This window comes from Mesorhizobium sp. M7A.F.Ca.MR.148.00.0.0 (genome assembly GCF_003997735.1).
GTDB lineage: Bacteria > Pseudomonadota > Alphaproteobacteria > Rhizobiales > Rhizobiaceae > Mesorhizobium.
This window is the reverse complement of record NZ_RZTB01000009.1, coordinates 57,672-105,766: the sequence shown is the minus strand read 5'-3', so window position 1 is coordinate 105,766 and position 48,095 is coordinate 57,672. Positions and strand designations below refer to the sequence as shown.

Below are 48,095 nucleotides of genomic sequence, written 5' to 3'. Positions count from 1 at the left end.
CGTCATCAACACCACCGGTCCGGCCCATGGGCGGGCGCTGCAGCTGAGCCCGGCGCTAAGCTCGCTGGCGGAATCCGGCTTGATCAGGACGGACCAATATGGGCTTGGCATCGAGACAGGTCTCGACAGCCGGGCGATCGGCCGGGACGGCGCGGCGGTCGCGACACTCCTGGTCGCCGGCCCGCTGGCACGAGGCACTTTCGGCGAGCTCATGGGTCTGCCGGAAGTCGCCCGCCATGCCCAGGCGGTCGCGGGGGAAATTGCCAAGCTGCTGGTTACGCTGCCGTCAGCGCAGGTGATCGGCGCCCATGCCGCGCATGGCCCTCTTGCGGGCTGACATCTGCAGGCCGGGTTCGGCAGCGAAAATTGGTATTTCCGTCCCAAGAGTGCCCCAAAAACGGAAAATCCTTCTTTGTATATATATTCTATAAACATAATAAATATCGGCGAAGTTCGGCTGCGGCCGGATCGATCAATGACACGGCCTGAATGGGAGACATTTCATGGCACACGCAGAGACCGACGCGATCAAGTTTGCCTACTGGGTGCCGAATGTTTCGGGCGGCCTGGTGATCTCCAACATCGAGCAGCGCACCAACCATTCGGCCGAGTACAACCGCAAGCTGGCGCAGATCGCCGAGAGGTCCGGCTTCGACTACGCGCTCAGCCAGATCCGTTTCACCGCCGGCTACGGCGCCGACGAACAGCATGAATCGGTGGCGTTCAGCCATGATCTGCTGGCGGCGACCACCACGCTCAAGGTCATCGCCGCGATCCTGCCCGGGCCATGGAACCCGGCGCTGGCGGCCAAGCAGATCGCCACCATCAGCTACCTGACCAACGGCCGCGTCGCGATCAATCTTGTCTCCGGCTGGTTCCGCGGCGAGTTCCACGCTATTGGCGAGCATTGGCTCGACCATGACGAGCGCTACCGCCGCTCGGAAGAATTCATTCGTGCGCTGCGCGGAATATGGACTGAAGACAGCTTCACCTTCCGTGGTGATTTCTACCGCTTCAACGAATATTCGCTGAAGCCGAAGCCGCCGCGGCCGCTGCCCGAAATCTTCCAGGGTGGCTCGTCGCGCGCCGCACGCGACATGGCATCACGGGTTTCGGACTGGTACTTCACCAACGGCAACACGCCGGCCGAAATCGCCAAGCAGGTCGACGACCTCAGGGCCAAGGCGAAGGCCAACAACCATTCCGTCAAGGTCGGCGTCAACGCTTTCGCCGTCGTTCGCGAGACCGAGGAGGAGGCGAGGGCGGTGCTCGCCGAAATCATCGCCAAGGCCAATCCCGAGGCGGTAAACGCCTTTGGCCACGAGGTCAAGAATGCCGGTAAGGCCTCGCCGGAAGGCGAGGGCAATTGGGCGAAATCGTCCTTCGACGACCTGGTCCAGTACAATGACGGCTTCCGCTCCAACCTGATCGGCACTCCCAGGCAGGTTGCTCAACGCGTCGTCGACCTGAAGCGCGCGGGTGCGGATCTCATCCTGCTCGGTTTCCTGCACTTCCAGGAAGAGGTCGAGTATTTCGGCGAGCATGTCATCCCGCTCGTTCGCGAATTGGAAGACGCCGAGGCAGCGGCGTCGCTGGCGGCGGAATAGTCACCCGCACAGGTTGGCCGGAGAGATTCCGGCCAGCACACGCATGGAAGCTACCCGGCGCGCTCGAGCCATCGAGCAGCAATGAGGATTTGCGCGCGTGCTGAAGCAATCGAGGACAATTGGAATGCCTCTGCCCACTTATACGCTCGGAGTGATGGAGGCTTCCGCCTATGCGCCGGAGGTCTTTGCGCGCGGCCTGCCGTCAAGCCCACGGCCGGAGCAGTCGTTCGAAGATGTCGCCAAGCCGGCAGGGGCCGTTGCCGGCGCTGCCTCAGCATTGCTTTCGCTTCAGGGCATCAGCCTGTCGTTTGGCGGCGTCGTCGCACTGGCCGACGTCGACCTGTCGGTTCTACCAGGCGAAATCCGTGCCATCATCGGCCCTAACGGCGCCGGCAAGAGCTCGCTGATCAACGTCATCAGCGGCGTCTACAGGCCGGATCGTGGCCATGTCCAGCTCGACGGTACCTTCTATGCCCAGGTCCCGACGCAGCGGCTGGCCCATCTCGGCGTCGCCAGAACCTTCCAGAACCTTGCACTGTTCAAGGGCCTCAGCGTCCTCGACAATGTCGCCTCTGGCCTTGCCTACAAGGTTCGCTCCAACTTTGCCGGCCAGGTGCTCGGCATCGGCCGCTCGCGTGGCGAGCAGCGCGATTCACGCAGCCGTGCCGAACAGGTCCTCGAATTCCTCCATCTCACCGCCATTCGCGACCGTCTTGTCGGCACTTTGCCTTATGGGCTGCAGAAGCGTGTCGAACTGGCCCGCGCTCTGGTGGCCGAGCCGCGCCTGCTTTTGCTCGATGAACCGATGGCCGGCATGACAGCGAGCGAAAAGAGCGAGATGGCGGCTTTCGTCCGTGCCGCGCGCGATCGTTTCGCCACCACCGTGCTGTTGATCGAGCACGATGTCGGCGTCGTCATGGGCCTGTCCGATCGAATCGCCGTCCTCGACTACGGCCGCAAGATCGCCGACGCCACGCCCGATGAAGTCAGGAACGACCAGCGCGTCATCGATGCCTATCTCGGCGTCGCCTCGGACAATGAGGACGGGGCAGGCATATGATCGCCGGTTTCGACTACCAGTTCTTCATCGAAGTGCTCGTCGGAGGCCTGCTCTCAGGCGTCATGTATTCGCTTGTCGCGATCGGCTTCGTGCTCATCTACAAGACCTCGGGCGTGCTCAATTTCGCGCAAGGCGCGATGCTGCTGTTTGCGGCACTCACCTTCGTCAGCCTTGTCGAGCGCGGCATTCCCTTCGCGCTGGCGCTGGTGGTCACCTTCGCCATCATGGTGGCGATCGGCATCGCCATCGAGCGCACGGTGCTCAGGCCGCTGACCAACAAGCCGCCGATCACGCTGTTCATGGCGACGCTTGGCCTCTCCTACATCATCGAAGGCGCTGCCCAGCTGATCTGGGGCACGCAGGTCCACGGCCTCGATCTCGGCATCGAGGACGTGCCGCTGGAAATCGGCGGCGTGCTGATCAGCCAGTTCGACATCTTCGCGGCCGTGGTTGCTGCCGGCATGGTCCTCCTGCTGTCGCTGTTCTTCCGCTACACCCGCATCGGCCTCTCCTTCCGCGCGGTCGCCGACGATCAGTTCGCGGCACTCGCGGTCGGCCTCAGGCTACCCTTGATCTGGACCACTGTATGGGCCGCCGCCGGCCTCGTCGCTTTGGTGGCCGGACTGCTGTGGGGCGCACGCCTCGGCGTGCAGTTCTCGCTGTCGCTGGTGGTGCTCAAGGCGCTGCCGGTGCTGGTGCTCGGCGGTTTCGATTCCATCCTCGGCGCCATCGTCGGCGGCCTCTTGATCGGCGCCAGCGAGAAGCTCGCCGAAGTCTATATCGGCGACTATTTCGGCGGCGGCATAGAGAGCTGGTTTGCCTATGTCGTCGCCCTCGTCTTCCTGCTGATTCGCCCTTCCGGCCTGTTCGGCCAGAAGCTCGTCGAGAGGATCTGAACGATGACCTCGATAACAAGCGATTTCGCCGCCGCGCCGGTGCTGCCGAAATGGGTCGTGCCCGTGCTTTTGCTCGCTTTCGCTTACGGCGTCGTGCCGCTGATCGGCTCAAGCTATCTGTTCGAGGCCATCCTGCTGCCTTTCCTGGCGCTCAGCCTCGCCGGCGTGGGCTTGAACATCCTGACCGGCTATGCCGGCCAGGTGTCGCTTGGCAGTGCTGCTTTCATGGCGGCCGGCGCCTTTGCCGCCTATAATTTCAACCTGCGTGTCGAAGGCCTGCCGCTGGTCGGCAGCATCTTCCTGGCCGGCATAGTGGCGGCCGCGATAGGCGTCGTTTTCGGCCTGCCCAGCCTGCGCCTGAAGGGTTTTTATCTCGCGGTTTCGACCCTTGCCGCGCAGTTCTTCGTGCAATGGGCGCTGACCAAGTTCAGCTGGTTTTCCAACAACTCGGCGTCCGGCGTCATCGACGCGCCGAGACTGTCGATTTCAGGTTTCGCGCTCGACGGCGCCATCGGCCGCTATTTGTTCGCGCTGACCATCGTCACGGTGCTGACCTTCCTTGCCTATAGGCTGGTCTCGTCGCAGACCGGGCGCAACTTCATCGCCATCCGCGACAATGAAACCGCCGCCCGCATCATCGGCATTCCGGTGCTGAAGACCAAGCTTCTGGCCTTCGCCATCTCGTCCTTCATCATTGGCGTTGCCGGCGTCATCTGGGCCTTCGCCTATCTCAGGACCGTCGAGCCGGACGGCTTCGATCTCGACCGGTCGTTCCAGATCCTGTTCATCATCATCATCGGTGGTCTGGCTTCGATCCGCGGCGCGTTTTTCGGCGCCGCCCTCATCGTGGTCTTTCCACTCGCTCTGTCGCGCCTCGGCGGCTTTCTGCTTGGCGATCTCTTCGACTCGGGCGTGCTCGACATGAGCCAGCGCATCGTGCTGGGCGCGCTCATCATCCTGTTTCTGATCCTTGAACCCGACGGGCTGGTGGCGCTGTGGGACATGGTCCGAAGACGGCTCCTGTTCGCCTGGCAGTCGACTTGAGCTGATGCATTGAAAATGAATCCAATCCGAAAATGAACAAGGGGCCGAACCCAAGACGGCCCATACCGGGAGTACCTCGACCATGACTTTCCTCAGCACAATCAAGGCGGCGGCGCTGTCCGCGGCGATGATCGTGTCGGTGGCCTTGCCGGCCGCGCACGCCGACGAGCAATATTTTCCGCTGCAGAGCTATCGCGTCGGGCCTTACGCGGCCGGCGGCACCGGCTTCTTCGGCGGCTTCATCGACTATCTCAACCTCATCAACGTCCGCGACGGCGGCGTCAACGGCGTCAAGCTGACCTGGGACGAATGCGAGACCCAGTATGAGGTAGAGCGCGGCGTCGAATGCTATGAGCGGCAGAAGAGCCATGCCGGTGCCGCCGCCTGGAACCCGCTCTCGGTCGGCATCGCCTATGCCATGATCGATCGCATCACCGCCGACAAGGTGCCGCTGATCACCGTCAACCACGGCCGCACCGACTCCACCGACGGGCGTGTCTTCCCTTACGTCTTCCCGCTGCTGCTCAATCCCTACAGCGAGACATCAGGCATCGTGAACTACATCGCCTCCAAGGAAGGCGGCATCGACAGACTGAAGGGCAAGAAGATCGTCGTGCTCTATCACGGTTCGCCCTACGGCAAGGAGACCATCCCGATCTATGAATTGCTGGCGCAGAAATACGGCTTCACCGTGCAGCAGATCGAGGTGCCGCATCCCGGCAACGAGCAGCAGTCGCAGTGGCTGACGATCCGCCGCGCCAAGCCGGACTTCGTCGTCCTGCGCGGCTGGGGCGTGATGAACCCGGTGGCGCTGAAGACGGCGGTCAAGGTCGGCTTCCCCGTCGACCATATCGTCGGCAATGTCTGGTCGAATTCCGAAGAGGACGTGATCCCCGCCGGCGACGCCGCCAAGGGCTACACCGCCATCACCACGCAGGCTTCCGGCAACTCCTACCCGGTGGTGCAGGAGATCGTGAAGACGGTCTATGGCGCCTCCAAGGGCAACCTTGAAGACAAGTCGCGCATCGGCTCGGTCTACCACAATCTCGGCATCGTCAACGGCATCCTCAATGTCGAGGCGATCCGGGTCGCGCAGGAGAAGTTCGGTCACCGCACGCTGACCGGCGATGAGGTCCGCTGGGGCTTCGAGCATCTCAAGCTTGATCCGGCCAAGGTCGAGGCGCTCGGCGCCAAGGATCTGTTCCATTCGATCAATGTCAGCTGGGACAATCATGAAGGCGAAGGCTACGTGACCTTCCAGCAGTGGGACGGCAAGAAGTGGAACGTCGTCTCCGACTGGATCGCGCCGGACTGGGCGCTGCTGAGGCCGATCATCGAGAAGTCCGCCGAGGCCTACGCCGCCGAGAAGGGCATCAAGCTGCGCACCGCCGACGATGCCAATGCTGTGACCACCAACTGATCAGTCAGTGCCGGGCGTCGCGGACCAAGTTTCCGTGGCGCCCGACCTGTTCGGTTTTCGAACCGCGAAAGAACAGCCTATGCCGAACGATGACGTCATTCTTGCCGTGGACGCGGTCCATGCCACCTACAACCACGCCATCACCGCGCTGCACGGCGTCAGCTTCGAGCTCAGGCGCGGCCAGATACTGGCATTGCTCGGTGCCAATGGCGCCGGCAAGACCACGACGCTGAAGGCCGTCTCCAACCTGCTGCCGGCGAAACGTGGCCAGGTCAATGCCGGCACCATCCGCTATGAAGGGTCCGATGTCTCGCGCCGCAAACCGGGTGACCTGGTGCGCGCCGGGCTGGTTCAGGTGCTGGAAGGTCGCCACTGCTTCAAAAGCCTCACCGTCGAGGAGAATCTGATCGCCGGCGGCATCGGCCGCAGCGGCAGCCGCGCCGAGATCAATCAAGACCTCGAGCGGATCTACGGCTATTTCCCGCGCCTCAGGGAGAAGCGCCGGACATTGTCCGGCCTGACCTCCGGCGGTGAACAGCAGATGACCGCCATCGGCCGGGCGCTGATGTCGCGCCCGCGTCTGCTGGTTCTCGACGAGCCGTCGATGGGGCTCGCCCCGCTGATCGTCCAGGACATCTTCCAGAGCTTGAAAAAACTCAACCGCGAGACCGGCCTGTCGATCCTGGTCGCCGAGCAGAACTCCGCGGTGGCGCTGCGATATGCAGACCATGCCACGGTGCTGGAGAACGGCGTTTCCGTTCTCGCCGGAGCAGCCGCCGAGCTTCGCCAGCGCGAGGACATCAGGGCCTTCTATCTCGGTCAATCGAACCCCGGGCAACAGGCATCACCCGCCACCAGGCCCGCCCATCTCCACGCCGTTGCCTGAGCCAAAATCCCAAGGAGCAGTGAAATGACCGTTTCGACCGTCAAAACCGACAAGGCTTCCGCCGCCGTGCCGCCAGTCGCAAGGCCGACCGCGCCAGCGCACATCATCAAGGACGATGCGGAGGCGATTGCGATTGCCCACGCGCTCGCCGCCGAATTCGTCAAGGACTCCTCCCAGCGCGACCGCGAGCGGATCTGGCCGGTCGCCGAACTCGATGCCTTTTCGCAAAGCGGCCTTTGGTCGATCAATGTACCAAAGGCATTCGGTGGGCCGGAGGTGTCCTATGCGACGCTGGCGAAGGTGATCGAGATCATCTCGGCGGCGGATTCCTCGATCGGCCAGGTTGCCCAGAACCATCTCGGCGTCGTAGCCGCCATCCGCACCGTGTCCGACGCGGACCAGCAGAAGCTGCTGTTTGCCGAAGCGTTGAAAGGCACGCGGTTCGGCAACGCCTTTTCCGAGTTCGGCTCCAAGCGCGCCGCCGATTTTGAGACCCGCTTCACCGATGCCGGCGATCATGTGGTTGTCAACGGTCGCAAATTCTATTCGTCCGGCGCGCTGCTTGCCCACCTGGTGCCGATCGTGGCGCTCGATGACGAGGGCCGCGCCTGGTATGCGATCGCCGACCGCGGCGCACCCGGCCTGACCGTCATCGACGACTGGTCGAGCTTTGGCCAGCGCACGACGCTGTCCGGCACCGTTATCATCGACAACGTCAAGGTGCCGAAGACCCATCTGGTACCCGGCTACAAGGGCTACGACAGGCCGACCGCCGACGGCGCCATCTTCCAGATCATCCAGGTGGCGGTCGACACCGGCATCGCCCAGGCGGCGATCGACGAGACCGTCAATTTCGTCAGGACCAAAAGCCGCGCCTGGATCGACAGCGGCGTCGACAACGCCTGGGACGATCCTTACACCATTCAGGCCATCGGCGACCTGACGCTGCGCCTGCACGCGGCGCAGGCGCTGCTCGAAAAGGCCGGTCATGCGATCGACCGGGCAGTGATCGATCCGACCGCCGAGACCGTCGCGCATGCCCAGATCGTCACCGCCGAGGCAAAAATCCTGTCGACCGAGATCGCCATTGCCGCAACCAACAGGCTGTTCGAACTTGCGGGAACCCGCTCGACGCTGGCCGAATACAATCTCGACCGGCATTGGCGCAACGCGCGCACGCACACGCTGCACGATCCGGTGCGCTGGAAATACTCGATCCTCGGCAAATATTTCCTCAACGGCGAAAATCCGCCGCTGCACGCCTGGAGCTGATTCCCACCGGCGGGCGGGCGGCCTGCCACGTCAAACCTTCGACCATCCAAGAGGCCCACTGCCATGTCAAATCCAACAGTCGTCGGCTTTTCCGGCAACATCACCAGGCCGTCGAAGACGCGCGCCTTCGTCGATCTGGTCACCAGGGACATCGCTGCCAGCCACGGCCTGTCGGCGAGCACCTATGATATCGAGGATCTCGGCCCGTCGCTGGGAACGGCGAAATGGGCCCGAGATCTCGACGGCCAGGCGCGCGTCATCCTGGAGGCGATTCTCGCCGCCGACGTGCTCGTCGTGGGCTCGCCGACCTACAAGGGCAGCTATACCGGCCTTTTTAAGCACTTCTTCGACCTGATCGATCCGGCGGCATTGCGGGGAAAGCCCATCGTGTTGACCGCGACCGGAGGTGGCGAGCGCCACGCCTTGATCGTCGAACATCAGCTGCGGCCGCTGTTCGGCTTCTTCGAGGCCTTTGCGCTGCCGACCGCCGTCTACGCCACCGACAAGGATTTCACCGACGGTGTGCTGCGCTCCGAGGCGATCCTGAAGCGTGCGGCGCAGGCGGTCGACGAGGTCGGCTTCGTGCTGGCCAACCGCTCGGCCGGCAGGATCGCCGCTGAATAGCCTGTCGTCAGCGGATTGAACTGAACGAAATCCGTGAGGGCAGCGCCCCCGCTTACGCGCAATTTACGACCGCCCGCTAAAACCGTTCCTGTCTGATTCGTCTGGGACAGGAACGTCATGAGCAAAGCCCTCACATCCTTCGCGCTGGTCGCCGTGCTGACCGCTCTGCTCATGGCGCTGAGCTTGGCTGTCGTCAGGCACGGCTATCCCTATGGCGCGATCGGCGTCAGGCGCCTTGACGGCATTGCCGACGCCGGCGTGTTCATCCCGATTGCCGCTGTCTATTTCTTCAGCGCGATGCTGATGATGATCCTGCCGATCAGGGCGGCCGGCATCGTCCTGACCCATGCCGCCGACGCCCTTTTCTGGACCGTGATCGCACTGTTTGCGACCATTGTCGGCTGTCTGGTCGCCCGATGGGCGTTCGGGCAGGGCAGCGCCGTGTGGGCGCTGCTCAACTGGCGGTTCCTGTTTGTCGCGGCGATCGTCGGTTGTCACTTCGTCATGAATGAGCTGCGCCGCAATGTGCTGCTGCGCAGCCTGTTCTTCGTGGTCTTTGCCGCCGCGACGCTGGCCTGCCTGTTCTGGTCGTTCACGCTCTGACGTGTCGCCGGTTAGTCGGCTGATCCGGCGGCGATGTTGCCGGCGGCCGTTTCCATCCATGTCCAGAGATAAGTGGCAAGACCGCGGTCGACATGGATGCGCAGCTTGCCGTCAAGACGATAGACGACGGCGCTGATGCCGGCGAAGGAAAGTGCTGCACTGGCACTTGGCTTCGCGGGATCGAGCGTCGTTCCACGCGCGATGAAAGCGTCGAGCGCCATGCCCTCGGCCTCGAATATTTGCAACCCAGCGCTGATCGCCGTCACAGCGAACCCTTCCGCGTGCCAGCCCATGGCGATGGCAAGCGGGCTCTTCGACACGACAAGCAGCCGGTCGCGCGCCAGCCGCGCCGCGTAGCGGTCGCCCTGTGCGATACCAAAGGCACCCACGCCAGTCCCGCCGATGCTGGAAGCCCGTGCCCACGCGTCGAGGTCGCCGCTGACCAGCAACTGGTTGAGGCCGAAGACTGTTCGTACCGCAAGGCCCGGCGTGGCGATGACCGCGCCCTGCCAGTCCGGTGCAACGGACCATTTTTCCGAGAGATCACGCATGCAGCCGCTCTCCTGCCGGGTCGAAGGCGCAAGGGGCGGTAATCGTCGCCTTGCTGATCTTGCCGAGATGCTGGATGTCGATCGTCTCGCCGTGCCGCGTCGCGCCGCGCTCGATCAGCCCAAGCGCAACCGGGCGACCGAGCGTCGGGCTTTGGTAGCTCGAGGTGACAAAGCCTTGGCTGCGCAATCTGCCGTCGATCCGTTTGATGCCATGCGCGCCGGTCGGCAGCGGCGCTTCGCCTTGCGGCACCGCTAGTCCGACAAGCTGCATGCGGTTGTCACGCGAGGCCTCCTCTGTGAACAGCGAGCGGTGGCCTACGAACTCGGTCTGGCGCTTGACGCGCGGGCCGTCGATGCCGAGATCATGCGGCAGCGTGGTGCCGTCAGTGTCCTTGCCGATGACGATGAAGCCTTTCTCGGCCCGTAGGATCATCAGCGCCTCGAGACCAATGGCGACGGCATCGAAGGCCTGGCCGGCCTTGCGCAGATGCGCCCATAACGGCTCGGCGCGATCGGCCCGGATCGAAATCTCATAGCTCCTGTCGCCGGTGAAGCTGACGCGGGCAATGCGGACCTCGTCGCCTGCATAGCTTCCATGAGCGATCGCCATATGCGGCAGGTCGGCATCGCCGAGCGAAAGACCGAGGCCAAGCGCTTCGAGCAGTTTTCGGGAGTTTGGCCCCGAGACGGTCAACGTCGCCATGTCTGATGTGGCGTTGTGGATGTAGACGGCGCCGCGTCCGAAGCGGTCCTGGCGCCATTCCTCCAGTCGGGCGTGAACGGCAGCGACATGCGAGGACGAGCACGAGACGACGAAGCGATGCTCGTCCAGCCGGACCAGAACGCCGTCGTCGAAGATCACGCCGTTCTCCGACAGCATGAAGCCGTAGCGGCAGCGGCCCGGCTTCAGCGTCGACATGGTGTTGTAGTAGAGGAAATCGACGAACGCCGCCGCCTGCGGTCCGATCACCTCGATCTTGCCGAGCGTCGAGCCGTCGAACAGCGCGACCGACTGACGGGCGCGTAGCGCCTCGTCCGCGATCGAACGCTCCGCGTCCGCGTTGCCGCCATAGTGGGCCGGGCGCAGCCAGCCGCCATATTCCTGGAAGACAGCGCCATTGGCGCGATGGACGTTTTCGAGCGGCAGCCGGCGCACTGGCGCCATCAATTCGCCGACGCGCGCACCGGCAAAGCTTGCCAGCGGCACCGGCGTGAACGGCGGACGATAGGTGGTGGTGCCGACCTCCGGCACCGTACGCCCGGTGATACCGGCCATCAGCGCCAGGCCGGGCAGGTTGGAGGTCTTGCCCTGGTCGGTCGCCATGCCGAGCGTGGTGTAGCGCTTCAGATGTTCGACCGAAACGAAGTTTTCGCGCGCCGCCAGCTCGACGTCCTTCACCGTCACGTCGTTCTGGTAGTCGATCCAGATGCGTCCCTTCGAGCCCGGCATTGGCCATGCCGCCAGAATGCTGGCCGTCGCCTCCGGCCCGGTGCTGCGTGGTGTTGCCGCGTTCGCCTGGCCAGCGAATGCCTTTCCCACGCCGGCAAACACATCCGACAAGGAGACCGCGCCGGCAGCGGCACCGGCAACAGCAATGCCGTCGACCGGATCGCCCGGCAGGAAGGCCGCGCGCGCATCGCTCCAGGCGAGCTTGCCCTTGGCCTGGCCGAAGAGATGGATGGTCGGCGTCCACCCGCCGGAGACCAGAACGCAATCGGCATCGAACCTCGTGCCGTCGTCGAGCGTCACGCCGTCGACGCGCAGCTTGCCGCTGGCGGAAGCCAGCGCGCGCCCTTTGACCAGCCGGACATTGGCCGGCGCGGCAGGCGTGCCGTTGCACCGGATGTCGACAAGCCTGACTTCGGCGCCGGCCTCGGCAAGCGCCCCCGCCACCTCATAGGCGCTGTCATTGTTGGTGGCGACGACGATGCGGCGGCCGACCAGCACAGCGTGGCGCCGGAGATAGGCGAGCGCCGCATCCGCCGACATGATGCCCGGCAGATCGTTGTTGGCGAAAGGCAGCGGCCGCTCGATGGCGCCGGCCGCCAGCACGATCTGGTAAGGCCTGACCCGCCACAGCGTATCCGGCCGGCCGTCGAAATGGCGTTGATTCAGCCCGACCAGATTGTGGTCGTAAATGCCGAAGGCGGTGGTTGAAGGCAGGATGAGGTGACCGCCAGCGGCAAGCTCGGCAATCGTCTCCTTGACCCATACGGCCGCCGGCTTGCCGTCGATCTCCGCGGCACGATGGCCAAGCGATCCGCCGGGACTATGCTGGTCATCCACTAGGGTGACGGTCAGGCCAGCACCAGACGCCAGCCTTGCCGCCGCCAGCCCGGCCGGTCCCGCGCCTACAACCAGCACATCGCAATGATGGTTGATCTGGTCTGCCTTGCCCGGCGAGGTCCAGTCGGCGTCGACTGTGCCCAATCCCGCCATGGCGCGGATGCGGGTCTCGAACCTGTGCCAGTCCGGCCACATGAAGGTCTTGTAGTAGAACGCCGCCGGTATGAAGCGCGCGAAACGGTCGAGGAAGGCGTTGCGGTCGGCCAGCGCGCTGGGCGTGGCGTTGACGCTTTTCGCCACCAGTCCGTCGCGCGCCGGCTCGGTCGTGGCGCGCGTGTTGGGCGTCGCCCGCGAGCCGCCGATGTCGACCAGCGCGTTGGGCTCCTCGACGCCGGCGCCCCATATGCCGCGCGGCCGGTGGTATTTGAAGCTGCGGCCGACGACCGCGACGTCACCCGCCAGCAGCGCCGCGGCGATGGTGTCGCCGGCAAAGCCCTGCACGATGGTTCCGTCGAAGCTGAAGCGGATCGGGCGCGAGCGGTCAATGGCGCTGCCGCCGGTGGCAAGACGTGAGGCGGTCACGCGGCATGCTCCCCGCCGAGAGCGGCCGAGGACAGCACCTTGTGCGTGACGGTGTCGCGTTCCATGATGAAGAACTCGCCGCAGTTCATGTGAACCCAGATCTCGCGCGCCGTACCTTTCGGGTTGGTGCGCAGATAGAGGTAGTTTGCCCAGCGATCGATCGGCACGTCGGCGCCATCCGGCCGCGTGTTACCGGCATCGCCGCCATAGTGGAACTCGGTCTCGTCACGCGGGCCGCAGAACGGGCAAGGAAAGAGTTGCATGATTGCCTCTGGTCTTTGTCTCAGTGCGCGATGCCGGAGCCGGCCGCTTCGTCGATCAACCGCCCGCTGGCGAAGCGATCGAGGTCGAACGGGCGGCTGATGTCGTTGTGCTTGCCTGATGCCAGCAGGTTTGCCAGCAGCGTGCCGCCTGCGGGAATGGCCTTGAAGCCGCCCGTGCCCCAGCCGCAATTGAGGAACAGGCCGGGCAGCGGCGATTCGCCGATGATCGGCGAGGAATCCGGCACGACATCGACGATCCCAGCCCATTGCCGCATCAGCTTGAGCTGGCCGAAGATCGGGAACATCTCCAAAAGGCCGGCGATCACCCCCTCCAGCGTCGGCAGATTGCCGCGCTGCGCATAGGAAGGAATGCGGTCGAGGCCGCCGCCGATGACGATCTCGCCCTTGTCCGACTGGCTGACATAGACGCCGCAGCCGGGCGACAGCACCACCGTGTCGAGGATCGGCTTGACCGGCTCGGACACGCAGGCCTGCAGCGCATAGGAATTGATCGGCAGCCGGAAGCCGGCCTTGGCCGCTAGCACCGAAGAATGCCCGGCTACCGCCATGCCGATGCGCTCGGCCCGGATCGCGCCACGCGAAGTCTGGACGCCGCGACAGCGGCCGCCCTCGATGATGAAATCGGTGATCTCGCAGTTCTGGATGATGTCGACGCCGAGCCGGCTCGCCGCCCGCGCATAGCCCCAGGCGACGGCGTCATGGCGCGCCGTGCCGGCCCTGCCTTGCCAGATGCCGCCGAACACCGGGAAGCGCGCATTGGCTGAGAAATTATAGATCGGCGCTACCCGGCGCACATCGTCAGGTGAAAACAGCTCCGCATCGATGCCGTTGATCTGCATGGCGTTGACGGTGCGCGCCCCGATCTCCATCTCGGCAGTCGAGTGGCACAGATTGACCATGCCGCGCTGCGACAGCATGACGTTGTAGTTCAGGTCTTTCGACAATCCCTCATAGAGCTGGTGCGCCAGCCCGTAGAGTTCGACACTTTCGGGATAATAGTAGTTGGAGCGTACCACAGTGGTGTTGCGCCCTGTGTTGCCGCCGCCGATCCAGCCTTTTTCCAGCACGGCCACCCTGGTGAAGTTGTGATTCTTTGCCAGGTAATAGGCCGTCGCCAGCCCATGGCCGCCGCCGCCGATGACGATGGCGTCGTAGGACGGCTTCGGCTCGGGCGATCGCCAGGCCGGTTGCCAGCCGGTCTGGCCAGCCAGGCCCTCCTTGAACAGCGACAGGGCGGAATAGCGTGTGGTCATGACGTGCCGGACAGGCCTGATGTTCGGAAAGAAATGTGGATCATCGAATGGTCTTTCGCACCGACGTCATCGGTTCGATCGGTCATGCCCGCATCGCCTTGCCCAGTGGATCATATGGCGACGAAGCGATGACGCGCGCATCTCTTTCGACGCCGACGATGTGGGTTGTCAACGGCGTATCGATATCGGCCGCTTCGCGCTCGACCAGCGCCATGGCGAGGCTCTTGCCGACCGTATGGCCATAGCCGCCGGAGGTGACGAAGCCGGCCAGCCTGCCTCTGTTCCAGACCGGCTCGTAGCCGCTGGCATCGGCATCCGCCGCGTCGATTTCGAGCGTCACCAGCGTGCGCCTCGATGAAGCCTTCTGCTCTTTCAGGGCCGCCTCGCGGCCGATGAAATCGCCCTTGTCGAAGGCGACCCAGCGGTCCATGCCGGTCTCATCAGGCGTATAGTCCTGCGTGAATTCGCGCGACCAGATGCCAAAGCTCTTTTCGAGCCGCAGCGAATTGACCGCGCTGAAGCCGTATTCGGTGACTCCCAGATCGCTGCCTGAGGCAAGTAGCGCGCGGCGCAGGCCCATGTGCTCATTGGCCCGGCAATGAATCTCGTAGCCGAGTTCGCCGATGACCGACAGTCGTCCGACCTTCGCCCGCACCAGTCCGACATCGAACGTCCTGCAGGCGAGAAAGCCGAACGCCTGGTGCGAAACGTCCTGATGTGTGAGGCGCTCAAGTAGCATTCGCGCATTGGGACCGGCGAGCGAGAAACCAACGACGGCGTCCGAAATGTCGCGAACGGTGACGCCATCGCTCATATGTTGCTCGAACCAGCGCATATGCCACTGGCGCAGATAGTAGGATCCCATGATCCACCAGGAGCCATCACCCCAATTGAAGACGGTGAGGTCGCCCTTGAGCTTGCCGTTTTCACCCAGCATCGGCGCGAGTTTTGCGCGACCCGGCCTGGGCAGCGCACAGGCGAGCAGCCGGTCGAGCCAGGCTTCGGCCTGCGGCCCGATGATCTCGTAGCGCGAGAAGGCTGATATATCGAGCAGGCCGACACCTTCGCGCACTTTGCGGCATTCCTGTGCGACAATGTCGAAGGCGTTGGAGCGCTTCAGCGTCGGTGTCTCGACGAAGCCTTGCGGCGCGAAATAGAGCGGCACTTCCATGCCCCATGAATTGCCCCAGCGCGCGCCGGCGGCATCCATCGCGTCATGCGCGCCGGCTGTTTTCAAGGGCCGTCCCGCCGGCAGCTGCTCGTTGGGATAGCTCATGACGAAGCGGCGCGAATAGAACTGCCCGGTGGTCTGCTTGATGTATTCGCGGTTGGAGGCGAAGTCACCATAGCGGGCGATGTCCATGCCGTAGACATCGGCTTCCGGCTCGCCATGGATCATCCATTCGGCCAGCGACTTGCCGACGCCGCCGCCTTGCAGGAAGCCGGCCATGACGCCGCACGCCACCCAGTAATTAGGCACGCCGCGCACCGGGCCGACCAGCGGATTGCCGTCCGGCGAGAAGGTGAAGGCGCCGTTCACCCAGCGTTTGATGCCGGCTGTCTCCAGGCAGGGGTAACGGCTGAAGCCGAGCGCCAGTTCGTCGGCGATGCGGTCGGTGTCTTCCTGGATCAATTCGATGCCGTAGTCCCAGGGCGCCCCGTCCATGTTCCAGTGCTTGTGGTTGATCTCGTAGATGCCGAGCAATAGACCCTTCTGCTCCTGGCGCATGTAGGTGAAACCTTCGAGATCGACGATCAGCGGCAATTCCTTGTCCAGCGCCTGGATTTCGGGCAGCGCCTCGGTGACGAGATAATGGTGCTCCATCGGCGATACCGGCAGGTCGATGCCGGCCATCCTGCCAACCTGCTTGGCCCACAGTCCGCCGGCATTGACGACGTGCTCGGCAATCACCGTGCCCTTCTCTGTCACCACGTCCCAGCCGCCGTCGGCGCGGCGGTTGAGTTCCAGCACGCGGTTGTGCTCGATGATGTCGGCGCCGCGCAGCCTGGCTGCCTTGGCATAGGCGTGAACGACGCCCGAAGGATCGATATGACCTTCGCGCGCGGCATAGAGCCCACCCAGCATGCCCTCGGTGTTGAGGATCGGGCAGCGCTGTCGGATTTCGTCGACGCCGACCAGATGGACATCGTCGATGCCCATGGTCTGGAAGATGCGGTAGGAGGCCTTGAGCCATTCCCAGCGCTCGGGCGCCGAGGCGACCGAGATGCCGCCGGTCATGTGCATGCCGATGCTCTGGCCCGATTCCTTCTCCACTTCGGAGAGCAGGTCGATCGTGTAGGCCTGCAGGGCGGCGATATTGGGATCGGCGTTCAGTGCATGGAACCCGCCGGCCGCATGCCAACTCGATCCCGCTGTCAGTACCTCGCGTTCGATCAGCGCGACGTCGTTCCAGCCGAACTTCGCCAGGTGATAGAGCACCGAGGCTCCAACCACGCCGCCGCCGATGACGATCGCCCTGTATTGGGATTTCATCCTGTCGCACTCCACCCAGTCAGTGGCGTACCCTATCGGCATTGTACATATGTGTCTAGAGCTTGGAAAGGCGATGGAATGAGCGGCCCATGACTCCGCTCTGCGCCGATGCAGCAGAGGGGCTCCTCTGCTGCTGTCGGCAGCAAACGTGCTTGCTATTGGGATGCGCTAAGCGAAATCGTCAGGCCGCGGCGGCCGAGCGGGCCGTACTATCGGTTGCGCGAAAGCGTCTTCTCGACATAGCGCGAAAAGTCCTCGACATCCTCCGCCGGGGGCTCCTGGCCGGTGAAGCTGCGCAAATAACCGGCGACGTGAGGCAGGCGGCTGCTCATCGGCTCGTTGAGCTCAAGCGAGTAATAGCCGATCTGCATGAAGTACAGCACGCGAGCCCGCACGAAGGCATCCTCCTCGTCGTAGCCATGACGCATGAACATGTCGCGGATGGCGTTGACACGCTCCTCGTCGGCCTCGTCGAGCGCGCGCCTGATGGCGGGCGAGCGGCGGGCCCAGGCCCTGATCGCGAAATCCAGCTGCGGATCGAACAGCCTTTCGTCTACCCAGCATTCGAAAATGCTCATCACCCCGCGAATGACGGTCGCGGAAGGCCGCCTGGCCCGTTCAACGATGAATTTGGTGTTGGTCTGCCGCCAGTAATCCAGCAGCTGGTCGAGCAGATCCTGCCGGCTCTTGAAATACCAGTAGAAGCTGGAACGCGACACATCGAGCTTCTGTCCAAGCGTCAGCACGCGGACGCGTTCGACACCGTCGGAGATCAACGTTTCAAGAGCAAGTTTCAGCCAGTCTTCGCGAGTGGCCTTGATGTTGCCGGTGGCGCCGGCGCGCTGAATCGTCGTTTCGAGAGCTGCCATCGACACGACGCATGACACGCTGTCTCAGGCAAATCAAGGCTATGGACATATGTGTACAGAGTAAATCGGGCCAAGCCGAACGATGCATCGGGCCTGTCGGCTGCATCGAGGCTCGATGGGCGTTGCCGTCGCCCGCCATCCGCGCGGCGCAGGCGGGGGGATTTTTGTCGCGGCTGCTGGTTCACTGTTTGCTTTCCCGCGAGGCAATTGTCTGGCAAATACCAGTTCAGACAGATGCCCGCGCGGCCAACAAGCAGGAACACACGATATGACGCTGTTTCGAAAGAACCTCATCGATGGCGAATGGGTCGGCGAGGCCGGTTCGCGCAACATCAACCCCTCGGATACTGGTGACATCGTCGGCGATTATGCCTCGGCGGGTGTCGAACAGGCCAAGCAGGCGATCGCCGCGGCCAAGGCAGCGTTCCCGGCTTGGTCCCGTTCCGGTCCGCTGGCGCGTCACGCGGTGTTGAAAAAGGCCTCCGACGAGATTCTGGCGCGCAAGGACGAGATTGGCCGCAATCTCGCGCGTGAGGAAGGCAAGACGCTGGCCGAAGGCATAGGCGAGACCATTCGCGCCGCCCAGATTTTCGATTTCTTTGCCGGCGAAACGTTGCGTTTAACCGGAGAGGTCGTGCCGAGCGTGCGACCGGGCGTCGGCGTCGAGATGACGCGCGAGGCGGTCGGCGTGGTCGGCATCATCACGCCGTGGAATTTTCCGATCGCCATTCCGGCCTGGAAGATCGCTCCGGCATTAACCCACGGCAACACCGTCGTCTTCAAGCCGGCGGAGCTGGTTCCCGAGAGCGCCTGGACCATTGTCGACATCCTGCATCGCGCCGGCCTGCCAAAGGGCGTGCTCAATCTCGTCATGGGCAAGGGTTCGGTCGTCGGTCAGGCGATGCTCGACAGTCCCGACGTCAACGCCATCAGCTTCACCGGCTCGGTCGGTACCGGCAAGCGCGTTGCCGCGGCAAGCATCGAACACATGCGCAAGTTCCAGCTTGAAATGGGCGGCAAGAACCCTCTGGTCGTGCTCGACGATGCCGATCTTGCGATCGCCGTCGATTGCGCGCTCAATGGCGCCTTCTTCTCGACCGGCCAGCGCTGCACCGCGTCATCCAGGCTGATTGTGGCTGACGGCATTCACGACCGTTTCGTCGATGCCCTCAAGGACCGCATGAGCAAACTGGTCATCGGCGATGCGCTCGACGCGCAGACCCAGATCGGTCCTGTCGTCGACGCGACGCAGCTGAAGCAGGACGAGGACTATATCGCCATCGGCGTCAGGGAAGGTGCCACGCTCGCCTTCGGCGGCGAGCGGCTCGACCGCAAGACGCCAGGCTTCTACCTGCAGCCGGCATTGCTCACCGAGGCCACCAATGCCATGCGCAGTTCGCGCGAGGAGATTTTCGGACCTGTCGCCAGCGTCATTCGCGTCAAGGACTATGACGAGGCGCTTTCCGTCGCCAACGACACGCCCTTCGGCTTGACCTCCGGCATCTGCACCTCGAGCCTCAAGCATGCCACGCACTTCAAGCGCAATTCGGAGGCCGGAATGGTGATGGTCAACCTGCCGACGGCGGGTGTCGATTTCCATGTTCCCTTCGGCGGCCGCAAGGGCTCGAGCTATGGGCCGCGCGAGCAGGGCCACTATGCGGCGGAGTTCTACACCACGGTGAAGACGGCCTATACGTTCGCAGGCTGATCGGCCGTCGACTGATCAGCCTGACTGATCGGTCACTGCCGACCATGCCGGCAACACCGCCATGCACATCTGGATTGGAGCGGCGCGAAAGGATGACAGTGCAAGATCTGACCTGGCTTAACCCGCCGCCGCACCATTCTATCGACGGCGATAGCGTTCGTGTGCGCACCGGCAAGGAGACCGATTTCTGGCGCGAGACCTTCTACGGTTTCTGGCGCGACAACGGCCACTTCCTGCACCGGCCTGTCGAGGGCGATTTCAGCGCCGAAGTCACGGTCAAGGGCGACTACGAGGTCCTCTATGATCAGGCCGGGCTGATGGTCCGGCTCAGCGAAACGCACTGGATCAAGGCCGGTATCGAGTACACCGACGGCCTTGCCTATTTCTCCGTCGTCGTCACCAACGACACGTCAGACTGGTCGCTGGTCGCCATTCATGCCGATCCGAACGGCGTCAGGATCCGGTTGACCCGTCACGCCGAGGCGATCCGCGTCCAGTACCTCGACGCTTCCGACAGCCACTGGAAGCCTGTGCGGCTTGCCTATTTCCCGACCTCGAAGACGGTCGATATCGGCATGATGTGCTGTTCGCCGCAACGCGAAGGCTTTGAGGTAACGTTCTCGGATTTCTCCCTCGGTCCGCCGATATCGCGGGAATTGCACGATTGAGACGTGCGGTCTTGCGCTGAACCGCAAGCACTTCGACCTTTGCCACAATCAAGTCTGTAGACCGCCAGTGCCTCCGGCCGAGCCGGGGGGTTGGCCGCGGCACTGCAGCCGGCGAGATCGTCAGCCAGTTGCGATGCCGCCAGACGGTTCGAAATTTTTGGCCCCTGGTTCGGCTCAAGGCGGTGCAAGGCAGGACGTTGCAACGCTATTGGCATCCGCGCTAGGAGTTGCCGATGGGCAGGTTTCGAAGGGCTGTCAAAAGAGCCGTCTATTCCAGGGCGCTAAGGTTTCTTGGCGTTCCGCCCGTGCTGTGGTCGCAGGGCATCGGGCATTTCTGCGATTTCGCCGGGCCGCGCTGGTATCGCAACGCGCCAACTGCATCGACGCAGAGCGAGGCATTTTTCCGCCAACATTACAGCGGCGCGCATGGCATCGTCTGGCTGCGCCTGAGCACCTTGTCCAGGGATGCGCAAACCTGCGACCTCGACACGTTTGTCAGGATCGTGCTGCCGACGATTACGGCACCGTTCACGCTGCTGACGACCGATGGAGATGCTTCGGTGCCGTCGGATCTGGCGAAGGACACCGTCGACCAGCTTCTCGCCAACCCTTTCCTGGTCTCCTGGTACAGCCAGAATTGTGATGGCACTCACCCCAGGGTGAAGCCTTTCCCGATCGGGCTCGATCTTCACACGCCTCGGTCCCTTGCCACGCCGGCAGGGCTTGTGAAGCAACTGGAAATCATACGCGCCCGGCAGGATCATGTGGACCGCCGTCCGCCCAGGCTGTTCTCTGATTTCAGCATCAGCAATGGCTCGAGGCAGCGCCGGGAACTGCTTGATGCCCTGGGCGGATGTCCGCACGTCGATTTCCTGACGAAACGCGTCTCGCAGCGCTCGATCTGGCAACTGTACTCACAATACCCGCTCGTGCTGTCCACCGAAGGCAACGGCCTGGACTGCCATAGGACATGGGAGCTGTTTTATCTCGGCTGCATCGTCGTCACCAGGACCTCGCCGCTCGACCCGCTCTACCAGGGCCTGCCTGTCATTATCGTCGACGACTGGCATGAGGTGAGGGACCCCGATGCGCCGAGACGCTGGATAGAGCAGGTCGCGCATCTGACCGACCGGGACCATGTTTGGCGACGCTTGCATCCGCAAACCTATCTCGGCCCCATTCGGCAAGAGCTTCAGCACGCATCATGATAGGGCAGACCACGAAATTCCGGCTGGACGTCGTGCGGAGCGGGCTCCTGCAAGCGATGTGGAACGATGTCGCTCCTCCATATCTGGTGGAGTGAGGGATCAGGTGCCAGCCTCGTCCAGCCCCAGTCCGCCGCGGACGGCATTGCGGATGGCTTCTGAGCCGAACCTTGCCCAAACCGCTTGATGCGCGCGGATGCGCTGCCGTGCCCTGCGGTCCGCGTCCAGGCAAAGTCCGACAGCCGTCTCGGCAAGTCCTTCATCGGTATCCGACAGCAGCAGTTCCTCCCCGTCGACCAGGTCCAGGCCCTCGGCCGCCAAAGGCGTGGCGATCACCGGCACGCCCCACGCCATCGCCTCCAGAATCTTGATGCGGGTGCCGCCGCCTGCCGCAAGCGGGATGATGGTGAGATGCGCTCTCGACAGAAGCGGCGCCATGTCTTCGGGGTCTTCGACGAGCTCCACGCCAGGCAATCCTGCCAGCGCTTGCACGGCCGTTGTCGGGTTGCGCCCAGCGAGAATCAGTGTCGCGGTCGGCAAGGTCAGTCGGATGCGCGGAACTATGGAGCCGGCTAACCTCTGGACGGCATCGACGTTTGGCGGATAGCCGAGATGGCCGACGAACAGGATCACCGGAAAGCCTTCGTCGGATACGGGCTCGGCGGGCAGCGTTTCGGGGCTGTGCCCGGCCTGCGGAATTCCGTTTGGAACGACATCGATCGGCAACTTGTGCCGGGAAAGCGCCATCAACCGCTCTCGATCCCGGCTCGAGCAGACCCAGACCCTGTCGACAAGGGAAAGCGCCTTTCTCTCGAGACGCCTGATGCCAAGGCCCTCGCTGATCGTCGCCACCGCAGCCCGCTTCGCATCGACGTGCCGCAGCTGTCCCGCCAGGTCGGACTCGACATTGTGCATGTCGAGGATGAGCTGTTTCGTCAGTGCCCGCAAAGGCCGCAGCAGCTTGAACAGGCCGATGCCCTCGATCAGCACCGTGTCCGGGCGGAAGTCCCGAACCAGTGTCTCCAGCCGCGTCAAGGCGACGCGCGAGATGCGACGCTCCGCCCTTATACGCCACCACCCGATCGAGGCCGAGCGGGCCTCTCCCTTGATCGACAAGGCTTCGGTGCGGATAGACGGATCGGTTGTTTCCGTCGCCTGCGGCAGCACAGATACCAGGCAGACCGGGCCGAATTGCGCAGCAGACTCAGCATTGCGGTAGTTCCGCAGATCCGCGCCGGAGATCGGCGGAAAGGCTGGATCGTGGGACACAACCAGCACACGCCGCCCGGCTTTCGCCGCGGAGACAGCGTCGAGCGGTTGTGCGCCCGCGGGTTTCAAAGTGGACGCTCTGGGCTTTGCGCCTGAGACTTCATTCCAGACGGCATGCGCGACGGCCCCAAACCATAACAATCGGCTTCGACTTGTTCAGCCGACGAGCCTTTCGTCAAGCGCCGCATCGTCGCTGAATGTCAGATGCACCAGCTGCGGCGGGCTGCCGGAATGTCACCATCGCCTTGACCACGCCAACCAGCGGCCCGCCAGATGCTTCCACGATGAGGTGAGCCTTGTCCGCCGATAGGCGTCACCGGCCATCTTGATGCCTTGCGCCTGCGTCGGGAATGGATGGATGACGTCGGCCAGCGCACGCAATCCCATGCCCGATTTGATCGCCAGCGACACCGCATTGATCATCTCGCCGGCATGGCTGGCAACGACCGTGGCGCCCAGGATGCGGTCGGACCCCTCCCTGACGTGGATTTTCACGAAACCCTCCTCCTCGCCGTCCATCACCGCACGGGCGACATCGTGCATCAGCACTGTATAGGTCTTGACCGGGATGCCGTTCTGGCGCGCCTCCGCCGGATAGAGGCCGACATGGGCGATCTCCGGATCGGTATAGGTGCACCACGGAATGACCAGTTCGCTCAGCTTCCTGCGTCCGAGAAACAGGGCATTGCGTACGACCATGCGGGCTGTCGCCTCGGCGGTGTGGGTGAATTTGTAGGCGAGGCAGACATCGCCCGCCGCATAGATGCGCGGATTTGTGGTGAGGAGACAGTCGTCCACCTTGATACCGTCGGCATCGTAAGCCACCCCGGCGTTTTCCAGGTCGAGGCCGTCGACATTGGGCGATCGGCCGATGCCAGTGATGATCTCATCGACGGAAATCGTCGTCGTGATGTCGTCGCACACCAGGTCGGCGAGCTTCTTGCCGCCTTCCGTTCGTATCGCCACCACCTCGGTGTTGAGGCGAACCTCGACACCTTCGCGCGCCAGCGCATCCGAAAGGATCTGGGCGGCATCGCGTTCCTCACCGGGCAGGAACATCGGTTCGCGCTGCGCCTGGATCACCTTCGCGCCCAGCAGGCAGAAGGCCTGCGCCGCCTCGCAACCGAGCGGTCCGCCGCCGATGACCAGAAGCCGCTTCGGGCACTCCGTGAGATCGAACATGGTCTCGTTGCTGAGATAGCCGGCGTCGGCAAGCCCCGGGATCGTCGGCAGCCTCGGGCGCGCGCCTGTCGCGATCAGCGCCTTTCTGAAACGCAAGATTTGTCCGGCGACCGTGACAGTGTCCCTTCCGGAAAACCGCGCTTCGCCGAAATAAAGGTCGATGCCTTCGGAAACCAGGCTATCGGCGGCATCGGCGCGGCTGATCCGCTGCCGGATCTGCCGCATCCGCGTCATGGCGCGCTGAAAGTTGATGTGAAGACGGTCCGGCATGTCGCCGCCGAAATTCTCTGCATCGCGCATGTCGGCATAAAGCCTTGCGGTGCGGATGATCGACTTCGACGGGATGCAACCGACATTGACGCAAGTTCCGCCGATCAGGTTGCGCTCGATGAGCGCGACCTTTGCGCCGAGGCCGGCCGCTTCGTAGGCGGCGGTCAGCCCAGCCGGCCCGGCACCGATGACCACGATATTGTAGGGATCGTCCGGCTGCGGGTTCTTCCAGTGCGGCGGGTGGGCGCTCTTGATCAGCTCGATGTCGTTGTGATCGACAGGAAAGGCGGTAGTCCTGGTCCGGTCACGCGACATCGCCGCCACCCGACGCCGGGCTTGCTGGCTGAGACAGCCAGCCGCCATTGAACCCGGCCTTCCGCAAGCCGTTGCGGATGTGTTGATTTGACCGCATCAGTCTCCAGATCAACCCTGACCGATGGTTCTCGATCATCATCACCACGATGCCTTGATCCAGCCCATAGTGGCCTTCCGACACCCAGCCGTGCCTCCCGAATTTACGCCGGTTCGCCAATGTCGGGTTGAAACCGCTCGGCAGTCGGAAATTACCGATCACCTCGGGGTAGCGATCACCGAGATGGCGCAACGCCGCCAGGCAGATCTCCGGGGCGAAAGGCAGTGATGCCGGATAGGACCAAGGCGCGATCGTCCCGTCATCGGGCCCGAACGGCGCGCCGCGCGCGGCATAGCCGGAAAACCGCCGGCGCTGTCGCTCCACGCTGGTGCGAAAACCGCCTGGCCCGTCGCCCGCCGAAAGACCCCAAAGGTTCTCGTCGTAGCCGCCATAGCCGTAAGGGTTGTGGCGTGCATAGTCGCGGTGCAGATAGGTCGAGCGGCGGCTGTTTTCGAAATAGTCCGAGTTCTTCTCGCGCATGAAGGCGTCGCGGATGCCGGCGAAATCGATCCAGGCATGCGAGAACTGGTGCATGAACAGCGGACCGCCATACAGCACGTCGTAGCCGTAGATGTTTTCCCACTGATAGGTCGCCGTCCAGCCCTCATAGCTGTTGTCCGAGGTCGGGCTGTCGGGCGAAGCCATCGACAGGATGTAGAGGATCGTGGCTTCGTTGTAGCCCTCCCAGCCATAGTGGAGAAAGCCGCTCTTCGGCTTCCAGCCTTGTCGCAAGGTCGGGCTTGAGCCTTGTGCCCACCGCCAGTCGACGCGCCGGTAGAGCGCCTCGGCCAGTTGGCGGATTTCTGCTTCCTCGTCATCGTCACCGGAGAAATAGGCGCCCGCCACCAGCATGCCCGATATCAGCAACGCCGTATCCACCATCGACAGTTCGCAGCGCCAGACGCGCAGGCCGGTCCGCATATCGAGGAAATGGTAGTAGAAACCCTTGTGGCCGGTGACGTCGTCGCTATGGCCTTGCGGGCTGGCCGAGAAGAAGCGCAGCGCGGCCAGCGTCAGCTTCGCGGCGGCATCGCGCGCCATCCAGCCGCGCTCGACGCCGATCGGGTAGCAGGACAGCGCGAAGCCGACGACAGCGATGCTGGCCGGCGAATTCGGCCGCGACGTGTCGGCGACCAATCCGTTTTCGGGGTTCACGTTCTCGAGGAAATAGTCGAAGGCGGCGCGCTGATAGCGGTCCAGAAGCTCGTCGTCGGACAGCGCGGCAGGCTCGGCTCTAAGCAAAGGAAACAAGCTCCCGCCGGATGGCTGCAACGCCCGTCAACCGCCAACCAGTTGCCCCGCACCGGCAGATCATCACGCATGCTGAACTGTCATGCCGCGTCATAGCTTTCCCGTATAGCTTTGTTGCGTCAACGTCGATTCGACGCCTGGGACTATACGCCCCTACGCTCCCGTTCGTTGCGTCGTCACGCGGAATTGAAATGCGTCCTGCCTCAGTAGGTGGCGCGGCCGCCGGAAACGTCGAATACGGCGGCGGTCGTGAACGAACACTCTTCCGAGGCAATCCAGCAGATCAGCGCCGCCACCTCTTCGACCTCGCCGAAGCGCGCCATCGGTATCTTGGACAGCATGAAGTCGATGTGCTCCTGGCTCATCTGCTTGAAGATAGCGGTGCGCACGGCCGCCGGTGTGACGCAATTGACCGTCACCTTGGTCTTGGCCAGTTCCTTGCCGAGCGACTTGGTCAGGCCGATCACCGCAGCCTTCGAGGTGCTGTAGGCGGAGGCATTGGGATTGCCTTCCTTGCCGGCGATCGAGGCTATGTTGACGATGCGGCCATAGTTGCGCTCGAGCATGTGCGGCACGAGCGCCTTGTTGCAGTAGAAGACGCCGTTGATGTTGATGTCGATGACCTTCTGCCAATCCTCGGCCGAATAGTTCCAGGTCGTCATGTTCGGCCCGGTGATCGCCGCACTGGTGACCAGGATGTCGACACCGCCAAGCGCTTCGATCGCCGACTGCTTGGCGCGTTCCACGCCGGCCGCATCGGCGACGTCGATGGCAACACCGTGGAGGCCGGGAAGGGTGGCTTTGGCCTGTTCGATCTGAGCCGGATCGCGATCCCAGACTGAAACCCGTCCGCCCTCTTCGACAATCCTCTGAGCCACTGCCAGACCGATGCCCGAAGCGCCGCCGGTGATCACCGCCGCTCGATCGCTGAACCGCCCTGTAAAATTCATCGGCATCCTATTTTCCCCATCATCTCAACCCGATGGACGATGACGGCACGCGACCGCCATACCATCGACTGCGACTGTGCGGTCACCATCAGGCGAGTTCAAGCCGGCATGCGAGGCCGATCGTCTGGGCCAATCCCGTTACCCAGGATTTCCCTCGAGCTCTCTGCCCAGCGCCTTCACCATCGCCACCAGCGCCGGTCCGATCTCGGCATGCGCGCGCTCTTCCGTGATGATCTCGCCGATGCCGCCGCAGGTGATGGCAACCAGCGGCGAGCCGTCACTCGGACGGAACGGCACGCCGACCGCATGGATATAGCTGTGCCAGGCGCCGAACGACGTCACATAGCCCTTGTCTGCATACTGGGCGATCGCATCGTCGATCGCCGCCCCGATCATCGCCGCCCTGTCCGGCTCGGCCTCCTGCAAAGCCTCCACAAGGCGAGCGCGCTCCTCAGGTGAAAGGGCCGCCGCATAGGCCAGCCCCATCGATGTCTTCCAGATCGGCAGGTAGGAGCCCGGGTTGAGGCGCAGCGTGACAAGGCTCTCCGACCGGCAGTTGGCGAGATAGACCATGTTGAGGCTGTCGCGCGTGCCGAGCGCCACCGCCGCCCCCGTCAGGTCTGCCAGCGGCTGCATCAGCGGCCTGGCGACGTGCACGACGGCGCTGGAGCTCAGCGCTGAATAGCCGAGTGCCACGGTGGCAGGCCCCAGGCTGTAGCGGCCGAGATCCTTGTCGTAGAGGAGATAGCCGAGCGCGCTTAGCGTATAGGTGATGCGTGAAACCGTGGCCTTGGGCAGGCCGGTGCGGGCAATGATGTCCTGGTTGCCGAGTGAGGCATCGCCCGGGCGGAAGGCGCGCAGGATGCCGAGCCCGCGCACCAGCGACGACGAAAGCTGCGCGCCTTCGCCTTCAAGCTCCGTCTCGTCCCTGGTTGCTCGCTTGCGCACGCTGAGGTCTTTCTGGCGTCGTCGTCCGCCTGTCGGGCCAGCGTCGCCGGCGTTGTCTAAAAAATGAAATTAAATTCCATTTATATTGACAGGCGCTTTCCCCCACTGTCAATATGCTTCCCTCGATGGCATCTCCAAGCGCCCTGTGCCATCTTACGAAGCCCCTCCTTGTGAAGGTAGCCACGTGTCTCGCTATATTTTGCGCCGGCTTATCGCCATGCCGTTTCTGGTGCTCGGCATCGTCACCATCGCCTTCCTGATCACCACGGTGACCAAGGGCGATCCGCTGACCGCCATTGTCGCCGAACAGCAGATGAGCAACCCCGAAGTGGTGGCCGCCGCCAAGGCGCGCTGGGGTCTCGATCGTCCTTTGCCGGAACGCTATATGATATATCTCGGTAATCTGCTGAGCGGCGATCTTGGCACCTCCTTCATCACCAAGCGCAATGTCGGCACCGACATTCTCTACCGCTTGCCGGCAACGCTCGAACTGGTTTTCGCTGCGATGATCTTCGGCACCACGCTCGGCATTGTGCTTGGTGTGCTGGCCGCCTATTTCCGCAACAGCCTGATTGACCATGGCGCGCGGCTGTTCGCCTTGTTCGGCTCTTCGCTGCCGGTGTTCTGGTCGGGGCTCGGCCTGTTGTTCATCTTCTCCGTCATGCTGAACTGGCTGCCGGGGCCGGGCAGGGTCGATGCCCGCCTGGCATTGCCGCCCGGCATCACCGGCTTCCTGACCATCGATTCGCTTCTGGCTGGCGACTGGACCGTCTTCAAGGACGCGCTCCGGCACCTGCTTCTGCCGGCCTTCGTCCTCGGCTGGACGGTTTCCGGCACCATATCGCGGCTGGTGCGCGCCAACATGCTTGATGTGATGAGCCGCGAGTTCGTCCTCACCGCGCGCGCCAAGGGCGCGAGCGAATTCCGCGTCGTCATCGTCCATGCGTTGCGCAACACCATGGTGCCGACCCTGACCGTCATCGGCTATTCCTTCGCCTATCTGATCACCGGCGCGGTGCTGACCGAGACCATCTTTTCCTGGCCGGGCATGGGCTCCTATGCCGTCGAGGCGGCACGCGCGCTCGACTTCCCGGCGATCATCGGCGTCACCATCGTCGGCGGCCTCGCCTTCCTGGTCACCAACCTCATCACCGACATACTCTATGTCGTGGCCAATCCGCGCGTGCGGTTGAGCTGATGTCGGCGGTCGCAACCAAATCCCGTTCCGCCGCCGTTCCCGAATGGCTGACCGCGCCTTTGGTGATCGGCACGGTCGTCATCCTGTTCTGGCTGTTCATGACCGTATTCGCCAACCTGGTGGTGCAGTTCGATCCGCTCGAAATGGTGGCGCGCCGCTTGCAGCCGCCGAGCTGGGCGCATTGGCTCGGCACCGATGCGCTCGGCCGCGATGTTCTCGCCCGCACCTTGCACGGGGCGGCGCATTCGCTGCCGATCGCGGTTCTGGTCGTCGTCTCGGCTGTGGTGATAGGCTCGCTGCTCGGTGCCATTTCCGGGTTCGTCGGCGGGCTGACCGGTGCGGCGATCATGCGGCTTGTCGACGTCACTCTGTCCTTCCCGCCGATGCTGCTGGCTATGGCCGTCGCGGCGTCGCTTGGGCCGGGCCTCGGCAATGCCGCCATCGCCATGGTTCTGGTCTGGTGGCCGGTCTATGCCCGGCTGATGCGGGCGCAGGTGCTGGAGGTGAAGGAGCGTGAGCATGTCGAGGCGGCGATCGCCGCCGGCGCCAGGCCGCGCCGCGTGCTGTTCACGCACATATTGCCGCTTTGCTGGACCCCGGTGCTGATCAGCGCGACGATGGATCTCGGCCAGGTCGTGCTGCTTGCCGCGTCGCTCAGCTTCATCGGACTCGGCGCCACGCCGCCGACGCCCGAATGGGGGTCGATGATCTCCGATGGCGCCGTCCATTTCTACCAATGGTGGATCGCCTTCGGTCCGGGCGTCGCCATCCTCACCATCGTGCTCGGCTTCAACTTCATCGGCGACGGCTTGCGCGACATTCTCGATCCAAGGTCGGATTAAGCGATGAGCGCACAGATATCTACAGCGCCGCCGGGTGCAGTCGACAAGGCGGGCAAAGGTGAGCCGCTGCTGTCCATACGCGGCCTGCGGGTAGGCTTCCGGCGGGCAGGCGATCAGTTCGAAGCGGTGCGCGGCATCGACCTCGAAGTCGCCAAGGGCGAAGTGGTCGGCATTGTCGGGGAGTCCGGCTCGGGCAAGTCCGTCGGCATGCTCGCCGCGCTCGGCCTGACGTCGAAGAACGCGGTCGTCACCGGTTCGGTCCGCTTCAACGGCGACGAACTGGTCGGCAAATCGTCACGCGAAATGCGCAAGATCAGGGGCGCGCGCATCGCCATGATTTTTCAGGACCCGCTGTCCTCGCTAAACCCGGTGATGACCGTCGGCGCCCAGATCGCCGAGGCGGTCAGGCTGCATCAGCGCGTCACCCGCAAGCAGGCCATGGCGCGGGCGGTGGAATTGCTCAATCTGGTGGCGATCCCGCAGCCGGAGCGCCGGGTGAACCAGTATCCGCATGAATTCTCCGGCGGCATGCGCCAGCGCGCGGTCATCGCCATGGCCGTCGCCAACGATCCCGATTTGCTGATCGCCGACGAACCGACCACGGCGCTCGATGTGACGGTGCAGGCGCAGATATTGGCAGTGCTGCGTTCGTTGCAGGAGCGGCTCGGCCTTGGCCTGGTGCTGATTACCCATGATCTCGGCGTCGTCGCCGGTCATGCCGACCGCGTCGCGGTCGTCTATTCCGGCCGTGTCGTCGAACAGGCTGGCGTATCCGAGCTGTTCGCCGACCCGCGCCATCCCTATACGCGCGGCCTCATTGCCTCGATCCCCAATCTCGAGGAAAGCCGCGAGCGGCTGTTTTCGATCGATGGCTCGCCACCCGCACTTGGGCGCTTGCCGGGCGGCTGCGCCTTCCATCCGCGCTGCATCTATGCCGAGGCACGCTGCAGGACCGAGGATCCGCCTTTGCACGACATAGGCGGCCGCTTCTCGGCCTGCCATTTCGCGACGACCTTGCCGCCCTTCCATAGCGCCTCGCTGGCGGCGGCAGAACTGGACAGTGGAAGCATGGCCCCATGAGCGCAGTGGAGCAAACTCAAGTCGAAACCAAGCCGGCGGCAGCGCTTTCCGTGCGCCATCTTGTCAAGGATTTTCCGGTTCGCGGTGGCCTCGTCTTCGATCGCGCGGTTGCCCATGTGCGTGCGGTGGCCGATGTGTCCTTTGACTTGGCGTCAGGCGAAACGCTGGGCCTCGTCGGCGAATCCGGTTGCGGCAAGTCGACCCTCGGGCGCTGCCTGATGCGGCTGATCGAGCCGACCAGCGGCGAAAGCTGGTTCCGGGGCCAGAACCTGCTCGCCCTCAACCACGAAGACATGCGCCTGATGCGGCGCTACATCCAGCTGGTCTTCCAGGATCCGTACGGGTCGCTGCATCCGCGCATGCGCATCGCCGACAACATCGCCGAGCCTTTGCGCATGAGCGACATGTCGGCGGCCGACCGCCGCGCCCGCGTCGCCGAATTGCTCGAACTGGTGCGGCTCAATCCCGAGCATGGCAAGCGCTATCCGCATGAACTGTCCGGCGGTCAGCGCCAGCGCGTGGTCATCGCCCGCGCGCTAGCGCTCAACCCGCAAGTGGTGATCCTCGACGAACCGGTTTCGGCGCTCGATGTTTCGGTGCAGGCTGGCGTGCTCAATTTGCTCAGGGATATCCAGCAGTCTTTCGGCACATCCTATCTGTTCATCGCACATGATCTTTCGGTCGTGCGCCACATCTCGCACCAGGTCGCGGTGATGTATCTCGGCAAGATCGTAGAGATCGCACCCGCGGCCGAACTCTATTCGAGGGCGCTGCATCCCTACACGCAGGCGCTGCTGTCGGCGGTGCCGCTCGCCAATCCCGAGAAGGAGCGCAAGCGCGAGCGCATCGTACTGACCGGTGACGTGCCGAGCCCGCTCAACCCACCATCCGGCTGCCGCTTCCGCACGCGCTGCTTCAAGGCGCAGGCGATCTGCGCTGCCGTCGAACCACCGCTCGATCCGGCTGGCGGTTCGCATCGCGTCGCCTGTCATTTTCCGGAGCCGGTCAACACGTTCAAGACTGTGTGATTGGCCTGCCGAATTCACCCGAAGGAATCTTGATCGTGACTGAGGACCATTCCGAGAATGCCGGTACGGCAGGATCCGCGCGCCTGCCGCTCGAAGGCATCAAGGTTCTCGATCTTTCCCGCGTGCTCGCCGGTCCTTGGGCAACGATGAGCCTTGCCGATCTCGGCGCCGAGGTCTGGAAGATCGAGAACATAGATGGCGGCGACGACACCAGGGCGTGGTCGGTGCCGAGCTACAAGGGTGTCTCGACCTACTATCTCTGCGCCAATCGCGGCAAGCAGAGCATCGCGCTCGACATGAAAAGCCCGCAGGGGCTGGCCATCGTGCGCGAACTGGCGGCGAAGGCCGACATCGTCGTCGAGAATTTCCGCTCCGGCACCGCCGACCGCCTCGGCGTCGGTTTCAAGGAACTCAGCGCGCCAAACCCGCGGCTGATCTACTGCTCGATCTCCGGCTATGGCCAGACCGGACCCGATGCCGGACGGCCCGGCTATGATTTCGTCATGCAGGCCGAAAGCGGCCTGATGGCCATCACTGGCGAGAGCAATGGCGAGCCGATGCGCGTCGGCGTCGCCATCACCGACATCGTCTGCGGCATGGTCGCGACGCAGTCGATCCTGGCAGCGCTTTACGAGCGCGCGACGACCGGCAAGGGCCAGTTCCTCGACCTGTCGCTGATCGACTGCGCGCTCAGCCTGCTGATCAATGTCGGCAGCGGTTACCTCAACACCGGCCGCGAGGTCGCCCGCTACGGCAATGCGCATCCGACGGTTGTCCCCTATCAGATATTCGAGGCCTCCGATGGCGGCTTCGCGCTGGCCGTCGGCAATGACCGCCAGTTCGCGGCGCTGTGCGAGAAGGTCCTTGATCTGCCACATCTGGCTGGGGATGCGCGCTTCATCAAGGCAGGCGCGCGTGCCACCAACCGCGAGGCTTTGATCCCCGAATTGGCGGCTGCCTTCAAGACCAAGCCACGCGACCACTGGATGGCAACCTGTGCCGCCGCCAGCGTGCCGGCCGGGACGGTAAAATCGATACCGGAAGTCTTCGATAGCCCCAATGTGCGCGAACGTGGCCTCGTCCAGACCTTGCCGCATCCGCATCTCGGCTCCGTCGCCATGGTGCGCCCGGCACAGGGACTTGCCGCGCAGCTGACCGCCGACTTTACCGCGCCGCCGATGCTGGGCCAGGACACAGCTGCCGTGCTGGCCGACGTGCTCGGCTACAGCGCCGAGACCATCGACCAACTGATCGGCTCCGGGGCTGTCAGCGTCTATGCGCCTGCAGCCGAACCGATCCCGCCTGATCTTCCACGGAACGTGGCAGCCCTCGTCTCGCATTTGCGGGTCGACTGAGTGGTTCTTCACTTCAAGAGCGCGAAGAGCCGTTCCCGGAAATGCTCGGCCAGCTACTTCTGCTGGCCGTAATTCTTGTACCGCCCCCGAATGGCGGCTATCTCGCTGCCCTCGATGATCACCGGTGTGCCGGCGCTGCGCGCCAAAAGGTATTGCCGCGCCAAGGTCTCGAGCTTGATGGTGCGGATGAGCGCCATGTCGAGATCGCCGCCGAAAGCGATCATGCCATGATTGGCGAGCAGGCAGGCTGACCTGTCCTTGAGCGCGACGACGGCAACCTTGGCCAGTTCGCTTGACGCGAACAGCGCATAGTCCGAACAGCGCACATCATCGCCACCGAAACCAGCGACCATGTAATGGAACAGCGGCAGTCCCTCGCGCAGGCACGATAGCGCCACGCAATGGTCGGGATGGGCATGCACGACGGCACCGGCCTCGGGGAAAGCCTTGTAGATCTCGGCGTGCATTTCCCATTCGCTCGACGGCCGGAACGCCCCCTCCCAGCTGCCATCGAGTTGCATCGGCACCATCTGCTCCGGCCGAAGCGCGCTTGTAGCTATTCCCGTCGGCGTGATCATCATGCCGCTTGTCGTCCGCACGCTGATGTTGCCGGTGGTGCCGACATTCATCCCGCTGGCGTCCAGCGTCTGCGTCGCGGTGATCAGGCTGGCGCGTGCAGTCTCGGTGTCCATCACGATGCTTTTCCTGTGGTTGGCCGCATGACAGGTTTTGCCGGTGGCCATATATCGATCGCCGGCGCGACGGTGGTCGCCCGTGTCATGTCTTGCAGGACGTCGGCGAAAATATCCGGGCCGCCGAGCTTCCCCGATTTCAACATCAGCGCCAGCGGCTCGGATGGCAGGCCGGGGAGGTGGGCAGTGGCACGCGACAGTCCCGGCCCCTCATAGGCACCCATGGCGATGCGGTCGATGCCGAGCGCCTTGACCACCGAACCGGCGGTCTCGCCGCCGGCGACGACCAGCCGCCGCACACCGAGTTCGAGCACAAGAATGTGTGCAATCCCGGCCAGCATCTCTTCCGCCTTTGCCGCCACCGCGTTGCGGCCATGCGCCTGCTGCAGCGCTTCGACCGTCGCTTGCGGCGCCGTCGTGGCAATGGCGATCATCGTGCCGGGCAAATGCCGCTGGGCGAAGGCACGCGCTTCGGCCACTACATCGGCGCCGGCGAAGGCGCTGGCCAGATCGATCGTCAGCAGTGGATTGTTTTGCGCAAAGCGTTCGAGCTGTTCGATGGTGCGGTCGGCAACGCTGCCGGCCAGCACCGCCGCTGGGCCGTTTATGGCCGGCAGGCTGGCAGTAACGAGATCGACTGAATTCAGCAGCCCATGCGTGAGCCAGGCCGGTGGCAGATGCGCGGCGACCGAGGAATTGCCGGTCATCAGCGGCAGGTCGAAGGTCGCTTCCGCGATCGCAACCAGGTCGCGCTCGCGGATCGTGTCGGTGACCAGCAGCGTCTCGCCGCCCGCGCTGTGCTCTCGTATGGCGTTGCGGATGGCCTCCGCCCCGGCATCGACGACGAGATAGGGCACCAGCCCGACCTTGCCTTTGCTCTGCGCCTGCAGCACGCGAACCAGATTGGAATCGGTCATCGGCGTCAGCGGATCGAAGCGCTTGGGCGATTCACCCAGCAATTGGGCGCCGCCGAACATGTGTCCCTGATAGACGGTGCGGCCGGTCTCACACAGCGCCGGAGTGAACAGCGTGACGCCGCCGCCGAGGCGCTCGAGCAGCGCCTCGGCGCAAGGACCGATGTTGCCGGCAGGTGTCGAATCGAAAGTGGCGCAATATTTGAAGAAGATCTGCCGGGCACCAGCTTCAAGCAGCCGGTCCGCCGCCGCCAGAACCTGGCGCACCGCATCGCTGGCCGCGATGACGCGTGTCTTGAGCAGGATCACATGGGCAAGATTGCCTGGTGGGATCGGCGCACTCAGTCCGACCGTGCATCCCGTTGGAATGCCGCGCGCCACCAGCATCGACGCCAGCTCGGTGCCGCCGGTCAGATCGTCGGCTATGGCGCCGAACAGGAGTGAAGGCGTCGCGGTCATGCGCCCCGTCTCATGTCCGTCTGCACCATGGCTGCCCGTCTCGCAGTTGCCTGTCTCATGTCGGTGGTCAGGCCATTCGTGGTATCATATACACAGCCCACGCGACGCAGGCGACGCCGGCGCCGCTGCAAGAACGGAGAGCGGATGTGACTGCTTCTATCGCGCCGATCGCGCGCGACAATCTGACGACGCGCGTCTACGAGGAGCTTCGCCGCGCCATGATGGAGGGCCGCTTCTGGCCGGGCCATCGCTTCAAGATCCGCGACCTTGCCGCCAGCCTTCAGGTGTCTGAGACGCCAGTGCGCGAGGCGCTGATGCAGCTGGTCCGCGAAAAGGGTCTGGAGATGGAGGCTGGCCGTTCGATCACCGTCGCCCAGCTGTCGCTGGCCCAATATCTGGAACTGCGCAGCATCCGGCTGCATCTCGAAGGCATGGCGGGGGCGGCGGCAACAACGCGCATCGAGCCACGGGAGATCGACCGTCTGGCCGAGGTGCATGACAGACTGATTGCCAACGAGGACAATGGCCATTGGTTCGAAGCCGTCCGCGACAATTGGGAATTCCATCACTCGATCTACCAGGCGGCGCAAATGCCGGAGTTGCTGGCCATCATCGAGGGCATCTGGCTGCGCAACGGACCACTGGTGAACTATCAATACCCGCACGCCAGGCCGACCTACGACGGCCGCCACCGGCACCTCGACATTCTCGACGCGCTGCGGGCGCGTGACGAGAACGGCGTGCGCAAGGGCATTCAGCAGGACATGATCGAAGGCGGACGCCTGTTGGTCAAGGTTCTCGAACGGCTGAACGACGGTGCGGTCACGCCGGAGGAACTGCGCCGCGCGGCGCAGAACGGCCGCCTGGTGTCGGCCGCCGGCTGAGCGTGTTTTTCTCCTAGACCGCATCGGTGCCGGTCACGCCACCTGCGCCGCGGCGGCCATGCCGGCATCGGCAGCCTGCAGGGCGAGATCTATGTCTTTTGCCGTGTGCGCGGCACTCAGGAACATGTTGTGCCGGGGATGGAAATAGGCGCCTTCGCGCAAGGCCGCCGAGCAGAAGGCGTCGGCCTTTTTGAATTCGGCATCGCCGTCGAAGAGCACCATCGGCATCGACACCGGGCCGGTCTGGCGAAGCGACAGGCCATGCTTCTTCGCTGCGGCATCGAGGCCTGAGCGCAGCCTGTCGCCGGCTTCAGTCATCCTGGAGATGGCGTCGGTGTCGCGCAGCGTGTTGATGGTGGCGATCGCGGCGGCCATGGCGACGGCGCCATACCAGAACGACCCCGTCACATAGACCTTGGTCGCGGCTTCGCGAAACCGGTCGGTGCCGGTGATCGCGGCAAGCGGATAGCCATTGGCGATCGCCTTCGAGAAAGCGGACAGGTCCGGCCGTACGCCGAGCGGTTCCCAGCTGCCGGCGAGATCGATGCGGAAGCCGGCCCTGACATCATCGACGATCAGCGCCGCGTCGGCGGCGGTGGTGAGCTCGCGCGCCCGTCTGGCGAAGGCGGCGGTCGGCAGTTCCTGGTCGCGGGCGATATCGTGGCGGAAAGCGGTAACGACGACGGCGGCAAGATCGCTGCCGGCCTGCTCGACGGCTGCCTCGAGGCTGGCAACATCATTGTAGTCGAAATGGACGATATGGGCGCGGTCCTCGGCGGTGACGCCGGCGAGCGAAGGCGTGCACCACGGCACGGCGCCGTGATAGGAGCCGCGCGCGACCAGCACCTTGCGCCGGCCAGTGCCGGCGCGTGCGATCGTCACACAGGCCGTGGTGGCGTCGGTGCCGTTCTTCTGCAGCATCGCCCAGTCGGCATGCGCGACGGTCTTGACCAGCAGTTCGGCCAGCTCGACCAACACCTCGCCAGGGCCGTTCATCGCATCGCCCAGACGACGCTGCCGCTCGGCCGCTGCCTCGACCGCCTGATGATGGTGGCCGAGGATATTGGGGCCCCAACTGCACATCAGGTCGATGTACTCGCGGCCATCGACATCCCAGACCCGGCAGCCGTCGGCGCGCTCGAAGAATTGCGGATAGGCGGAGCCGAGATAGCGCGTCGCCATGTGCCCCCACATGCCGCCCGGAATGACCGAGGCCGCGCGCTCGCGCAGCAACTGGTCTTTGGAGTTGATCAGGGAAGTCATAGCGAGTTCTCCGCGTATTGATATATCATATATTGATCTTAATGCTGGAAGAACAGGATTTGCTGACCGTCCAGGATGAGGAAGCGAGAGGCGGCTGGCCGCCTCCCGCATCTTTTCGCTCAGTGGCTGAGTTCCGCCAGCGGGAGGTTGCAGCAGGCGCTGTAACGCACGCCCTTGACGTCCGATTTGTAGGCCAGGATCAGGTTCGGGCTGATCAACGGCAGGATGATCCTGTCCTTGATCATCTCCTCGCCGGCCTGATGCCACAGCTTGGCGGCCTCGTCGCCGCTTGCCGCAAGGGCTGCCTTGTAGATATCCGCTTCCTTCGGATTGAGCACCGACGGGTCGCGCTCCGCGCCGGCGCGGCGCGCCCACGGGCTGCCCTTGGTCATGGCGAAATAATCGACGTATTGAGACGTGCCGTAATAGTCCGGCGCGTAGAACACCGCCGTCATCGGGATGCCGTCGCCATTGACGCGTTCGCGCCAGTTGGCGAAGGGGATCGGCTGCAGGTCGAGCTTGATGTTGATCTTGGCCAAATCCTGCTGAACCTTCTGCATCAACAGCGACAGATCGACGCCATAGACGTTCATGCCGGGAAACGCCGCTTCCATCTCGAAGCCGTCGGCATGGCCGGCCTTGGCCAGAAGTTCCTTTGCCTTGGCGACGTCATAGGGTTGCGCCTCGAAGCCCGAACCGCCGGGGAAGCCGAGCGGGATCGGTGCGCTGATCAACTGGCCCTCGGAGCCGATGGTGAAGTCCAGGATGCTCGGACGGTCGAGACCGAGCGAAATGGCCTCGCGCACTTCGGGCGTCAGCGGAACCTTGTTGGCCTTGGCGCCGGGCGACAGCGCCACATAGATGAAATTGTAGGACGGCACGGTCTCGATTTTCACGTCGCTGCCGGTCATCGTCTTGGCCGTGTCCGGGTCGATCTGCATGGCGATGTCGGCGGTGCCGCTCTGCAGCATCTGTGCCTGGGCCACCGCATCCTTGGTCTGGCGGATGACGACTTCGCTCAGCGCCGGCGCCGTGCGCCAGTATTTGTCGTTGCGTGCCAGCCGCAGTTCCGAATTGGGCTCATAGGATTTCAGCACGAACGGTGCGCTGCCGGCCGAATGCGCCAGAAACCAGGCCTCGGCATTGTCTGTCGTCGAAGCGTCCGCATCGGCCTTGGCGCCGGCTTCGGAAGCAACCTTGCTGTTGACGACCGCTGCGTAGGGCGCCGCCGCGATGTTGAGGAATTCGGAGCTCGGCGCGACCATCTTGACGACCACCGTATGCGCGTCCGGGGTCTCGATCGAGGCGACATTGTCCATCAGGAACGAGGCGCTGCCCTTGAGGTTCTTCAGCCTCTCCCAGGACCATTTCACGTCCTTGGCTTCGACCGGCGAACCGTCCGAGAATTTGGCGGCCGGGTCGAGCGTGAAGGTGAAGCTGCTCTGGTCGGCATTGCCTTCCCACTTCGAGGCGAGCAGCGGGATCAGCTTGTTGTCCTTGTCCAGCGTCAGCAGCGATTCATAGACGCTGGAATTGTAGATCTGGCAGGTGTCGCAGAAGGCGCGGTGCGGATCGAGCGAGTTGAGGTCGATGTTGCGCGCAATGACCAGCGGCTTGCTGTCCTGCGCGAACGTGGCCGGCGCCCAGAAGGCGCTGGTGGCCAGCAGCACGGCTGCCAGCATCTTCGCCCTGGTCTTGTTTCTCTGTAGGATGCTCATGTCAGTTCTCCCATTTTCTTGTCGGATCTTTGTGGCAATGCGTTCGCTCTATCCACCCACGGCAGTGAGGGATTGAAGCGCGGCCTTGAGCTTTTCAGCGCCGCCCAGTGCGGCGCGGTTGAGCGGGGCCGCTACGACGGGAGCCGAGAGGCTTCCCGTCACATGCAGGATCTCGTGATCGAGATAATCGAACACGCGATCCTGAATCTCCTGTGTCAGTCGTCCGCCAAGCGATAGCCCACGCTGCACCTGTTCGATGACGGCTACCCGGTTGGTCTTGCGGATCGAGGCCTCCACCAGCGGCCAGTCGAGCCCGGTCGGGTCGAGGCTGCGCAGGTCGATGATCTCGGCATCGGCGCCGGTCTCCTCGACCACCTGGCTGGCGACGGCAACCATGCTGGCGCTGGTGAGCAGTGTGCAGGCGCTGCCCGGCCTGACGATCTTCGCCTTGCCGAGCCGCACGCAATAGTCGCGGTCGTCCGCAGGCACAGGGCCTTCGCTCGGGAACAGCTCGACATGCTCGATGACGACGACCGGATCGTCGCATTTCAGCGCTGAATTCATCAGGCCGATATAGTCGAAGGGCGTCGTCGGCGCGACGATGCGCCAGCCGGGAAACAGGGCGAACAGGCCGGACGGATCGCCCGAATGCTGCGAGCCGTAGCCGGTGTGCGGCGAGACGCGCACCCTGACCACGATTGGCACCGGAAAGCCGCCGCCGAACATGTGGCGCACCTTGCTGACCGCGTTGAACAGCTGGTCGGCGGCAACCAGGCAGAAGTCGCCGAACATGATCTCGACGATCGGCCGCAAGCCGCAAAGCGCTGCACCCAGCGCCACCCCGACAAAACCATTCTCGGCGATGGGCATCGCCAGCACACGCTCCGGCCAGCGCTCCAGCGCGCCCTTTGTGGCGCCCGAAACGCCGCCGCGCAGCCGGTGCACATCCTCGCCCATGATGATGATGCGCGCGTCCTGCTCCATGGCGCGCGCAATCACCTCGGACGCGGCAACCATGAACTTGACCGGCCTGGTGTCGGCCGGCGCGTCCTCGATCTCGAGGAAGCGCTCGCCCTTCAGTTCGGAAAGATCGCCGCGGATCTGGTTGTCGACGTCGCTTGGGTCCGGCCACAGATGATCAGGAATGCGCAGCGCGTTGCCGCTCATCTCGGTCAGGGAATCGGCAGCGGTGTTGACCACCTCCATGACGCGCTGGTCGAGTGTACCGAGGTCCGAAGCGTTCAGGATGCCCATCGTCTTCAGGCGAGCCGCCATCGTCGCAAGCGGGTCGCGCGCTTTCCAGACGTCTTCCTCGGCGCGCGTGCGGTAGCCGAATTCGCTGCCCGGGCGGGCGCCGCTCTGGTGTAGAAACCGATAGCAGAGCGCCTCGACCAGCACCGGGCCGCCGTCTTCCTCAATCGTCCGGCGCGCCTCGCGCATGGCATGGTGGACTGCCACCACATCCATGCCGTCGCATTCGATGCCACGAAAGCCGAGCATAGGTCCGCGCGAGGCCAGCCGCGTCTCGCGCGTCTGCTCGTTGATGTGCGTGGAGACGGCATAGAGATTGTTTTCGGCGAAAAAGATCACCGGCAGCCGGTAGAGCGCGGCGATGTTCATCGCCTCGTAGGCCGGTCCCGCCATCATCGTGCCGTCGCCGAAGAAGGCGACCGAGATGTTGCCGGTGCCGAGCAGTTTGTCGGCGAGCGCATAGCCCGCCGCGTGCGGCAGGTTGCCGCCGATAATGGCGCTGGTGCCTGGGATGCCGGAGGCATCGTCGCGCATATGCATCGAGCCGCCACGGCCGCCGCAATAGCCTGACTTGAGGCCCATGATCTCGGCCATCAGGCCGCGAACCGATCCCTGCATGCCTGGGTTGAAAGCATCATGCAGCGGGTCGAATCCGCCGGGCGTCTGCGCGTTGACAAGCTTGGCCAGCACCTGGTGATGGGCACGGTGGGTGCCGTTGATGCGGTCGCCGGTGCCGAGCACGGACATGGCGCCGACCGCCGTGGCCTCCTGGCCGATGCTGGCGTGGGCCGGACCATGCACCAGCCCGGCATTGGCGAGATCGAGCACTTTTTCCTCGAAACGGCGGATGAGCAGCATCTGGTGATACCAGCGCACCAGGCTCGACACCTCGGCGTCGGTCCAGTCCGAATCATCGACATCTAGCCGCAACCAGGGCGCCGATGGCTGGATCGATGTCTGCTGGACCATGTCAGCTATTTCCGTTCTGGTAGATGATATATCAAATATTTTCTCAGTCGATTGGGCCGTTCATTTTTCCTGGGGCACGATGCTGGCTAGAAGGTTGCAGGCAAATGGAATTAAATTTCATTTTTGCGAGAAGGCAAAGACTAAGCCGGGACGGCGCGGTTCCGCAAGAGGAATTTTCAGACTGCTAGCAGCGCCGATGTCGGTTTCTTCGGCCGACAGGTTTTCTAACGTATTGGATATTGGTATGATATAATCACACCGACATTATAGGAAAAATCATGGCTGCCACCGAAAAGCGCACCTTCAGCCTGCCAACAGAGCAGGCTGCTTTCATCGACCGTCTCGTTGAATCAGGAACCTACGCGACCAGCAGTGAAGTGATCCGCGCCGGCCTTCGCGCCCTGCAAGAGCGCGACGCGGCCGTAGAGCGCTGGCTCCGCGAGGAGGTTGTGCCGACCTATGACAGGTGGAAGGCGGATCCTTCCCGAGTTATCCCAGCCAACCAGGCTTTTGACGACATCCGCGCTCACCACGCCGCCCGCTTTAAGAGGGATGTGTGAAGCGCCGGCATATTGTTCTGTTGCGGGAAGCCTTAGCGGACTTAAGATGGATATACGACACCATCGAGATCGCCGCCGGCAACGTCACGGCCATACGCTATATCGAGCGTATCGAAGCCTACTGCCAGGGTCTCGACTACGCCTCGGAGCGCGGAACACGCCGTGACGATCTGCGGCCAGGGCTTCGGGTTGTCGGTTTCGAGCGCCGTGTAACGGTGACCTTTACAGTGGAATCCGACCAAGTGGTGATCTTCCGTGTGTTCTATGGCGGCGCCAATTGGGAGGATGAGCTCTAACCTGCAACGGGAAAAGCGTAACCCGCTAGCTGTCCGAACCCCGGCTATCGGTCGACCCGATGCTGGAAGAACTGCAAAAACAATTCACGCTCCGTGGTGATGTCGAGCTTCTCGTAGATGCGCCGGCGATGGTTCTTGACCGTGCCGACGGTGATAACGAGGCGTTCGGCGATGTTGGCCGTCGGGTGACCGGCGAGGATCAGTTGGACCAATTCCCGCTCGCGTAGTGACAGCTCCGGCCACAGGCTGGCTGGAATGGTCGGTTCCCGCCGGGGCGAGGCGCCGGGGCCTGTCGGCGCTGACGTGCGGGAGAATTCCGTTCCGCGCGCCTTGATGTCGAGCGCATGCAGCGCCTCGAACACCGGCAGCCGTTCATCCAGCAGGGCGATCTCGCTGTCCTTGAATGGCGTGGTCGAGCGGTCGAGGAAGATGCCGAGGCACCAGTCGCCGCCGTCCGCCAGCATGATGCCGACCTCGTCGCAGATCTCCGACTGCGCCAGGAAGCCGGCTATGTACTGGCCGCGCTTGGCCTCATCGTTGGCAAGCCGTTTCAGCGGCATGATGCCCAGCCTTCGCTCGCGTCGCCACGACGCATAGAACGGGTCGAAGACATAGTAATTGTCGAGATAGCGCCGGACCATTTCGTCCGAGAAGCGTCGGTGCTTGATGAATTCGGGTGTCTGCGTCGTCGAATAGCGCGTCACCGTGACGAGGTCGTGCTCGATATCCGCGCCGATCAGGTCGATCAGGCAGTCGACATGCCTGTCCGTGCCGGTGGCGGCGATCGCTTTGGCGAGCGGCGCCCAGATGGTCCCCATGCGCATGCCCTTTTTTCGGCGATGTCAGCTCAGCCGTCATTATGTCTTTAGGCATATGGCGCGAAGCCGCCCATCGAATCTAGCCTTGCGTCAACCTAGACCAGATCCCGAGGCGACCGTGACCCAACCCAATCTCACCGGCCCCATCGTCGGCAATCCAATCGTCATCGGTATCGACGCCGGCGGCACCATGACCGACACGATCCTTGTCGATCAGGACGGCCACTTCAAGATCGGCAAGTCGGCGACCACGCCGAAGAACGAAGCCGAAGGTTTTCTCGCGTCTGCCGAGGACGCGGCGGATGCCTGGGGCATCTCGCTGGAATCATTGTTTTCCGGCGTCAACGTCGTGCTCTATTCCGGCACCGGCATGCTCAACACACTGTTGTCGCGCACCGGCCGCCGGCTCGGCCTGATCACCACCAAGGGCCTCGAGGACATGATCCTGATGGGCCGGGGACTGCAGGCCTGGGCCGACTATTCCTATGCCGACCGGCTGCATGCCGTCACCCATCACCATCCAGATCCGCTGGTGCCGCGCCGCCGCACGCATGGCGTCACCGAGCGCATCGACCAGTTCGGCGACATCGTGCTGCCGCTCTACGAACACGAGGTCTCCATCGCCGCGAAAAAATTGATCGCCGACAAGGTCGAGGCGATCTGCATCATGACCATCTTCTCGCATGTCAATCCGGTGCACGAGAAGCGCATCGCCGAGATCTGCCGCGCGGAGGTCGACAAGGCCGGCGCCGACATCATCGTCTACACCAGCCATGAGGTCCGCCCGGTCATCCGCGAGCAGTCGCGGCTGAATTCGGTGCTGATCGAGGCCTACGCCACCTCGCGCGGCCGCAAGCAGCTTAGGGGTATAGAGGACGTCTCGAAGAAATACGGCTTCAAGTATGGCGTGCAGACGCTGCTCTCCTTCGGCGGCCTGACCTCGATCAACCACCCGCGCCTGCATGAAACCATGATCTCCGGCCCGATCGGCGGCATTCTGGGCGCTGCCTATGTCGGCAAGCTGATCGGGAACGACTCGCTGATCTGCTCGGACATGGGCGGTACCTCCTTCGACATGGGCGTCATCACACGCGGCCAGACGCGGATCGAGAACGAGCCGCTGATGGACCGTTTCAAGCTCAACGTGCCGACGCTGCATCTCGACACGATCGGCGCCGGCGCCGGCATGATCCTCAAGGTCGATCCCCTGACCAAGAAGGTCTCGCTTGGGCCGGAAAGCGCCGGCTCGGATCCCGGTCCGATCTGCTTCGATCGCGGTGGCACCGAGCCGACCATCGCCGATTGCGACGCCATCCTCGGCCGCCTCAACCCACACTATTTCCTAGGCGGCAAGGTCGTGCTGCAGGTCGAAAAGGCGCGCCGCGCCTTCGAGGAAAAGTGCTCCAGCGTGCTCGGCGTTGGTGTCGAGGAAGCCGCGGAAGGCATGATCGACATGCTGGAGTCCGATGCCAACAACGCGCTGCGCCGGGTCATTTCCGGGCAAGGCATCCATCCCTCCGAATTCACGCTGCTGTCCTATGGCGGCTCGGGACCTTTGCATCTGGCCGGCTGCTCCAGGGGCATCGGCTTCAAGGACATCATCACCTTCCAGTTCGCGGCCGCCTTCTCCGCCTTCGGCTGCACCACGGCCGATTTCATGCGGCGTCATTCCGTCTCCACCCAGCACGACATCCCGTCACGCGCCGACGAGGCTACGCTGGCCGCCTTCGGCGCCAAGGTCACGACGGTCTGGAACGACCTGACCAGGGCCGCCGTCGACGAAATGATCGCCGACGGCCATACCAGGGAGAAGATCAGGACCGTGCCGTTCCTGATGATGCGCTACACCGGCCAGCTCGAGGACGTCGAGGTCATGGCGCCGCTGGCCGAGGTCGGTTCGGCCGACGACATGCGCAGGGTTATCGACGAGTTCGAGGCGGTCTATGCCAAGGTCAACCATCGCGTGTCGCGCTATGGCGAAGCCGGCTTCACCATCACCGAACTCGGGCTGATCGCCACCGCAGACAAGGTCAAGCCGGTGCTGCTCAAGCGGCCGCTCGGCAAGTCTGATCCGGCAGTCGCCCACAAGGGCGTGCGCGAGGCCTATATCGGGGGGCGCTGGCACAAGGCCAATCTCTACGAGATGGATCTGCTTCAGCCCGGCCATGAAGTCATCGGCCCGGCCATCATCGAACATCCCGCCACCACGCTCGTCGTTCATCCGCAGGACCGTGTCCATGTCGATGAATGGACGCTGCTGCACTACACCCACGCTTGAGAGGGCGACCGCCATGTTGGACAAACCTGCCTCGGCCCTGCGCCTTCGCGAAAGACTGCTCGATTCCGAGCGGCTGATGGAGGAGACCGGCTGCTATGACGGCATCACGGAACTCACGCTGCGCAACCAGGATCCGCTGAAATTCGAGACTCTGCACACCAAGCTGCGCGCCTATTGCGTCTCGGCGCGCGAAATGGCCCGCCGCATCTCGGCCTCGCCCGGCGTGCGCGAGGTCGGCGAAATGGTGGTCGCCATCTACACGCCCGAGGGCGACGCCATCGCTCTCTCCAACGGCATCATGGTGCATGTCCATACGATGAGCCGCTTCATCAAATGGATGATCAAAAACGGCTACGAGGACAACCCGCGCATCCGCGAAGGCGACATCTTCGCCAACAACGACGCCTTCATAGGCACCGTGCAGGTGCCCGACGTGATGGACGTGGTGCCTATCTTTCATGAAGGCACGCTTGTCGGCTGGGCCGGCGCCGTCTGCCACGAGCTGGAGGCCGGCGGCATTACCCCAGGCGGTGATGTGTGTCTCGCGCAGGAGCGCTTCACCGAGGGTCTGTTCGTCTGCGCCGAGAAGATCGGCGAGAACGACGAGATCCGCCGCGACTACGTTATCCGCTGCGAACGCAATCTGCGCATGCCGATCTACTGGGTGCTGGACGAGAAGGCCAAGGTCGCCTCCTGCATCGATATGCGCGAAAGCGTCAAGCAGCTCATCTCCGAGATCGGCCTCGACTACTGGATGAAGGTGTCGAAGGAGTTCATCGAGGAGGGCCGTCGCGCCCAGCTCGCCCGCACCCGCCAGCTCACCGTCCCCGGAATCTATCGCGGCCATACTTTTTACGGCCACGTCACCGCAGGCAAACCCGGCTTCCAGCTGCTCGGCGATCCGGACTGGCTCTACAACATCCCGATCGAGATGGAGATCACCACCGACGGCAAGATCACCATGGACTTCGAGGGCACGCAGCCCTGGGGCTACCATTCGATGAACTGCACGCCGGCCGGCATGGATGGCGGCATGTTCGTCACCTTGACCCAGCACATGAATTTTGAAGGTCTGGTCAATGACGGGGCCTGGATGGCGACCGAACTGAAACTGCCGCACGGCACCTGGACCAACCCCGACAACGAGATGGTTGCGACCGCCACCTCATGGGCTTTGCTGCTGCCAGCATATGGCGTCTTCCAGCGGCTTTTGTCGCGCAGTTTTGTCGCGCGCGGCTTCGTCGAGGAGGCCTTCGTCGGTCAGGTCAACAGCCCGATGATCGAAATGGGTGGCGAGAGCCAGTACGGCACGCCGTTCGGCATGGCCCATTTTGAATGCGCCGCCGCCGGCTCCGGCGCGCTCGCCATCAAGGATGGTCTCGACACCGCCTATGTCGGCTGGAACCCGGAATCCGACATGGGCAACATCGAGGTCTGGGAACAGTCGATGCCGATGGTCTATATCGGCCGCTCGATCGTGCCCAACTCCGGCGGTGCCGGCAAATATCGCGGCGGCTGTTCCTTCGTCTCGACCTGGCTGATCAACAAGACGTCGCATCTGCGGCTCCACACCTCCGAACATTCTTCGCGCGTGTTCGACAATGGCGGCATGTGCGGCGGTTATCCGGCGCCGACCTGCCAGAAGCATCGCGCCGTGCGCAACTCAGACATTCACGAACTTGCGGCAAAAGGCGAACCGCTGGCGCATGCGCCCGGCATCGATCCGCATGTCTCCGACTACGAGCGGAACATTGGTGGCGACCATGTCGTGGTCGAGGGCCCCTACATCACCGCGCCGCACAAATCCGGCGACATCTTCAGCCATTCCTACAATGGCGGCGGTGGTTACGGCGACGTACTGGAGCGCGATCCGATCAAGACCGCCTGGGATGTCGAGAACGGCTTTCTCACCCGGCAAGCGGCGGACCAGGTTTTCGGCATTGTGCTGAAGGACGATGAAGACGGCTATCCCATCGCCGATATCGACGCCACGGTCGAGCGCCGCGCCGCCATGCGCAAGGAGCGTCTGGCCAAGGCGGTCCCTGTGGTGGATTGGATCGCCAAGGAGCGTGGTCGTGTCGAAAAGGCCGATTTCGCCCCCGAGGTGAAGAAAATGTACGCCAGCGCGATCAAGCTGTCGCCGCGCTTCACCAGCGAATTCAGCGAGTTCTGGAACGTCGATGCCAGATCGATCTTCATGCCGGGAGCAAAGCCATGACCTCGTATAGCAAGGAAGTCCTGGGCGATCTGGCCGCAGGCAAGCTGCCCTGGCCACAGACAAGGCGGATCATGAGTGCCTACAAGGACGATGACCGTTTCTTCAAGATGGTTGCCGTCTATCAGGATCGTGTCGCCTGGAAAGATCCGATCCTGCTGCCGGTCTCGGACCATCTGTTCATCTGCCAGAGCGGCGATGAGCGCATTACCCGCTGCGAATGCGGCCACTCCTTCGGCGACTATCGCAAGAACTGGAAGCTGAAGGCTGCGATCAACGTCCGCAACACCGAGGGGGCTTTGCGCGAAATCTATCCCAACAGCGATCTCCCCGATCCCGAATGGATGGAGATCCGCGAATTCATCTGTCCGCAATGCGGCACGCTGCACGAAGTGGAAGCGGCGGCACCTGGCTATCCCATCGTCCACGATTTCGAGCCCGACCTCGAAGGCTTCTATCGCGAATGGCTAGGCAAACCGCTCCAGCAAACATGAAACGCTGGCGATGGAGGCTGCGCCGGTGTGATTGCCAAATCCGGTCAGGCCTGATTGCCTGCCCGGAACGAAGCGGAGATCGTGCGCCATGAACAACCTTTCCGGCCGAAGCGCCATCGTTACCGGTGGGTTCTCGGGCATGGGCTTCGCCATTGCCACGGCTTTGGCTGAAGCCGGCGCCAATGT

Annotated in this window: 41 protein-coding genes and 1 pseudogene (1 of these 42 only partly in view); 25 read left to right on the top strand and 17 right to left on the bottom strand. The window is 63.6% G+C overall.

All coding sequences use genetic code 11. The annotated features are described in order from the left end of the window. From EOB49_RS05880 to EOB49_RS05835, 10 genes and pseudogenes are all read left to right on the top strand, one after another. A pseudogene (locus EOB49_RS05880) lies at positions 1-337 on the top strand (hydroxyacylglutathione hydrolase); the annotation flags it as partial. Positions 338-503: 166 nt separating this feature from the next. Beyond that, the gene (gene sfnG, locus EOB49_RS05875; protein ID WP_127380442.1) at positions 504-1,607 is read left to right on the top strand and encodes a dimethylsulfone monooxygenase SfnG; all 1,104 of its coding nucleotides are present in this window, start codon (positions 504-506) and stop codon (positions 1,605-1,607) included. A gap of 124 nt (positions 1,608-1,731) precedes the next feature. Continuing rightward, positions 1,732-2,667 (top strand): ABC transporter ATP-binding protein, encoded by a 936-nt coding sequence (locus tag EOB49_RS05870; protein ID WP_127380441.1) that lies wholly within the window; start codon positions 1,732-1,734, stop codon positions 2,665-2,667. Continuing rightward, a complete protein-coding gene (locus EOB49_RS05865; protein WP_127380440.1) occupies positions 2,664-3,563 on the top strand; it encodes a branched-chain amino acid ABC transporter permease in 900 nt (299 codons plus the stop codon). The genes EOB49_RS05870 and EOB49_RS05865 overlap by 4 nt, the downstream gene beginning before the upstream one ends. Positions 3,564-3,566: 3 nt before the next feature. Beyond that, on the top strand, positions 3,567-4,607 hold the full coding sequence (locus EOB49_RS05860; protein WP_127380439.1) for a branched-chain amino acid ABC transporter permease: 1,041 nt from the start codon (positions 3,567-3,569) through the stop codon (positions 4,605-4,607). An 82-nt stretch (positions 4,608-4,689) separates the two neighbouring features. Then, positions 4,690-6,027: an ABC transporter substrate-binding protein gene (locus EOB49_RS05855; RefSeq protein ID WP_127380438.1), complete on the top strand. Its 1,338-nt coding sequence runs from the start codon at positions 4,690-4,692 to the stop codon at positions 6,025-6,027. A 79-nt stretch (positions 6,028-6,106) separates the two neighbouring features. Continuing rightward, positions 6,107-6,913 carry an ABC transporter ATP-binding protein gene (locus tag EOB49_RS05850; RefSeq protein ID WP_164781600.1) on the top strand — a complete coding sequence of 269 codons (807 nt, stop codon included), beginning with the start codon at positions 6,107-6,109 and terminating at the stop codon, positions 6,911-6,913. Between the two features lie 24 nt (positions 6,914-6,937). Further along, entirely contained in the window at positions 6,938-8,185 is a 1,248-nt protein-coding gene (locus tag EOB49_RS05845) for an SfnB family sulfur acquisition oxidoreductase (RefSeq protein ID WP_127380436.1), read from the top strand. A gap of 63 nt (positions 8,186-8,248) precedes the next feature. Further along, positions 8,249-8,809 carry an FMN reductase gene (gene msuE, locus EOB49_RS05840; RefSeq protein WP_127380435.1) on the top strand — a complete coding sequence of 187 codons (561 nt, stop codon included), beginning with the start codon at positions 8,249-8,251 and terminating at the stop codon, positions 8,807-8,809. A gap of 117 nt (positions 8,810-8,926) precedes the next feature. Then, the gene (locus EOB49_RS05835) at positions 8,927-9,412 is read left to right on the top strand and encodes a hypothetical protein (RefSeq protein WP_127328841.1); all 486 of its coding nucleotides are present in this window, start codon (positions 8,927-8,929) and stop codon (positions 9,410-9,412) included. Positions 9,413-9,423: 11 nt separating this feature from the next. Here the strand turns inward: EOB49_RS05835 and EOB49_RS05830 are convergent, their stop codons facing one another. The 6 genes from EOB49_RS05830 to EOB49_RS05805 form a co-directional block, all read right to left on the bottom strand. Further along, the gene (locus EOB49_RS05830; protein ID WP_127380434.1) at positions 9,424-9,963 is read right to left on the bottom strand and encodes a hypothetical protein; all 540 of its coding nucleotides are present in this window, start codon (positions 9,961-9,963) and stop codon (positions 9,424-9,426) included. After that, the gene (locus EOB49_RS05825) at positions 9,956-12,832 is read right to left on the bottom strand and encodes a sarcosine oxidase subunit alpha family protein (RefSeq protein WP_127380433.1); all 2,877 of its coding nucleotides are present in this window, start codon (positions 12,830-12,832) and stop codon (positions 9,956-9,958) included. The genes EOB49_RS05830 and EOB49_RS05825 overlap by 8 nt, the downstream gene beginning before the upstream one ends. Continuing rightward, positions 12,829-13,095 carry a sarcosine oxidase subunit delta gene (locus tag EOB49_RS05820; protein ID WP_127380432.1) on the bottom strand — a complete coding sequence of 89 codons (267 nt, stop codon included), beginning with the start codon at positions 13,093-13,095 and terminating at the stop codon, positions 12,829-12,831. The genes EOB49_RS05825 and EOB49_RS05820 overlap by 4 nt, the downstream gene beginning before the upstream one ends. A gap of 20 nt (positions 13,096-13,115) precedes the next feature. Beyond that, positions 13,116-14,369 carry a sarcosine oxidase subunit beta gene (locus tag EOB49_RS05815; protein WP_127380431.1) on the bottom strand — a complete coding sequence of 418 codons (1,254 nt, stop codon included), beginning with the start codon at positions 14,367-14,369 and terminating at the stop codon, positions 13,116-13,118. 82 nt (positions 14,370-14,451) lie between these two features. Further along, positions 14,452-16,863 carry an FAD-dependent oxidoreductase gene (locus tag EOB49_RS05810; protein ID WP_127380430.1) on the bottom strand — a complete coding sequence of 804 codons (2,412 nt, stop codon included), beginning with the start codon at positions 16,861-16,863 and terminating at the stop codon, positions 14,452-14,454. Between the two features lie 209 nt (positions 16,864-17,072). After that, positions 17,073-17,732 carry a TetR/AcrR family transcriptional regulator gene (locus EOB49_RS05805; protein ID WP_024501867.1) on the bottom strand — a complete coding sequence of 220 codons (660 nt, stop codon included), beginning with the start codon at positions 17,730-17,732 and terminating at the stop codon, positions 17,073-17,075. Between the two features lie 268 nt (positions 17,733-18,000). Here EOB49_RS05805 and EOB49_RS05800 point away from each other — a divergent pair, with 268 nt between their 5' ends. The 3 genes from EOB49_RS05800 (at position 18,001) to EOB49_RS05790 (ending at position 21,316) form a co-directional block, all read left to right on the top strand. Beyond that, the gene (locus EOB49_RS05800; protein ID WP_127266939.1) at positions 18,001-19,440 is read left to right on the top strand and encodes an aldehyde dehydrogenase family protein; all 1,440 of its coding nucleotides are present in this window, start codon (positions 18,001-18,003) and stop codon (positions 19,438-19,440) included. Between the two features lie 92 nt (positions 19,441-19,532). Further along, positions 19,533-20,108: a DUF1349 domain-containing protein gene (locus tag EOB49_RS05795; protein ID WP_127320100.1), complete on the top strand. Its 576-nt coding sequence runs from the start codon at positions 19,533-19,535 to the stop codon at positions 20,106-20,108. A gap of 233 nt (positions 20,109-20,341) precedes the next feature. Then, positions 20,342-21,316, top strand: a complete 975-nt coding sequence (locus tag EOB49_RS05790) for a hypothetical protein (RefSeq protein WP_127380429.1) — start codon at positions 20,342-20,344, stop codon at positions 21,314-21,316. A 99-nt stretch (positions 21,317-21,415) separates the two neighbouring features. Here EOB49_RS05790 and EOB49_RS05785 read toward each other — a convergent pair whose 3' ends face one another. The 5 genes from EOB49_RS05785 to EOB49_RS05765 all read right to left on the bottom strand — a co-directional run bounded on the left by EOB49_RS05785 (position 21,416) and on the right by EOB49_RS05765 (position 27,595). Further along, positions 21,416-22,582, bottom strand: coding sequence for a glycosyltransferase family 4 protein (locus EOB49_RS05785; protein ID WP_245472528.1), 1,167 nt, complete (start codon positions 22,580-22,582; stop codon positions 21,416-21,418). A gap of 234 nt (positions 22,583-22,816) precedes the next feature. Next, positions 22,817-24,349: a mercuric reductase gene (locus EOB49_RS05780; protein WP_127380427.1), complete on the bottom strand. Its 1,533-nt coding sequence runs from the start codon at positions 24,347-24,349 to the stop codon at positions 22,817-22,819. After that, positions 24,339-25,688, bottom strand: a complete 1,350-nt coding sequence (locus tag EOB49_RS05775) for a glucoamylase family protein (RefSeq protein WP_127380426.1) — start codon at positions 25,686-25,688, stop codon at positions 24,339-24,341. Before EOB49_RS05775 ends, EOB49_RS05780 begins: the two co-directional genes overlap by 11 nt. 212 nt (positions 25,689-25,900) lie before the next feature. After that, entirely contained in the window at positions 25,901-26,653 is a 753-nt protein-coding gene (locus tag EOB49_RS05770; RefSeq protein ID WP_127380425.1) for an SDR family NAD(P)-dependent oxidoreductase, read from the bottom strand. Positions 26,654-26,785: 132 nt separating this feature from the next. Further along, on the bottom strand, positions 26,786-27,595 hold the full coding sequence (locus EOB49_RS05765; protein ID WP_127266932.1) for an IclR family transcriptional regulator: 810 nt from the start codon (positions 27,593-27,595) through the stop codon (positions 26,786-26,788). Positions 27,596-27,779: 184 nt separating this feature from the next. On the opposite strand from EOB49_RS05765, the gene EOB49_RS05760 reads away from it, so the two are divergent. Genes EOB49_RS05760 through EOB49_RS05740 form a run of 5 tightly spaced genes read left to right on the top strand, consistent with a single transcriptional unit; the run spans position 27,780 to position 33,098 of the window. Further along, complete coding sequence (locus tag EOB49_RS05760) at positions 27,780-28,793, top strand: ABC transporter permease (RefSeq protein WP_127380424.1); 1,014 nt, start codon at positions 27,780-27,782, stop codon at positions 28,791-28,793. Next, complete coding sequence (locus tag EOB49_RS05755; protein ID WP_127380423.1) at positions 28,793-29,635, top strand: ABC transporter permease; 843 nt, start codon at positions 28,793-28,795, stop codon at positions 29,633-29,635. Before EOB49_RS05760 ends, EOB49_RS05755 begins: the two co-directional genes overlap by 1 nt. A 3-nt stretch (positions 29,636-29,638) precedes the next feature. Then, positions 29,639-30,715 carry an ABC transporter ATP-binding protein gene (locus tag EOB49_RS05750; protein ID WP_127328824.1) on the top strand — a complete coding sequence of 359 codons (1,077 nt, stop codon included), beginning with the start codon at positions 29,639-29,641 and terminating at the stop codon, positions 30,713-30,715. Then, the gene (locus EOB49_RS05745) at positions 30,712-31,743 is read left to right on the top strand and encodes a dipeptide ABC transporter ATP-binding protein (RefSeq protein ID WP_127380422.1); all 1,032 of its coding nucleotides are present in this window, start codon (positions 30,712-30,714) and stop codon (positions 31,741-31,743) included. Before EOB49_RS05750 ends, EOB49_RS05745 begins: the two co-directional genes overlap by 4 nt. A 35-nt stretch (positions 31,744-31,778) precedes the next feature. Beyond that, a complete protein-coding gene (locus tag EOB49_RS05740) occupies positions 31,779-33,098 on the top strand; it encodes a CaiB/BaiF CoA-transferase family protein (protein ID WP_127380421.1) in 1,320 nt (439 codons plus the stop codon). A 53-nt stretch (positions 33,099-33,151) separates the two neighbouring features. On the opposite strand, the gene EOB49_RS05735 is transcribed toward EOB49_RS05740, so the two are convergent. Beyond that, positions 33,152-33,790, bottom strand: a complete 639-nt coding sequence (locus EOB49_RS05735) for a class II aldolase/adducin family protein (RefSeq protein ID WP_127380420.1) — start codon at positions 33,788-33,790, stop codon at positions 33,152-33,154. Then, a complete protein-coding gene (otnK, locus tag EOB49_RS05730; RefSeq protein WP_127380419.1) occupies positions 33,790-35,163 on the bottom strand; it encodes a 3-oxo-tetronate kinase in 1,374 nt (457 codons plus the stop codon). The genes EOB49_RS05735 and otnK overlap by 1 nt, the downstream gene beginning before the upstream one ends. Positions 35,164-35,309: 146 nt before the next feature. On the opposite strand from otnK, the gene EOB49_RS05725 reads away from it, so the two are divergent. Then, on the top strand, positions 35,310-36,047 hold the full coding sequence (locus EOB49_RS05725) for a GntR family transcriptional regulator (protein ID WP_023811567.1): 738 nt from the start codon (positions 35,310-35,312) through the stop codon (positions 36,045-36,047). A 33-nt stretch (positions 36,048-36,080) separates the two neighbouring features. On the opposite strand, the gene EOB49_RS05720 is transcribed toward EOB49_RS05725, so the two are convergent. From EOB49_RS05720 to EOB49_RS05710, 3 genes are all read right to left on the bottom strand, one after another. Next, entirely contained in the window at positions 36,081-37,310 is a 1,230-nt protein-coding gene (locus EOB49_RS05720) for an aminotransferase class III-fold pyridoxal phosphate-dependent enzyme (RefSeq protein WP_127267756.1), read from the bottom strand. 119 nt (positions 37,311-37,429) lie between these two features. After that, complete coding sequence (locus tag EOB49_RS05715; protein ID WP_164761653.1) at positions 37,430-38,992, bottom strand: ABC transporter substrate-binding protein; 1,563 nt, start codon at positions 38,990-38,992, stop codon at positions 37,430-37,432. 84 nt (positions 38,993-39,076) lie between these two features. After that, positions 39,077-41,248 (bottom strand): alpha-ketoacid dehydrogenase subunit alpha/beta, encoded by a 2,172-nt coding sequence (locus tag EOB49_RS05710; protein ID WP_127380418.1) that lies wholly within the window; start codon positions 41,246-41,248, stop codon positions 39,077-39,079. Positions 41,249-41,526: 278 nt separating this feature from the next. On the opposite strand from EOB49_RS05710, the gene EOB49_RS05705 reads away from it, so the two are divergent. After that, on the top strand, positions 41,527-41,808 hold the full coding sequence (locus tag EOB49_RS05705; RefSeq protein WP_023811572.1) for a type II toxin-antitoxin system ParD family antitoxin: 282 nt from the start codon (positions 41,527-41,529) through the stop codon (positions 41,806-41,808). Between the two features lie 20 nt (positions 41,809-41,828). Then, positions 41,829-42,104 carry a type II toxin-antitoxin system RelE/ParE family toxin gene (locus EOB49_RS05700; RefSeq protein WP_245472518.1) on the top strand — a complete coding sequence of 92 codons (276 nt, stop codon included), beginning with the start codon at positions 41,829-41,831 and terminating at the stop codon, positions 42,102-42,104. Positions 42,105-42,148: 44 nt separating this feature from the next. Here the strand turns inward: EOB49_RS05700 and EOB49_RS05695 are convergent, their stop codons facing one another. Then, positions 42,149-42,928 carry a LuxR C-terminal-related transcriptional regulator gene (locus tag EOB49_RS05695; protein ID WP_127319711.1) on the bottom strand — a complete coding sequence of 260 codons (780 nt, stop codon included), beginning with the start codon at positions 42,926-42,928 and terminating at the stop codon, positions 42,149-42,151. Between the two features lie 112 nt (positions 42,929-43,040). Here EOB49_RS05695 and EOB49_RS05690 point away from each other — a divergent pair, with 112 nt between their 5' ends. The 4 genes from EOB49_RS05690 to EOB49_RS05675 form a co-directional block, all read left to right on the top strand. Further along, the gene (locus EOB49_RS05690) at positions 43,041-45,200 is read left to right on the top strand and encodes a hydantoinase/oxoprolinase family protein (protein WP_127380416.1); all 2,160 of its coding nucleotides are present in this window, start codon (positions 43,041-43,043) and stop codon (positions 45,198-45,200) included. Between the two features lie 13 nt (positions 45,201-45,213). Then, the gene (locus EOB49_RS05685) at positions 45,214-47,418 is read left to right on the top strand and encodes a hydantoinase B/oxoprolinase family protein (protein WP_127380415.1); all 2,205 of its coding nucleotides are present in this window, start codon (positions 45,214-45,216) and stop codon (positions 47,416-47,418) included. After that, complete coding sequence (locus tag EOB49_RS05680; RefSeq protein ID WP_127328812.1) at positions 47,415-47,909, top strand: acetone carboxylase subunit gamma; 495 nt, start codon at positions 47,415-47,417, stop codon at positions 47,907-47,909. Before EOB49_RS05685 ends, EOB49_RS05680 begins: the two co-directional genes overlap by 4 nt. 88 nt (positions 47,910-47,997) lie before the next feature. Then, positions 47,998-48,095 carry the beginning of an SDR family NAD(P)-dependent oxidoreductase gene (locus tag EOB49_RS05675; protein ID WP_127380414.1) on the top strand. The gene runs 730 nt beyond the window's last position, so 98 of the gene's 828 nt are visible here — the first part of the coding sequence; its start codon is at positions 47,998-48,000; its stop codon lies off the right edge, out of view.

Bases quoted from the DNA above. Each gene is read 5' to 3' on its own strand.
- sfnG (WP_127380442.1), top strand. From the start codon at position 504: ATGGCACACGCAGAGACCGACGCGATCAAGTTTGCCTACTGGGTGCCG.
- EOB49_RS05870 (WP_127380441.1), top strand. From the start codon at position 1,732: ATGCCTCTGCCCACTTATACGCTCGGAGTGATGGAGGCTTCCGCCTAT.
- EOB49_RS05865 (WP_127380440.1), top strand. From the start codon at position 2,664: ATGATCGCCGGTTTCGACTACCAGTTCTTCATCGAAGTGCTCGTCGGA.
- EOB49_RS05860 (WP_127380439.1), top strand. From the start codon at position 3,567: ATGACCTCGATAACAAGCGATTTCGCCGCCGCGCCGGTGCTGCCGAAA.
- EOB49_RS05855 (WP_127380438.1), top strand. From the start codon at position 4,690: ATGACTTTCCTCAGCACAATCAAGGCGGCGGCGCTGTCCGCGGCGATG.
- EOB49_RS05850 (WP_164781600.1), top strand. From the start codon at position 6,107: ATGCCGAACGATGACGTCATTCTTGCCGTGGACGCGGTCCATGCCACC.
- EOB49_RS05845 (WP_127380436.1), top strand. From the start codon at position 6,938: ATGACCGTTTCGACCGTCAAAACCGACAAGGCTTCCGCCGCCGTGCCG.
- msuE (WP_127380435.1), top strand. From the start codon at position 8,249: ATGTCAAATCCAACAGTCGTCGGCTTTTCCGGCAACATCACCAGGCCG.
- EOB49_RS05835 (WP_127328841.1), top strand. From the start codon at position 8,927: ATGAGCAAAGCCCTCACATCCTTCGCGCTGGTCGCCGTGCTGACCGCT.
- EOB49_RS05830 (WP_127380434.1), bottom strand. From the start codon at position 9,963: ATGCGTGATCTCTCGGAAAAATGGTCCGTTGCACCGGACTGGCAGGGC.
- EOB49_RS05820 (WP_127380432.1), bottom strand. From the start codon at position 13,095: ATGCAACTCTTTCCTTGCCCGTTCTGCGGCCCGCGTGACGAGACCGAG.
- EOB49_RS05815 (WP_127380431.1), bottom strand. From the start codon at position 14,369: ATGACCACACGCTATTCCGCCCTGTCGCTGTTCAAGGAGGGCCTGGCT.
- EOB49_RS05810 (WP_127380430.1), bottom strand. From the start codon at position 16,863: ATGAAATCCCAATACAGGGCGATCGTCATCGGCGGCGGCGTGGTTGGA.
- EOB49_RS05805 (WP_024501867.1), bottom strand. From the start codon at position 17,732: ATGGCAGCTCTCGAAACGACGATTCAGCGCGCCGGCGCCACCGGCAAC.
- EOB49_RS05800 (WP_127266939.1), top strand. From the start codon at position 18,001: ATGACGCTGTTTCGAAAGAACCTCATCGATGGCGAATGGGTCGGCGAG.
- EOB49_RS05795 (WP_127320100.1), top strand. From the start codon at position 19,533: ATGACAGTGCAAGATCTGACCTGGCTTAACCCGCCGCCGCACCATTCT.
- EOB49_RS05790 (WP_127380429.1), top strand. From the start codon at position 20,342: ATGGGCAGGTTTCGAAGGGCTGTCAAAAGAGCCGTCTATTCCAGGGCG.
- EOB49_RS05780 (WP_127380427.1), bottom strand. From the start codon at position 24,349: ATGTCGCGTGACCGGACCAGGACTACCGCCTTTCCTGTCGATCACAAC.
- EOB49_RS05770 (WP_127380425.1), bottom strand. From the start codon at position 26,653: ATGCCGATGAATTTTACAGGGCGGTTCAGCGATCGAGCGGCGGTGATC.
- EOB49_RS05755 (WP_127380423.1), top strand. From the start codon at position 28,793: ATGTCGGCGGTCGCAACCAAATCCCGTTCCGCCGCCGTTCCCGAATGG.
- EOB49_RS05750 (WP_127328824.1), top strand. From the start codon at position 29,639: ATGAGCGCACAGATATCTACAGCGCCGCCGGGTGCAGTCGACAAGGCG.
- EOB49_RS05745 (WP_127380422.1), top strand. From the start codon at position 30,712: ATGAGCGCAGTGGAGCAAACTCAAGTCGAAACCAAGCCGGCGGCAGCG.
- EOB49_RS05735 (WP_127380420.1), bottom strand. From the start codon at position 33,790: ATGGACACCGAGACTGCACGCGCCAGCCTGATCACCGCGACGCAGACG.
- otnK (WP_127380419.1), bottom strand. From the start codon at position 35,163: ATGACCGCGACGCCTTCACTCCTGTTCGGCGCCATAGCCGACGATCTG.
- EOB49_RS05720 (WP_127267756.1), bottom strand. From the start codon at position 37,310: ATGACTTCCCTGATCAACTCCAAAGACCAGTTGCTGCGCGAGCGCGCG.
- EOB49_RS05715 (WP_164761653.1), bottom strand. From the start codon at position 38,992: ATGCTGGCAGCCGTGCTGCTGGCCACCAGCGCCTTCTGGGCGCCGGCC.
- EOB49_RS05710 (WP_127380418.1), bottom strand. From the start codon at position 41,248: ATGGTCCAGCAGACATCGATCCAGCCATCGGCGCCCTGGTTGCGGCTA.
- EOB49_RS05705 (WP_023811572.1), top strand. From the start codon at position 41,527: ATGGCTGCCACCGAAAAGCGCACCTTCAGCCTGCCAACAGAGCAGGCT.
- EOB49_RS05695 (WP_127319711.1), bottom strand. From the start codon at position 42,928: ATGCGCATGGGGACCATCTGGGCGCCGCTCGCCAAAGCGATCGCCGCC.
- EOB49_RS05685 (WP_127380415.1), top strand. From the start codon at position 45,214: ATGTTGGACAAACCTGCCTCGGCCCTGCGCCTTCGCGAAAGACTGCTC.
- EOB49_RS05680 (WP_127328812.1), top strand. From the start codon at position 47,415: ATGACCTCGTATAGCAAGGAAGTCCTGGGCGATCTGGCCGCAGGCAAG.